The 54,287-nt window shown below is 67.8% G+C and carries 61 protein-coding genes and 1 tRNA gene (1 of these 62 running past the window's edge); 43 read left to right on the top strand and 19 right to left on the bottom strand.

Translation table 11 applies throughout. The features are described from left to right. On the bottom strand, window positions 1-713 hold the 5' portion of the coding sequence (gene pcaD, locus Q8O26_RS17655) for a 3-oxoadipate enol-lactonase (protein ID WP_305577976.1). The gene continues 67 nt to the left of window position 1, outside the view; the window shows 713 of its 780 coding nt (coding positions 1-713); its start codon is at window positions 711-713; the stop codon falls past the left edge of the window. Window positions 714-962: 249 nt separating this feature from the next. On the opposite strand from pcaD, the gene Q8O26_RS17650 reads away from it, so the two are divergent. From Q8O26_RS17650 to Q8O26_RS17640, 3 genes are all read left to right on the top strand, one after another. Further along, window positions 963-1,457 (top strand): (2Fe-2S)-binding protein, encoded by a 495-nt coding sequence (locus tag Q8O26_RS17650; RefSeq protein ID WP_305577974.1) that lies wholly within the window; start codon window positions 963-965, stop codon window positions 1,455-1,457. 64 nt (window positions 1,458-1,521) lie between these two features. Continuing rightward, window positions 1,522-3,885 carry a xanthine dehydrogenase family protein molybdopterin-binding subunit gene (locus Q8O26_RS17645; RefSeq protein WP_305577972.1) on the top strand — a complete coding sequence of 788 codons (2,364 nt, stop codon included), beginning with the start codon at window positions 1,522-1,524 and terminating at the stop codon, window positions 3,883-3,885. Between the two features lie 18 nt (window positions 3,886-3,903). Further along, on the top strand, window positions 3,904-4,701 hold the full coding sequence (locus tag Q8O26_RS17640; protein ID WP_305577970.1) for a xanthine dehydrogenase family protein subunit M: 798 nt from the start codon (window positions 3,904-3,906) through the stop codon (window positions 4,699-4,701). A 93-nt stretch (window positions 4,702-4,794) separates the two neighbouring features. Here the strand turns inward: Q8O26_RS17640 and Q8O26_RS17635 are convergent, their stop codons facing one another. Then, complete coding sequence (locus Q8O26_RS17635; protein ID WP_305577968.1) at window positions 4,795-5,172, bottom strand: hypothetical protein; 378 nt, start codon at window positions 5,170-5,172, stop codon at window positions 4,795-4,797. A 205-nt stretch (window positions 5,173-5,377) separates the two neighbouring features. Here Q8O26_RS17635 and Q8O26_RS17630 point away from each other — a divergent pair, with 205 nt between their 5' ends. The 11 genes from Q8O26_RS17630 (at window position 5,378) to Q8O26_RS17580 (ending at window position 16,653) form a co-directional block, all read left to right on the top strand. Further along, on the top strand, window positions 5,378-6,214 hold the full coding sequence (locus Q8O26_RS17630; protein ID WP_305577966.1) for a DUF3108 domain-containing protein: 837 nt from the start codon (window positions 5,378-5,380) through the stop codon (window positions 6,212-6,214). 56 nt (window positions 6,215-6,270) lie between these two features. Continuing rightward, window positions 6,271-7,188: an AAA family ATPase gene (locus tag Q8O26_RS17625; protein ID WP_371134599.1), complete on the top strand. Its 918-nt coding sequence runs from the start codon at window positions 6,271-6,273 to the stop codon at window positions 7,186-7,188. A gap of 4 nt (window positions 7,189-7,192) precedes the next feature. Further along, window positions 7,193-7,690 carry a hypothetical protein gene (locus Q8O26_RS17620; RefSeq protein ID WP_305577964.1) on the top strand — a complete coding sequence of 166 codons (498 nt, stop codon included), beginning with the start codon at window positions 7,193-7,195 and terminating at the stop codon, window positions 7,688-7,690. Further along, on the top strand, window positions 7,690-8,880 hold the full coding sequence (locus tag Q8O26_RS17615; RefSeq protein ID WP_305577962.1) for a VWA domain-containing protein: 1,191 nt from the start codon (window positions 7,690-7,692) through the stop codon (window positions 8,878-8,880). The genes Q8O26_RS17620 and Q8O26_RS17615 overlap by 1 nt, the downstream gene beginning before the upstream one ends. A 210-nt stretch (window positions 8,881-9,090) precedes the next feature. Next, entirely contained in the window at window positions 9,091-9,414 is a 324-nt protein-coding gene (locus tag Q8O26_RS17610) for an XdhC family protein (protein ID WP_305577960.1), read from the top strand. Then, window positions 9,414-10,091 (top strand): XdhC family protein, encoded by a 678-nt coding sequence (locus Q8O26_RS17605; RefSeq protein WP_305577958.1) that lies wholly within the window; start codon window positions 9,414-9,416, stop codon window positions 10,089-10,091. The genes Q8O26_RS17610 and Q8O26_RS17605 overlap by 1 nt, the downstream gene beginning before the upstream one ends. A gap of 33 nt (window positions 10,092-10,124) precedes the next feature. Beyond that, window positions 10,125-11,732, top strand: a complete 1,608-nt coding sequence (locus tag Q8O26_RS17600; RefSeq protein WP_305577956.1) for a molybdopterin-binding/glycosyltransferase family 2 protein — start codon at window positions 10,125-10,127, stop codon at window positions 11,730-11,732. A 328-nt stretch (window positions 11,733-12,060) separates the two neighbouring features. After that, on the top strand, window positions 12,061-13,314 hold the full coding sequence (locus Q8O26_RS17595; protein ID WP_305577954.1) for a DUF3419 family protein: 1,254 nt from the start codon (window positions 12,061-12,063) through the stop codon (window positions 13,312-13,314). Continuing rightward, window positions 13,311-13,982, top strand: a complete 672-nt coding sequence (locus Q8O26_RS17590; RefSeq protein WP_305577952.1) for a class I SAM-dependent methyltransferase — start codon at window positions 13,311-13,313, stop codon at window positions 13,980-13,982. The genes Q8O26_RS17595 and Q8O26_RS17590 overlap by 4 nt, the downstream gene beginning before the upstream one ends. Before the next feature lie 21 nt (window positions 13,983-14,003). After that, a complete protein-coding gene (locus Q8O26_RS17585) occupies window positions 14,004-15,122 on the top strand; it encodes a glycosyltransferase family 2 protein (RefSeq protein ID WP_305577950.1) in 1,119 nt (372 codons plus the stop codon). Window position 15,123: 1 nt separating this feature from the next. Beyond that, the gene (locus Q8O26_RS17580; RefSeq protein WP_305577949.1) at window positions 15,124-16,653 is read left to right on the top strand and encodes a glycosyltransferase family 39 protein; all 1,530 of its coding nucleotides are present in this window, start codon (window positions 15,124-15,126) and stop codon (window positions 16,651-16,653) included. On the opposite strand, the gene bcsS is transcribed toward Q8O26_RS17580, so the two are convergent. After that, window positions 16,647-17,306: a cellulose biosynthesis protein BcsS gene (gene bcsS / locus Q8O26_RS17575; protein WP_305577947.1), complete on the bottom strand. Its 660-nt coding sequence runs from the start codon at window positions 17,304-17,306 to the stop codon at window positions 16,647-16,649. The two genes, Q8O26_RS17580 and bcsS, sit on opposite strands and share 7 nt — an antisense overlap. A gap of 241 nt (window positions 17,307-17,547) precedes the next feature. On the opposite strand from bcsS, the gene Q8O26_RS17570 reads away from it, so the two are divergent. The 5 genes from Q8O26_RS17570 (at window position 17,548) to Q8O26_RS17550 (ending at window position 20,740) form a co-directional block, all read left to right on the top strand. Beyond that, window positions 17,548-17,850 (top strand): usg protein, encoded by a 303-nt coding sequence (locus tag Q8O26_RS17570; protein WP_305577945.1) that lies wholly within the window; start codon window positions 17,548-17,550, stop codon window positions 17,848-17,850. A gap of 103 nt (window positions 17,851-17,953) precedes the next feature. After that, window positions 17,954-18,574, top strand: coding sequence for an exopolysaccharide biosynthesis protein (locus Q8O26_RS17565; RefSeq protein WP_305577943.1), 621 nt, complete (start codon window positions 17,954-17,956; stop codon window positions 18,572-18,574). Between the two features lie 39 nt (window positions 18,575-18,613). Next, the gene (locus Q8O26_RS17560; RefSeq protein WP_305578033.1) at window positions 18,614-19,237 is read left to right on the top strand and encodes an exopolysaccharide biosynthesis protein; all 624 of its coding nucleotides are present in this window, start codon (window positions 18,614-18,616) and stop codon (window positions 19,235-19,237) included. A 71-nt stretch (window positions 19,238-19,308) separates the two neighbouring features. Continuing rightward, window positions 19,309-19,557, top strand: a complete 249-nt coding sequence (locus tag Q8O26_RS17555; RefSeq protein WP_305577941.1) for a zinc-finger domain-containing protein — start codon at window positions 19,309-19,311, stop codon at window positions 19,555-19,557. 7 nt (window positions 19,558-19,564) lie between these two features. Next, on the top strand, window positions 19,565-20,740 hold the full coding sequence (locus Q8O26_RS17550; protein ID WP_305577939.1) for an FAD-dependent monooxygenase: 1,176 nt from the start codon (window positions 19,565-19,567) through the stop codon (window positions 20,738-20,740). A gap of 4 nt (window positions 20,741-20,744) precedes the next feature. On the opposite strand, the gene Q8O26_RS17545 is transcribed toward Q8O26_RS17550, so the two are convergent. Beyond that, on the bottom strand, window positions 20,745-21,287 hold the full coding sequence (locus Q8O26_RS17545) for a DUF3617 family protein (RefSeq protein ID WP_305577937.1): 543 nt from the start codon (window positions 21,285-21,287) through the stop codon (window positions 20,745-20,747). A 196-nt stretch (window positions 21,288-21,483) separates the two neighbouring features. On the opposite strand from Q8O26_RS17545, the gene Q8O26_RS17540 reads away from it, so the two are divergent. Together Q8O26_RS17540 and Q8O26_RS17535 are read left to right on the top strand one after the other, a co-directional pair. Further along, window positions 21,484-22,647: a YncE family protein gene (locus tag Q8O26_RS17540; RefSeq protein WP_305577935.1), complete on the top strand. Its 1,164-nt coding sequence runs from the start codon at window positions 21,484-21,486 to the stop codon at window positions 22,645-22,647. A 288-nt stretch (window positions 22,648-22,935) separates the two neighbouring features. After that, window positions 22,936-23,958 carry a hypothetical protein gene (locus tag Q8O26_RS17535; RefSeq protein WP_305577933.1) on the top strand — a complete coding sequence of 341 codons (1,023 nt, stop codon included), beginning with the start codon at window positions 22,936-22,938 and terminating at the stop codon, window positions 23,956-23,958. Window positions 23,959-24,184: 226 nt separating this feature from the next. Here Q8O26_RS17535 and Q8O26_RS17530 read toward each other — a convergent pair whose 3' ends face one another. From Q8O26_RS17530 to Q8O26_RS17520, 3 genes are all read right to left on the bottom strand, one after another. Then, window positions 24,185-24,679: a hypothetical protein gene (locus Q8O26_RS17530; RefSeq protein WP_305577931.1), complete on the bottom strand. Its 495-nt coding sequence runs from the start codon at window positions 24,677-24,679 to the stop codon at window positions 24,185-24,187. Then, the gene (locus Q8O26_RS17525) at window positions 24,679-25,245 is read right to left on the bottom strand and encodes a phosphatase (RefSeq protein WP_305577929.1); all 567 of its coding nucleotides are present in this window, start codon (window positions 25,243-25,245) and stop codon (window positions 24,679-24,681) included. Before Q8O26_RS17525 ends, Q8O26_RS17530 begins: the two co-directional genes overlap by 1 nt. Before the next feature lie 93 nt (window positions 25,246-25,338). Then, window positions 25,339-25,423 (bottom strand) — tRNA-Leu (locus Q8O26_RS17520). Window positions 25,424-25,644: 221 nt separating this feature from the next. Between Q8O26_RS17520 and Q8O26_RS17515 the strand changes: the two genes are divergently transcribed. Continuing rightward, window positions 25,645-25,815: a hypothetical protein gene (locus Q8O26_RS17515; protein ID WP_305577927.1), complete on the top strand. Its 171-nt coding sequence runs from the start codon at window positions 25,645-25,647 to the stop codon at window positions 25,813-25,815. 6 nt (window positions 25,816-25,821) lie between these two features. Here the strand turns inward: Q8O26_RS17515 and gpt are convergent, their stop codons facing one another. From gpt to Q8O26_RS17490, 5 genes are all read right to left on the bottom strand, one after another. Continuing rightward, a complete protein-coding gene (gene gpt, locus Q8O26_RS17510; protein WP_305577925.1) occupies window positions 25,822-26,316 on the bottom strand; it encodes a xanthine phosphoribosyltransferase in 495 nt (164 codons plus the stop codon). A gap of 158 nt (window positions 26,317-26,474) precedes the next feature. Next, complete coding sequence (locus Q8O26_RS17505; RefSeq protein ID WP_305577923.1) at window positions 26,475-27,245, bottom strand: molybdopterin-binding protein; 771 nt, start codon at window positions 27,243-27,245, stop codon at window positions 26,475-26,477. A 193-nt stretch (window positions 27,246-27,438) separates the two neighbouring features. Next, window positions 27,439-28,263 carry a transglutaminase family protein gene (locus tag Q8O26_RS17500; RefSeq protein WP_305577921.1) on the bottom strand — a complete coding sequence of 275 codons (825 nt, stop codon included), beginning with the start codon at window positions 28,261-28,263 and terminating at the stop codon, window positions 27,439-27,441. 13 nt (window positions 28,264-28,276) lie between these two features. Then, window positions 28,277-29,221, bottom strand: a complete 945-nt coding sequence (locus Q8O26_RS17495; protein WP_305577920.1) for an alpha-E domain-containing protein — start codon at window positions 29,219-29,221, stop codon at window positions 28,277-28,279. Between the two features lie 14 nt (window positions 29,222-29,235). Next, the gene (locus Q8O26_RS17490) at window positions 29,236-30,663 is read right to left on the bottom strand and encodes a circularly permuted type 2 ATP-grasp protein (protein ID WP_305577918.1); all 1,428 of its coding nucleotides are present in this window, start codon (window positions 30,661-30,663) and stop codon (window positions 29,236-29,238) included. Between the two features lie 207 nt (window positions 30,664-30,870). On the opposite strand from Q8O26_RS17490, the gene Q8O26_RS17485 reads away from it, so the two are divergent. From Q8O26_RS17485 to Q8O26_RS17475, 3 genes are all read left to right on the top strand, one after another. Beyond that, window positions 30,871-31,629 (top strand): rhodanese-related sulfurtransferase, encoded by a 759-nt coding sequence (locus Q8O26_RS17485; RefSeq protein ID WP_305577916.1) that lies wholly within the window; start codon window positions 30,871-30,873, stop codon window positions 31,627-31,629. After that, a complete protein-coding gene (locus tag Q8O26_RS17480; protein ID WP_305577914.1) occupies window positions 31,626-31,841 on the top strand; it encodes a SlyX family protein in 216 nt (71 codons plus the stop codon). Before Q8O26_RS17485 ends, Q8O26_RS17480 begins: the two co-directional genes overlap by 4 nt. A 108-nt stretch (window positions 31,842-31,949) precedes the next feature. Beyond that, a complete protein-coding gene (locus Q8O26_RS17475) occupies window positions 31,950-32,705 on the top strand; it encodes a proteasome-type protease (protein WP_305577912.1) in 756 nt (251 codons plus the stop codon). A gap of 4 nt (window positions 32,706-32,709) precedes the next feature. Here Q8O26_RS17475 and Q8O26_RS17470 read toward each other — a convergent pair whose 3' ends face one another. Further along, window positions 32,710-34,923 (bottom strand): glycoside hydrolase family 3 N-terminal domain-containing protein, encoded by a 2,214-nt coding sequence (locus tag Q8O26_RS17470; RefSeq protein ID WP_305577910.1) that lies wholly within the window; start codon window positions 34,921-34,923, stop codon window positions 32,710-32,712. Window positions 34,924-35,105: 182 nt separating this feature from the next. Between Q8O26_RS17470 and Q8O26_RS17465 the strand changes: the two genes are divergently transcribed. The 8 genes from Q8O26_RS17465 to Q8O26_RS17430 all read left to right on the top strand — a co-directional run bounded on the left by Q8O26_RS17465 (window position 35,106) and on the right by Q8O26_RS17430 (window position 40,401). Further along, complete coding sequence (locus Q8O26_RS17465) at window positions 35,106-35,888, top strand: alpha/beta fold hydrolase (protein WP_305577908.1); 783 nt, start codon at window positions 35,106-35,108, stop codon at window positions 35,886-35,888. 29 nt (window positions 35,889-35,917) lie between these two features. After that, the gene (locus Q8O26_RS17460) at window positions 35,918-36,772 is read left to right on the top strand and encodes an alpha/beta fold hydrolase (protein WP_305577906.1); all 855 of its coding nucleotides are present in this window, start codon (window positions 35,918-35,920) and stop codon (window positions 36,770-36,772) included. 245 nt (window positions 36,773-37,017) lie between these two features. Next, window positions 37,018-37,827, top strand: coding sequence for a hypothetical protein (locus Q8O26_RS17455; RefSeq protein ID WP_305577904.1), 810 nt, complete (start codon window positions 37,018-37,020; stop codon window positions 37,825-37,827). A 109-nt stretch (window positions 37,828-37,936) separates the two neighbouring features. Next, window positions 37,937-38,152: a DUF3126 family protein gene (locus tag Q8O26_RS17450; protein ID WP_305577902.1), complete on the top strand. Its 216-nt coding sequence runs from the start codon at window positions 37,937-37,939 to the stop codon at window positions 38,150-38,152. 122 nt (window positions 38,153-38,274) lie between these two features. Then, on the top strand, window positions 38,275-38,595 hold the full coding sequence (locus Q8O26_RS17445) for a hypothetical protein (RefSeq protein ID WP_305577900.1): 321 nt from the start codon (window positions 38,275-38,277) through the stop codon (window positions 38,593-38,595). A gap of 76 nt (window positions 38,596-38,671) precedes the next feature. Next, window positions 38,672-39,178, top strand: coding sequence for a DUF1579 domain-containing protein (locus Q8O26_RS17440; RefSeq protein WP_305577898.1), 507 nt, complete (start codon window positions 38,672-38,674; stop codon window positions 39,176-39,178). A gap of 81 nt (window positions 39,179-39,259) precedes the next feature. Beyond that, complete coding sequence (locus Q8O26_RS17435; protein WP_305577896.1) at window positions 39,260-39,790, top strand: gamma carbonic anhydrase family protein; 531 nt, start codon at window positions 39,260-39,262, stop codon at window positions 39,788-39,790. Beyond that, on the top strand, window positions 39,787-40,401 hold the full coding sequence (locus Q8O26_RS17430; RefSeq protein WP_305578031.1) for a 2-hydroxychromene-2-carboxylate isomerase: 615 nt from the start codon (window positions 39,787-39,789) through the stop codon (window positions 40,399-40,401). Before Q8O26_RS17435 ends, Q8O26_RS17430 begins: the two co-directional genes overlap by 4 nt. A 115-nt stretch (window positions 40,402-40,516) precedes the next feature. Here the strand turns inward: Q8O26_RS17430 and Q8O26_RS17425 are convergent, their stop codons facing one another. The 3 genes from Q8O26_RS17425 to Q8O26_RS17415 all read right to left on the bottom strand — a co-directional run bounded on the left by Q8O26_RS17425 (window position 40,517) and on the right by Q8O26_RS17415 (window position 42,875). Further along, on the bottom strand, window positions 40,517-41,158 hold the full coding sequence (locus Q8O26_RS17425; RefSeq protein ID WP_305577892.1) for a transglutaminase-like cysteine peptidase: 642 nt from the start codon (window positions 41,156-41,158) through the stop codon (window positions 40,517-40,519). 381 nt (window positions 41,159-41,539) lie between these two features. Then, complete coding sequence (locus Q8O26_RS17420) at window positions 41,540-42,199, bottom strand: PilZ domain-containing protein (protein WP_305577890.1); 660 nt, start codon at window positions 42,197-42,199, stop codon at window positions 41,540-41,542. A 73-nt stretch (window positions 42,200-42,272) separates the two neighbouring features. Next, window positions 42,273-42,875, bottom strand: a complete 603-nt coding sequence (locus tag Q8O26_RS17415) for a PAS domain-containing protein (RefSeq protein ID WP_305577888.1) — start codon at window positions 42,873-42,875, stop codon at window positions 42,273-42,275. A 454-nt stretch (window positions 42,876-43,329) separates the two neighbouring features. Between Q8O26_RS17415 and Q8O26_RS17410 the strand changes: the two genes are divergently transcribed. Next, a complete protein-coding gene (locus Q8O26_RS17410) occupies window positions 43,330-44,046 on the top strand; it encodes a rhomboid family intramembrane serine protease (protein WP_305577886.1) in 717 nt (238 codons plus the stop codon). 130 nt (window positions 44,047-44,176) lie between these two features. Then, window positions 44,177-44,608 (top strand): CBS domain-containing protein, encoded by a 432-nt coding sequence (locus Q8O26_RS17405; protein ID WP_305577884.1) that lies wholly within the window; start codon window positions 44,177-44,179, stop codon window positions 44,606-44,608. Window positions 44,609-44,617: 9 nt separating this feature from the next. On the opposite strand, the gene Q8O26_RS17400 is transcribed toward Q8O26_RS17405, so the two are convergent. Continuing rightward, complete coding sequence (locus Q8O26_RS17400) at window positions 44,618-45,691, bottom strand: patatin-like phospholipase family protein (protein ID WP_305577882.1); 1,074 nt, start codon at window positions 45,689-45,691, stop codon at window positions 44,618-44,620. Between the two features lie 3 nt (window positions 45,692-45,694). Then, the gene (gene hisI / locus Q8O26_RS17395; RefSeq protein ID WP_305577880.1) at window positions 45,695-46,147 is read right to left on the bottom strand and encodes a phosphoribosyl-AMP cyclohydrolase; all 453 of its coding nucleotides are present in this window, start codon (window positions 46,145-46,147) and stop codon (window positions 45,695-45,697) included. A gap of 191 nt (window positions 46,148-46,338) precedes the next feature. Here hisI and Q8O26_RS17390 point away from each other — a divergent pair, with 191 nt between their 5' ends. Then, on the top strand, window positions 46,339-46,689 hold the full coding sequence (locus Q8O26_RS17390) for a hypothetical protein (RefSeq protein ID WP_305577878.1): 351 nt from the start codon (window positions 46,339-46,341) through the stop codon (window positions 46,687-46,689). A 13-nt stretch (window positions 46,690-46,702) separates the two neighbouring features. On the opposite strand, the gene Q8O26_RS17385 is transcribed toward Q8O26_RS17390, so the two are convergent. Next, the gene (locus Q8O26_RS17385) at window positions 46,703-47,071 is read right to left on the bottom strand and encodes a TfoX/Sxy family protein (RefSeq protein ID WP_305577876.1); all 369 of its coding nucleotides are present in this window, start codon (window positions 47,069-47,071) and stop codon (window positions 46,703-46,705) included. Window positions 47,072-47,233: 162 nt separating this feature from the next. Between Q8O26_RS17385 and gatC the strand changes: the two genes are divergently transcribed. From gatC to gatB, 7 genes are all read left to right on the top strand, one after another. Further along, window positions 47,234-47,521: an Asp-tRNA(Asn)/Glu-tRNA(Gln) amidotransferase subunit GatC gene (gene gatC / locus Q8O26_RS17380; protein ID WP_305577874.1), complete on the top strand. Its 288-nt coding sequence runs from the start codon at window positions 47,234-47,236 to the stop codon at window positions 47,519-47,521. Between the two features lie 3 nt (window positions 47,522-47,524). Continuing rightward, window positions 47,525-49,036 (top strand): Asp-tRNA(Asn)/Glu-tRNA(Gln) amidotransferase subunit GatA, encoded by a 1,512-nt coding sequence (gene gatA / locus Q8O26_RS17375; protein WP_305577872.1) that lies wholly within the window; start codon window positions 47,525-47,527, stop codon window positions 49,034-49,036. Between the two features lie 4 nt (window positions 49,037-49,040). After that, window positions 49,041-49,256 (top strand): hypothetical protein, encoded by a 216-nt coding sequence (locus Q8O26_RS17370; protein WP_305577870.1) that lies wholly within the window; start codon window positions 49,041-49,043, stop codon window positions 49,254-49,256. Between the two features lie 86 nt (window positions 49,257-49,342). Next, a complete protein-coding gene (locus Q8O26_RS17365) occupies window positions 49,343-51,619 on the top strand; it encodes a fused MFS/spermidine synthase (RefSeq protein WP_305577868.1) in 2,277 nt (758 codons plus the stop codon). A 222-nt stretch (window positions 51,620-51,841) separates the two neighbouring features. Further along, on the top strand, window positions 51,842-52,381 hold the full coding sequence (locus Q8O26_RS17360; protein WP_305577866.1) for a sigma-70 family RNA polymerase sigma factor: 540 nt from the start codon (window positions 51,842-51,844) through the stop codon (window positions 52,379-52,381). Continuing rightward, complete coding sequence (locus Q8O26_RS17355) at window positions 52,378-53,079, top strand: anti-sigma factor domain-containing protein (RefSeq protein WP_305577864.1); 702 nt, start codon at window positions 52,378-52,380, stop codon at window positions 53,077-53,079. Before Q8O26_RS17360 ends, Q8O26_RS17355 begins: the two co-directional genes overlap by 4 nt. 104 nt (window positions 53,080-53,183) lie before the next feature. Beyond that, window positions 53,184-54,287: Asp-tRNA(Asn)/Glu-tRNA(Gln) amidotransferase subunit GatB (gene gatB / locus Q8O26_RS17350; protein ID WP_305577862.1), on the top strand; the 1,104-nt coding region annotated here is incomplete at its 3' end.

The following is a 54,287-nucleotide window of genomic DNA, read 5'->3' as shown; positions in this document are numbered from 1 at the left end:
GCGGCATCGAGCTCGACATAGCGGGCGCCGGGGATCGCCTCGGCGATCTCGCGGCCCTTGCCGGGGGGCGTCGAGCCGTCATGAGTGCCGGAAATGACGAGCGTCGGTAGCCGTATCGCGCGGATCGCCTCGCGCTGGTCCATGTCGCGGATGGCGGCGGAGCATGCGGCATAGCCTTCCGGCGGGGTGGTCTCCAGCATGGCGACAATGCGGGCAACGGCCTTGGGGTCCGCGGCCTGGAAGCGCTTGGTGAACCAGCGGTCGACGATGGTCGGGATGAGCGGGGTGAGACCGTCGCGCTTCACGGTGGCGATGCGCTGGTTCCACATGTCGGCGGTCGGCATGCCGGCGGCGGTGTTGCAGAGAACCAGGCGGTTGAAGCGGGAGGCATGGTGGGTGCCGGCCCACATGCCGCTCATGCCGCCCATGGAGAGGCCGCACCAGTCGGCCTTCGCGATCCCAAGGTGGTCGAGCAGTTCGACCGCGTCGCGGGTCAGCCGCGCAAAGCCGGTCGGTCCGACGCGCAGCTCGCTGTCGCCATGGCCGCGCTTGTCATAGCGGATGACACGGAAGGCCTCGGCGAAGGCGGCCATCTGCGGCTGCCACATCTCCAGCCGGGTTCCGAGCGAGTTGGACAGGAGCAGCGCCGGCTTGTCGCCGCCGGTATCTTCGTAGCGCAGCGAAAGGCCGTCCGAGGTCGTGAACCGGGCCATGAAAAGTCTCCTGCGGCAATGGTGGCGCGAGAGACTAGGGGAGACTTGCGACAATGCAACGGGGGAGGGGATGCACCGGCAGGGGGGCGGGCCTGCACCGTGGCAAGGTTCCAGCTTGACGCTCCGTTGAGAACGGGTCCAAACTGTAATTCCCGCCGAAAACAGGCTGTTTCCGGCGCGGGAGCCGGCGGCGAATACAAAAACAATCCCGAAGGCGCCTGTTTTGATCGAATGTGAGGAGGAACGCCCATGCCGACGGTGACCCTGACGGTCAACGGACGATCGGTGACGGCCGACGTCGATGCGCGCACCCTGCTGGTGCAGATGCTGCGCGAGAACCTGCACCTGACCGGAACCCATGTCGGCTGCGACACGTCGCAGTGCGGGGCCTGCGTCGTCCATGTCGACGGCAAGGCGGTGAAGTCCTGCACGACCTTCGCGGTCCAGTGCCAGGGCACCGAGGTCGTGACGATCGAGGGCCTCGCCCAGGACGGCAAGCTGCATCCGATGCAGGAGGCCTTCCGCGAGCATCACGGCCTGCAATGCGGTTTCTGCACGCCCGGCATGATCATGGCCGCCGTCGACATCGTGAACCGCAAGGGCGCGGTAGACGAGGCGACGATCCGCGAGGAGCTGGAAGGCAATATCTGCCGCTGCACCGGCTACCACAACATCGTGAAGGCCGTCGAAGCCGGCGCCCAGGCGATGACCGGCAAGGCCCCCGCGCGCCAGGCTGCGGAATAAGCGGCGCCACAAGCCGTTTCCGCAGCCTCCATTCCGCCATCCGACGTCCTAAGGGAGGATCGTCATGACAGTCACCGCACTCGGTGCCGCCGTTCGGCGCAAGGAAGACCACCGCTTCATCACCGGCAAGGGCCAGTATACCGACGATATCAACCGCCCCGGCCAGGCGCACGCCTATTTCCTGCGCTCGCCGCACGCCCACGCCACCCTGAAGAAGATCGACATCGCCAAGGCGAAGGCCATGCCCGGCGTGGTGGCGATCTATACCGGCGATGATGTCGCGGCCGACAAGGTCGGCGGTCTCATCTGCGGCTGGATGATCCATTCCAAGGACGGCACGCCGATGCGCGCCGGTCCCCATCCGATCCTCGCCCAGGGCAAGGTCCGCTATGTCGGCGACCACGTCGCCGTCGTCATCGCCGACACGCTGTCGCAGGCCAAGGACGCGGCCGAGGCCATCCTCGTCGATTACGGCGTGCTGCCGGCCAATGCCGACACGGCCAAGGCCCAGAGCGGTCCCGAGGTTCACGTCGAGGCGCCGAACAACACGGTCTATGACTGGCACATCGGCGACAAGGCGGCGACGGAAGCCGCCTTCAAAGCGGCCAAGCACGTCACGACCCTGGAGATCGTCAACAACCGGCTGGTTCCCAACGCCATGGAGCCGCGCGCGGCCGTCGGCGAATATGATTCCGGCAACGATGCCCTGACGCTCTACACGACGAGCCAGAACCCGCATGTGGCGCGTCTCGTGCTCTCCGCCTTCATCGGCATCGCGCCCGAGCACAAGCTGCGCGTCGTCGCTCCCGATGTCGGCGGCGGCTTCGGCTCCAAGATCTTCATCTATGCCGAGGAGACGGTCTGCGTCTGGGCCGCGCGCAAGTGCGGACGGCCGGTGAAATGGACGGCCGACCGGACCGAGGAGTTCCTCTGTGTCGCGCACGGCCGCGACCATGTCACGCGGGCGGAACTGGCGACCGACGCCGAGGGCAAGATCACCGGCCTCAGGGTCAAGACGATCGCCAATATGGGCGCCTATCTGTCGACCTTCGCCTCGTCGGTGCCGACCTATCTCTACGCCACCCTGCTGTCGGGCCAGTATGCGATTCCGGCGATCTATGCCGAGGTCGATGCGGTCTATACCAACACGTCTCCCGTCGACGCCTATCGCGGCGCCGGCCGGCCCGAGGCGACCTTCGTCGTCGAGCGCCTGGTGGAAGCCGCGGCGCGCGAGATCGGCATGGATCCGGCGGCCTTCCGGCGGCGCAACTTCATCACCAAGTTCCCGCACCAGACGCCGGTGATCATGATGTATGACTGCGGCGACTACAAAGCCTCGCTCGTCAAGGCCATGGAAATGGCCGACGTGAAGGGCTTCGGCAAGCGCCGCCGCGAGGCGGCCAAGCGCGGCAAGCTGCGTGGTCTCGGATATTCCACTTATATCGAGGCCTGCGGCATCGCCCCGTCCCAGGCCGTCGGCTCGCTCGGCGCCGGTGTCGGCCTGTGGGAATCGGCCGAGGTGAGGGTCAATCCGGTTGGCACCGTTGAGGTTCTCACCGGCTCGCACAGCCACGGCCAGGGCCACGAGACGACCTTCGCCCAGCTCGTCTCCTCGCGCCTCGGCATTTCCATCGACAATGTCTCCATCGTCCATGGCGACACCGACAAGGTGCAGTTCGGCATGGGCACCTACGGCTCGCGCTCGGGTGCTGTCGGCATGTCGGCGATCTCCAAGGCTCTCGACAAGATCGAGGCCAAGGCGAAGAAGGTGGCCTCCCATGTGCTGGAGGCGGCGGAGGCCGACATCGACTTCAAGGACGGCAAGTTCACCGTGAAGGGCACCGACAAGTCGGTGGATTTCGGCACGGTGGCGCTCAACGCCTATATCGCCCACAAGTTCAATCCGCAGGAGCTGGAGCCCGGCCTGAAGGAGGGATCCTTCTACGATCCGACCAACTTCACCTTCCCTGCCGGCTGCCACATCTGCGAGATCGAAGTGGACCAGGAGACCGGCGTCGCAACCATCGCCAAATGGACTGCGGTCGACGATTTCGGCAATGTCATCAACCCGATGATCGTCGAGGGCCAGGTCCATGGCGGTATCGCCCAGGGCGTCGGCCAGGCGCTGCTGGAAGGGGCGATCTACAACAAGGACGGGCAGCTCGTGACGGCCTCCTTCATGGATTACGCCATGCCGCGGGCCCATGACCTGCCGTCCTTCGACGTCGGCATGACCGTGACACCATGCCCGTCCAACCCGCTCGGCATCAAGGGCTGCGGCGAGGCCGGCGCGATCGCCGCACCCGCCGCCGTCATCAACGCGCTGACCGATGCGCTGGGAACCGAGGAGGTGCCGATGCCTGCGACGCCCCAGGCCCTGTGGACGGTCATCCAGAAGCAGTCCCGCGCCGCGATCGCGGCCGAGTAAGGTTCGAAAGAGGTCATCATGTATCCTTTCAAGTACCAGAAGGCCGCAACCGTCCGCGGCGCCGTCTCGCTCCTCGGCAAGGCCGAGGATCCCAAGCTGCTGGCCGGCGGCCATACGCTGATCCCGACCATGAAGCAGCGACTCGCCAGTCCGAAGACGCTGGTCGACCTGTCGGGCGCCGGCCTGTCGGGAATCGAGCAGAAGGGCCGCAACATCGTCATCGGCGCGATGACGACCCATGCCGAGGTTGCCGCATCGCCGATCGTCCAGCAGGCGATCCCGGCGCTCGCCCAGCTCGCCGGCCATATCGGCGATCCCCATGTCCGCCATCGCGGCACGATCGGCGGTTCGGTGGCCAACAACGACCCGGCGGCCGACTATCCCGCGGCGCTCATGGCGCTGGGGGCGACGGTCCATACCAGCAAGCGCAAGATCCCGGCGGAGGAGTTCTTCGCCGGCATGTTCGCCACCGCCCTCGACGAGGACGAGGTGATCACCAAGATCGCCTTCCCGGTGCCGGCCAAGGCCGCCTATGTGAAGTTCCCCAATCCGGCTTCGCGCTACGCCATCGTCGGCGTCTTCGTCGCCAAGAAGGGCAGCCAGGTGAAGGTCGCCGTGACCGGCGCCGGATCGGGCGGCGTCTTCCGCCATACGGCGATGGAGGAGGCCCTGGCGAAGCGCTTCAACCCGAAATCGCTGGAAGGCGTCGGGACGCCTGCCGCCGATCTCAACGGCGACATTCACGCCTCGGCGGATTATCGCGCCCATCTCGTCGGCGTCATCGCCAAGCGCGCCGTCGCCGCTGCCATCGCCTGAGCGCAGCGATCATTGGAAACAAGTGGAGGGCCGGGCGCGAAAGCACCGGCCCTTCGCCTTTTTCGACTCTGTTTTCGATCCGGCGTGGCCGGTTCAGCCCGCATCCGGCGCGATGCGGCGGACCTGCAGGACCTCGATCATCTCGTCGTTCTTGCGATAGGACACGCAGCGCAGCGATCCGAGCGGACCGGGAATCTGCGGGTCATGGGCGTGGTTGTGCTCCATAAGCTGCAGGCATTGCTCGGGACGCTCGACCACCCGCAGCGTGCGCCAGCCGCGCGACAGTTCCGGGTTTGACGTGATGTATTCGAGGCGGACGAGATCGGGGCGCTTCGGGTCGATCATCCGGCGGACGCTGCCGGTTATCAGCGAAGCTTCGCCCGGGAAGAGCACGAACAGTCCGATGATCATGCCGCCGAAGGCGACAAGCATCGTGATCAGGGTCGTGTTGTGGCGCATCGGCTGGCCCATGGCGTACACGAGTCGTGAGAAGCATCGCTGCTACCATATGGCCATTAACGAAAATTCGAATCGAAACCACGAAAAATGGTTGCATCCGGAGTCCGCCCGTCTCATCGCGGCGGTTTTCCCCCGTCATGCCGCAAAATCGCCCCAACCCGCCGCGAACACTGCATCGACACCGACCGCCCGTTCCGGTCGCCCCGGAGGTCAGCGCGTGAAATCCCCCCTTGCCGTCCTCGCCGCGTCGATCCTCTCCCTCGTCGCCCTTCCTGCGGGGCCTGCCGCCGCACAGGTGCAGGGCGAAGTGTCCGCCGATTATGCCGTGACCTTTCTCGGGCTTTCCATCGGCCGCGGCACGATGGTCTCGACGTCGGACGGGCGGACCTACCGCACCACGCTCGAGGCGCGAGTCACCGGCATGGCGGCTGTCTTCGCCGGCGGCGCGGGAACGGCCATCTCCACCGGCCAGATCCGCGGCAATGGGCCGGTGCCGTCCAGCTTCACCGTGGAGATCCGCTCGGGTGAGAAGGTCGAGACGATGCGCATGGACATGGCCGGCGGCAACGTCACCGGTGTCACCCGCGACCCCGACAAGCCGCCGCATCCGCGCGCGACGCCGCTCCTGCCGGAACATCTGCGCGGCGTGCTCGACCCGCTCTCTGCCGGCATTTTCGTCGCCGGCGGCACGGGGCCCGTCGCGGGAGCGGCGGCCTGCGAGCGCCGCACACCGGTCTTCGGCGGGCGCGAGCGCTTCGACCTCATCTATTCCTTCGTCGAGACCCGGCAGGTGGATATCGGCGGCTACAAGGGTGAGGCGGCGGTCTGCCGCGTGCGGTTCGAGCCGATCGCCGGCTACCGGCCCGACCGCAACGACATCCAGAGCGCGCGGCAACGCTCCGCCGAGGTGATCCTCGTTCCGGTTCGCGGCACGCGGAACCTCCTGCCGGCGAGGATCGCGCTGTCGACCGGCTATGGCACGGGCATCGCCCAGGCGACGCGGCTCGCCCTCGACCCGGGCCCGCCGACGGCACGGCGCGCCTCCGCGGATTGAGGTTCTCGACGGCATACCGGCTGCGCTATGGTTCGCCATCCAGCCGGAGTGCCTTCGTGACATCTGCCCCGCCCATCGCGCTTCCCACCTCCATCGACGCGACGCTCGCCCTGTTGAAGAGCGGCGATTACGTCGCCGACCGATCGCTGGCGACCGTCCTGTTCCTGGCACTGAAAATGGGCCGCCCACTGCTGCTTGAAGGGGAGGCGGGCGTCGGCAAGACCGAGATCGCCAAGGTTCTCGCCGCGGCGCTCGGGCGCAACCTGATCCGCCTCCAGTGCTACGAGGGGCTGGACGTCTCGGCCGCCGTCTATGAATGGAACTACGCGGCGCAGATGATCACGATCCGGCTCGCCGAGGCGGAAGGGGAGGTGGACCGCGAGGCGCTCGCCTCCGGCATCTTCTCCGAGCGTTTCCTCGTGAAGCGGCCGCTGCTGCAGGCGCTGGCACCGGACGAGCGCGGCCCGCCGGTGCTGCTCATCGACGAACTCGACCGCACCGACGAGGCCTTCGAGGCCTTTCTGCTGGAGGTGCTCTCCGACTTCCAGGTGACGGTGCCGGAGCTCGGCACGATCAAAGCTCCGGCACCGCCCATCGTCATCGTCACCTCCAACCGCACCCGCGAGATCCATGACGCGCTGAAGCGCCGCTGTCTCTATCACTGGGTCGACTATCCCGACGCGGCGCGCGAACTCGCCATCCTCAAGGCCAAGGCACCGGGGGCGCCGGAGCGACTGACGAAGGAGATCGTCGCCTTCGTCCAGCGGCTCAGGAAATCCGACCTGTTCAAGGTGCCGGGCGTCGCCGAGACGATCGACTGGGCGACGGCGCTCACCGAGCTCGATGCCGTCGGCCTCGACCCTCAGGGCGTCACCGACACGCTGGGGGTCCTGCTCAAGTACCAGGACGACATCCAGAAGATGCAGGGCGGCGAGGCCAAGGCCATCCTCGACGAGGTGAAGGCGGGACGCTGACGCCATGGCTCCTGCCGCATCGCTCATCGAACCCGGCCGCCGGCCCTGGCTGAAGGCCCTCGCCATCGGCGCCGCGCTGCTTCTCGTGCCGCTGATCTGGTGGACAGTGCTGGCGCTCGCCGGAACGCGCGTGCCGGTGCCGGTGCCCTCCGGCCTGTCGACGGTGCTGATCGTCGTGGCGGCGCTTGTCATCGCGCCGCTGCTGGAGACCGCGGTGCTCGCGCTGCTGCACTGGCTGACGATCATGCGCATCGGCTTGCCCCGCGCCGCCTTCGTGGGGGTTGCAGTCGCGGCGGCGGTGGCCGCCCACCTGCCGCTGACTCTGGTGCGCACGCCGGTCACCGCGACGATCTTTGTCGTGTTCGCCTGGCAATATGCCGCCTGGTCCGCCGCACGCGGCTGGCGCATCGCCTTTCTCGGCACGGCGCTCGCTCATGCCGCCTACAATACCGGGTCTCTCGCGCTCTCGCCGCTCTGGGCCTTCCTGCTGAGGCCGGCCTGATGGCGAATGCGCTGGCCGAGAACATCGCGCACTTCGCCCGGGCGCTGCGCATCGCGGGGCTCCCCGTCGGCCCGGGCACCGTGCTCGACGCCGTCGCGGCAGTGGAGGCGGCGGGCATCGGCTCGCGCGATGACTTCTACTGGACGCTGCACGCGGTCTTCGTGACGAAGCACGAGCATTCGCTGCTGTTCCGCACCGCCTTCGAGATCTTCTGGAAGAAGCGTCACCTGATGGAGAAGCTGCTCTCCATCCTGATGCCGGTGGCACCGGCCGCGCCGGGCAAGCCCGATCCGGTGTCGCTGCGCCTGCAGGAGGCCTTCTTCAAGCAGGCCGAGAGCGTGCCGGTGGAGAAGCCTGAGATCGAGGTCGATGCGAGCCTGACGGTGTCCGACATCGAGGTGCTGCAGAAGAAGGACTTCGCGCAGATGACGGCCGCCGAGATCGCCGAGGCGAACCGGCGGGTGGCGGCCCTGGTGCTCCCCGACGATGCCATTATGACGCGCCGTTTCGCGCCCGATCCCCGCGGGCGGCGGATCGACCTCAGGCGCACGCTGCGCCGGTCGATCGGCGAGGGCGGCGGCATCATCGACCTCGCCCGCCGCGGCCCGAAGATGAAGCATCCGCCGCTGGTGGTGCTGTGCGACATTTCCGGCTCGATGAACCAGTACACCCGGGTGATCCTGCATTTCGTCCATGCGCTGATGGAGAACCGCCGCAACGTCCACGCCTTCACCTTCGGCACGCGGCTGACCAACATCACGCGGATGCTCAAGGCGAAGGATCCGGACGAGGCGCTCGCGGCCTGCTCGGCGGCGGTCGAGGACTGGTCGGGCGGCACGCGCATCGCGCCCTCGCTGGCGGCCTTCAACAAGGTCTGGTCGCGACGGGTGCTGTCCGGCGGGGCGGTCGTCCTGCTGGTGACCGACGGGCTCGAGCGCGACGGCACCGCCGATCTCGCTCGCGCTGCCGACCGGCTGCATCGTTCCTGTCGCCGGCTCGTCTGGCTCAACCCGCTGCTGCGTTTCGACGGGTTCGAGGCAAAAGCGCAGGGCATCCGCGCGCTGCTGCCCCATGTCGACGAGTTCCGCACCATCCACAACGTCGCGGCGGTGGCCGATCTCGTCGCGGCGCTCGATGCCCGCCGGCCTGACCGTGCCCATGATCCGCGGCGGTGGATGAAGGCGCCGTGAGGGTTGGGGACGCCTCCTTCGCGCACCAGCCTTGACGGAAGGACGTCCTGCCCGGGACAAACCCGGGCACGACGCGCTGAGGACGTCGCAACGCCTTGATGCGGGGTGACGGGCTCCCCGGATGTGCCTTGCAGGCGCAGCCCGCCCTTGCGCCGCGCCCCGGTTCATCCGATGTCTTGCGAGGGACACTTCTCCCCGATGGAGGCCGCCATGCTCTCGACCGACAACGACATTCTCGGACAGGCCGAGGCCTGGGCGAAAGCCGGCAAGGGGGTGGCGGTGGCGACCGTGGTCGAGACCTGGGGCTCGGCGCCGCGCCCGGTCGGCTCGCACCTTGTCATCGACGAGGACGGCAGCTTCTTCGGTTCGGTCTCGGGCGGCTGCGTCGAGGGTGAGGTCGTCACCGAAGCGCTGGACGTGATCGGAACCGGGAAAGCCAAACTCCTCGAATTCGGCGTCGCAGACGAGACGGCGTGGCGGGCGGGCCTGTCCTGCGGTGGACGGATCGCCGTTTATGTCGAGAAGGTCGGCTGATGCGCCTCGCACTCCTCTCGGCGCTCAACGCCGCCCGTTCCGACAGGCGCGCCGCCGTCCTCGTCACGGATCTCGACGGTGGTGCGGCCCGCCTCGTCACCGCGGAGACGCTCGCCGGCGATCCGCTGGAGGAGGCGATCCGCACGGCCCTGCGCACGGGGCGCAGTGGTGTCGTGGAGGGGACGCGTGCCTTCCTGACCGTCCAGGTGCCGCCCGCGCGGATGGTCGTCATCGGCGCCGTCCATATCAGCCAGGCGCTGGTGCCGATGGCGCGGATGGTCGGCTACGATCCCGTCATCGTCGATCCGCGGACGGCCTTCTCCACGCCCGAGCGCTTTCCCGGCGTCACGGTTCTGGCGCAATGGCCGGACGAGGCTCTGCCTGGCCTCAAGGTCGACCGCTACACCGCCTTCATCGCGCTCACCCACGATCCGAAGATCGACGATCCCGCCCTGATGCACGCGTTCGAGAAGGACTGCTTCTATATCGGGGCGCTGGGCTCGCGGAAGACCCATGCCCGCCGCGTCGAGCGGCTGACCGCCAATGGGGCGTCGCCGGAGGTGCTGGCCCGCATCAAGGCGCCCGTCGGCCTCGCCATCGGCGCCATCACGCCGGCGGAGATCGCCGTGTCGATCCTCGCCGAGGTGACGCAGGCCTGGCGGCAGGGCATCGCGTGAGATCGACCCGGGCACGCGGCTAGGAGGCGGCAGATGCGGTTCGGTCCCGTGCCCTTGGACGAAGCGCTGGGCGGCGTCGTCGCCCATGCCGTGCGCCGGGACGGCCTGCTCCTGAAGAAGGGCACCCGGATCGGCGCGGCCGAGATCGCGGCGCTCGCCGCTGCCGGTCTCGACACGGTGACCGTGGCGATGGCCGAGCCGGGCGACGTCGGCGAGGACGAGGCGGCCGCGCAAATCGCGGCAGCCGTCTCCGGGACCGGTCTGCGCATCGACCGGGCCTTCACCGGCCGCGCCAATCTCTTCGCGATGGAGGCCGGCGTTCTCGTGGTCGAGCGCAGCGGGATCGACAGGATCAACCGCATCGACGAGGCGATTACCTTCGCGACCCTGCCGGCCTTCGCCGCTGTCGAGGCGGGCGAGATGGTGGCGACCGTCAAGATCATTCCCTATGCGGTGGCGGGTGCCAGGGTCGCCGAGGCGCTCGCCGCCGGCCCGCTCGTGCAAATCGCCCCCTTCATCCGGCGCCGCATCGCCGTGGTCTCGACGCTCCTGCCGGGCCTTGCCGACAAGGTCGTCGACAAGACCCTCCGGGTCACGTCCGACCGCCTCGCCCCGGCCGGGGCCCGAATCGTCGCCGATCGGCGTATTCCCCATGATGCCGCGGCGCTGGCGGCGGTGATCACCGAACTGCGCCCGCAGGCCGATCTTGTCCTCGTTTTCGGGGCTTCCGCCATCGCCGACCGCCGCGACGTCATCCCCGCGGCGCTCGAGGCGGTGGGCGGCCATGTCGAGCATCTCGGCATGCCGGTCGATCCCGGCAACCTCCTGATGATCGGCACGCTGGACGGCGTTCCCGTCATCGGCGCGCCGGGGTGCGCCCGCTCGCCGAAGGAGAACGGCTTCGACTGGGTGCTGATGCGGCTGCTGGCAGGCCTCGCCGTGACCAAGCAGGACGTGACCGGCATGGGGGTGGGAGGCTTGCTTATGGAGATCGTGTCGCGACCGCAACCGCGGGCGGGAGACGTCGAGGTTTCCCCGGCGCCGCGGATCGCCGGCATCGTGCTGGCGGCGGGGCGCTCGACGCGCATGGGCGGGCCGAACAAGCTCCTGGCCGAGATCGGCGGCAAGCCGCTGGTGCGCCATGCGGTGGAGGCGGCGCTCGGGGCGGGGCCGGCCGACGTGCTGGTCGTCACCGGCCATCAGGAGGCGGCGGTGCAGGCGGCGCTGACCGGCATGCCCGTGCGCTTCGCCCACAATCCCGATTTCGCCGCCGGCCTGTCCACCTCGCTCAAGGCGGGGATCGCGGCGCTGGGCGATGACGTCGACGGGGCCGTGGTGCTGCTCGGCGACATGCCGCGCATCTCACCTGCGCTGGTTGCACGGCTCGCCGCAGCCTTCGCCCCCGAAGAGGGCCGACACATCGTCGTGCCGATCGCGGGCGGGCGGCGCGGCAATCCGGTCCTGTGGGGGCGGCGCTTCTTCGTCGAGCTGATGCGCGTCACCGGCGACCAGGGCGGGCGGGCGGTGCTGGCAGGTGCGCCTGAGGCCATCGCCGAGGTCTCGGCGGAGGAGGACGACGTCCATCTCGACCTCGATACGCCGGAAGCGCTGGCGGCTGCCGGCGGCCGGCCCGGGCCTTAACCAACCTGAATGGCACGCGGCGACTTTGACAAAAAAAACCCCGGGTCGTTGCCGGCCCGGGGCGTCAGATGGTCATCTCCGTGGACGCGGAGTGGTTGAATCCGTCTATCTGCCCATCCGTTGGGCAGCACAATCAAGACCGCATCTTTACCCTACCCGTTGACCTTAATCGGCCGCGCTGGAAAACCGTCCAATTGTCGGCATCCGCGCGCAGACTCCGGCGCGCGGAAACAGGTCCCCGTCATCGTCGGGTCATGGTGGTTTCACCTGCGCGTCATCCCCCCCTCATACGTCCGTCTCCAGAACCCTCGAATCGGGATGAGACGGCATGGCTCTGGTGGCAGGCGAGGCCCGCAAGGCGACCCATCGCAATATCGGACGGGCAGTCGCCCGCCACAGTCCGCTGTCGCGAGCGGGGCTTCAGGAACAGCTCTTCACGCTGATGTTCTCGGGCCTCGTCTATCCGCAGATCTGGGAGGATCCGGCGATCGACATGGAGGCGCTGGCGCTCGGCCCGGCCGATCACGTGGTGGCGATCGCCTCGGGCGGCTGCAACATCCTCAGCTACCTCGTTGCCGGGCCTGCCCGCATCACCGCCCTCGACCTCAACGAGAACCACGTGGCGCTGAACCGGCTCAAGCTCACGGCAGCCCAGCATCTGCCGGACCATGCGAGCTTCTTCCGCTTCTTCGGCGAGGCCGACAGCCGCGACAATGTCGCCGCCTTTGACCGGCATCTGCGCGACCGGCTGGATCCGGTGACGCGCGCCTACTGGGACCACCGCGACTGGGTCGGCCGCCGCCGCATCCGGCAGTTCTCCGACAACATCTATCGCAAGGGCCTGCTCGGCTGGATGATCGGCACCGGCCACGCCGTCGCCCGCCTGCACGGCCGCGATCCGCGCCGCATGCTGGAGGCCCGTTCGCTGGCCGAGCAGCGCGCCATCTTCGACAGCGAGCTGAAGCCGCTGTTCTCGTCGGGCCTGGTGCGCTGGCTGGTGAAGAATCCCGCGTCGCTCTACGGGCTCGGCATTCCGCCGGCCCAGTACAAGGCGCTGCTGACCTCAGCCAAGGCCGGCGGCGGCATGGAGGAGGTTCTGGTGACGCGCCTCGAGCGCCTCGCCTGTGGCTTTCCGCTGGAGAGCAACTACTTCGCCTGGCAGGCCTTCGGGCGCCGCTACCAGCCGGGCGCGACGGGGGCCGTGCCGCCCTACCTCGTCGCCGGCCATTTCGATGCGGTGAAGGCCCATGCCGATCGCGTCGAGGTCTGCCACGAGAATTTCATCGACCATCTCGAGCGGCAACCCGACGCCTCGCGCGACGCCTATGTGCTGCTCGACGCGCAGGACTGGATGACCGACGAGGTGCTGAACCGGCTGTGGCGCGCGATCCTGCGCACGGCGCGGCCCGGTGCCCGTGTCATCTTCCGTACGGCGGCGGAGGAGAGCCTGCTGCCAGGCCGTGTGGCGCCCGACATCCTCGCCCGCTTCACCTATGACGCGCCGCGGTGCCGCGCCTGGACCGACCGCGACCGGTCGTCGATCTATGGCGGCTTCCACCTCTACACGCTGGCGGCGTCGTGACCGCGCCCGCCGACACGGTCCACGCATCGCGGCAGATGGACGCGATCTACCGGTGGCAGGTCGGCATCTACGACGCGACGCGCAAGTTCTATCTGCTCGGCCGTGACGGTCTGATCGCCGAGCTCGCGCCGCCCGCCGGCGGCACCGTGCTGGAAGTCGGCTGCGGCACCGGGCGCAACCTCATCGTCGCCGCCCGGCGCTATCCGCAGGCGCGGTTCTACGGCTTCGACGTGAGCCCGGTGATGCTGGCCGAGGCCCGTCGCGCCGTCGACCGCGCCGGACTTGCCGACCGCATCCGCCTCGCGGAGGCCGACGCCGCGCGCTTCGACCCGCTGTCGACCTTCGCGCGGGACGGTTTCGACCGTGCCTTCTGTTCCTACACGCTGTCGATGATCCCGCCCTGGCGGGAGGCACTCGACCGCGCGATGGCCGCGGTGTTGCCGGGCGGCTCGCTCCACGTGGTGGACTTCGGCGGCCAGAGCCGGCTGCCGGGCCTGTTCCGTGCCGGCCTCAGGGCCTGGCTGTCGCAGTTCCACGTCACGCCGCGGGACGGATTCGCCGAAGCGCTCGATGAGGCCGCCGGAGCGCGCGGGTTTGCCGTGCGTCTGGCGCGCCCCTATCGCGACTATGCGGTCCATGCCGTCGCGACAAGGCCGGCCCTTGCTTGACCCCGTCGGCGGGCGGGGTCTATGACCCCCGGCCAGATGACCCATGACATCAAGACCGCCGGCCCCCCCGAACTGACGGTGGTCGTGCCCAGCTTCAACGAACGCGACAACGTGCCGGAACTGGCGCGCCGGCTGGATCATGTGCTCGCCGGCATCGCCTGGGAAATGATCGTCGTCGACGACGACAGCCCGGACGGCACAGCCGCCGTGGTCAAGGAGATCGCAACGCGCGACCCGCGCGTGCGCTGCATCCGCCGGGTGGGTCGGCGGGGGCTTGCGGGCGCCTGTATCGAGGGGATGCTCGCTTCCTCGGCGCCGGTCGTCGCCGTCATGGACGGCGACCTGCAGCACGACGAGACCATCCTGCCGGCCATGCTCGAGCAGATCCGGGCCGGGCGCGACCTCGTCGTCGCCAGCCGCAACATCGCCGGCGGCTCGAAGACCGAGGGTCTGACGCCCATCCGCCAGGGGATTTCCGACCTCGGCCGCCGTCTGTCGTCGATGATCCTCAAGGCACCGCTGACCGACCCGATGTCCGGCTTCTTCATGATCCGCCGCGACATCGTCGAGGAGGTGGCGCCGCGGCTGTCGACCACCGGGTTCAAGATCCTCGCCGACATCGCGGCATCGGTGCCCAGGGCGCCGAGCTTCGCCGAAGTCCCCTTCGTCTTCCGTGAGCGCGTCCATGGCGAGAGCAAGCTCGACGCCAAGGTGGCGCTGGATTATGTCGGCTTCGTCCTGAACAAGCTGTCCGGCGGGTTCATCCCGCTGCGCTTCATCTTCTTCGCCTTGGTCGGCACCAGCGGCCTCATCGTCCATCTGGCGGCGCTCTATGCGGGCCTGACTTTCGGCATGCGCTTCGAATGGGCGCAGACGCTGGCGACGGTCGTCGCCATGACGTCGAATTTCGTCATCAACAACGAGATCACCTATCGCGATGCCCGGCTGAAGGGCGCCCGCTTCCTGACCGGCCTGCTGCTCTTCTATCTCGTGTGCAGCATCGGCGCCTTCGGCAATGTCGGCGTCGCCAGCTGGCTCTATGCCGGCGATGTCGACTGGTGGCTCTCCGGCCTCGCCGGGGCCGTGATGGGTGCCGTGTTCAACTATGCCGCCTCGGCCACCCTCGTCTGGCGCCGCTGACATGACGGCGGCCTTGCGCCCGGTCTGGGCGGGGAGCGCCGGCGCCGTCCTCATTCTGGTCGCCGCCCTCACCGCGGTGCGTCTCTGGGCCGCCGGGTCCCTCGGCCTCGCCGCCGACGAAGCCTATTACCATCTGTGGTCGCAGAACCTCGCCCTCGGCTATTTTGACCACCCACCGATGGTGGCGCTGCTGATCCGTGCCTCCACAACGGTCTTCGGCGACACGGAATTCGGCATCCGCTGGCTGTCTGTGCTGCTGGCGGCGGCGGCGAGCATCGGGGTCTGGCGCCTCGTCTGGCGCCTGACCGACGACCGGGCGGCGGCGATCGCCGGGGCGGCGATGGTGCAGGCGACGCTGTTCCTCGGCGCCGGCGCCATGCTGGTGACACCGGATACGCCGCTCGTGCTGTTCTGGACGCTGGCATTGCTCGCCCTGGTCGAGGTCTGGCGCACCGGCCGGGGCGTCTGGTGGCTGGCGGCTGGCCTCGCCGTCGGCCTCGCCTTCATCTCCAAGTACACCGCCGTCTTCCTCGGCTTCGCCATCCTGCTCTGGATCGTGCTGGTACCGGAGCTTCGCCGCTGGCTGCGCTCGCCCTGGCCCTATGCGGGCGGCATCCTCTGCCTCGCGGTCATGGCGCCGGTGCTGTGGTGGAATCTCGCCCATGGCGGCGCCTCCCTCACCAAGCAGTTCGGCCGTGCGGTTCCGAAGGCCTTCGACCCGCGTTTCGTGCCCGAATTCATCGCCGGACAGGCGGCGCTGCTCACGCCGCTGATCGGGATCCTCGTGCTCTGGGGCCTGTGGGTGGTCGGCCGCCGCGCCCTCGACCATCGGGAGCCGGGCGCCGTTCTGCTGACCGTGTCGGTGCTGCCGCTCCTCGCCTATCTCGTCTGGTACGGCCTTTTCGACCGCGTCCAGGGCAACTGGACGGCCTGCCTCCTGCCGGCCGCCATCGCCGCCGCCGTCATCGGCGCCAAGGCCCTTCCGGCGGCCGCCCCCCGCGCCGCGGCGGTGCTGCGGGTGAGCCTGCGCTGGTCGGTGTTGACCGGGGTGCTGCTCGGGCTCTTCGTCATCGCCCATGCGAGCTTCCGGCTTGCGCCACTGGCCATTGATCCGACGGGCCAGCTGCACGGCTGGCGCGCCACTGCGGAGGCCGTCGAGGCGGCGGCCATGAGGGCCGGGGCGGGCACGATCGGCACGGCGAGCTACACGACGACGGCGCATCTGCGATTCTACGGCTCGGGGCGGCCGCCGGTGGTCCAGTTCGGCGAACGCCTGCGCTATGCCATGGAACCGGCGCCCGATGCCGCCGTGGTCGCTTCTCGGCCGGTTCTGGTCGTGGTCGAGAGCCGCCGGGCGGCAGAGGTCGCTGCGCGCCTTGGACAGCTCTATCGGGTGGTGGCACCGGCCGGGGCGGTCGACAGGCTATGGCGGCCGCGGTTCGGGCTGACGGATCGCATGGACCAGCTGGTGCTCTTCGTCGTCCGTGATCCGCTTCAGCCTGGCCTTCCCGATCTCGCCACGCCTCAGTAGCGCCGCCAGAGGGACAGGCCGGCATAGGCGCCGGAACGGCCGCCGCGATCCTGCGCAAATCCCCCGGACAGGCGCAGCCCCACGGGGCCGATGGTGATTCCGGTCGCATGTACGCCGAGCCGCGTGCGCAGCGTGCCGTGGTGGGCGCTGAACGTCGCCTCCGGCCCGACATAGATGCCGCCACCGACGTCGTAGCCGGGTGCGACGCGCAGGCTCGCCGCGGCGAAGGGGGTCGCATAGGTGGCGTAGAGCTGGACGGCGACACGCTCATAGGGAGTGAGCCAGGCGTCGAGCGTCACGACAGGACCGATGCGCGTCCCGACATGGGGGTCGGGGAGGGCGGGCGACAGGCGCCGCGTCTCCAGGGCGAGGCCGGCGAAGAGGGTCGCCGATCCCCAATGGCCCTGTTCACGCCAGCCGGCCATCAGCCGTGCGGTGGTCGTGGTCTCCAGGACCCGATCCGGCAGAACGGGATCGATGCGGAACCGCGACATCCCCGTGCCGGCCGTGATCCGCAGGGCCAGGCCGCGGCCCTCGCCGTGCCGAACGGTCAATGCATCGAAGCCGGAGGAGAGGTGGAAGCCGTCGAAGGCGCCATCGAGGCCGAAGAAACTCGCGAAACGACCTTCGGCGGGCGCGTCGGCGAGGGCCACGCCCGGCAACCATGCGACGGCAATGGTTCCCCATGCTCTCCATGCGCGCATGGGTCATTCGCTCATGGAACCTCGCCTCTGGCCATATGGGACATCACCGGATGAGACGGCGGGCACGGCGACGTCACTCGGCTGTTAATCATCCGCTAACCATGTTTGTCGCTCAATTGCGACGGCACGATCGTGTCGCCGGTCGGCCAGCAAGACCCAGTGCATCGTCACAGCTTCGCCGGAGGCCGTCATGCCAGCGCAGTCCCCTTCCGTTCCGTCCCGCCATATCGATGCCGATTTTGTCCGGCTGATCGAAGGCTATTCCCTCACCACCGCCGAGATCCTCTACCGGATGCCGGACCATCCGCTGTTGCTGCAGACCTATCTCTGGCAGGACTACGATCAGGCGCCCTATTTCCCGGTGCTGAAGCGTTTCCTCGCCTTCTGGGAGAAGAGCCTCGACGGACGGCTGCATGCGGTCACCGTCGTATCGTCGCGGCTGCTCCGGCCGCGCGAACTGCGCATGGCCCAGAGCCTGTCCTACCTGCACTGATCCGTGCCGATTATCGCAATTCGCCTTGAACCGGTCGCTGGGCAGTGGCGGCGCAGCGCGGGGCGACGTATGGATAGCGCCCTTTCGCCTGCCGGAACCGTTCGTGCCCGCCCCTGAGAAGACATCCCATATCATTGCCGCACTGATGTCGGCCAAGGCATCGGGTGATTCCGAGGTCTTCGGGAGCCTGACGGTCGGCGATCTCCTGACGTCGCTGCGCTCGCGTGCCTTCGGTCTGTCGCTGATTCTGTTCGGCCTGCCGAACCTCCTGCCCATTCCCGGCCTGCCGATCCTCACCGGTATCGTATTGATCATGCTCGCATTGCAGATCCTCGTCGGACGGGAAGTGCCTTGGCTTCCCGCCCGCATCGCAGGCACGGCGCTGCCGCGCGCCCGCCTGACGCAGGTCGTCAATCGCACGCTGCCGCTGCTGCGGCGTGTTGAGACCATGACCAGGCCGCGGCTCGCATTGGCGGCGGGGCCCACCGCGCGCCGCCTCGTCGGATTCGCCGTGCTGGTCCTCGCGGTGCTGCTGATCATCGTGCCGATTCCATGGATCGGCTCGATGCCGCAGGGCCTCGCGCTCTGCGTGCTCGGCCTCGGTTTGACCGAGCGCGACGGCTTGCTGGTCGTCGCCGGCTTCGTCCTCGCCGCGATTGCCACGGCGGTGAGCGCCGGAATCGGCTATACGATCGTTGCGAGCGCATTGTCCGTCCTGTTCTGATTGCGGTCTGCCAACGCAGCGGAGACACGTCCCTTGCAGGTGAATTCCGATCCCCCGGTCCGCCGGACCTCCGAGATTTTCCTCGCGTTGAAGGATGTCGGGGAGGGTGAGCGCATCTCTCTCGACGGGCTGACGCGCGCCCTCGGCGACCGCGCCTTCGGCCTGCTGGTGCTGATCTTCGCCCTGCCGAACATCATTCCCATGATCCCGGGCGTCTCCACCGTGTCCGGCATCGTCATCGGGATCGTGGGCCTGCAGATGATGATCGGCCGGCATGCGCCCTGGCTGCCCGCCGCCATCGGCGAGAAATCGATCCCGCGGTCCCAGCTCGCGGCCATGGTCGACCGCACCGTTGGCTGGGTGGCAAAGGTCGAGCGGGTGGCGCGGCCGCGCTGGAGTTTCATGACACGCGGGCCGATGCATGTCGTCCTCGGCGCCATGTTCGTGCTGCTCGGGGCGATCCTGGCCCTGCCGCTGTCCTGGGTCGGCAATTTCCCGCCCGGCGTGGCGCTGGTGGTGCTGTCGATCGGCCTGCTCGAGGATGACGGCATGCTCGTCGCCGCCGGTCACGCCATCGGTATCATCGCGACCGCGCTGGTCCTGGCCCTGGTGGTGGCGCTGGTGGCGGCGGCGATCACGAGTTTCGGCTGGCTGACCGCCTGATCCGCGCCGATCCGGCTTCACTTGGGCGGCCACGGACAGTATGGTCCGCCCAGATCTGACGAGGACCTGCCATGGCCGATCACATCGTGCCCCATTTCGCCAATGACGACGGCGTCGCCGTCATCCATATCGGCGTCAAGGAATTCCAGTGCATGGGCGCGCGCGCGCCCTTCGACCATCCGCATGTCTTCCTCGACATGGGCAGCGAGACCGAGATCGTCTGCCCCTATTGCTCGACCCTCTACAAATTTGACGCCGCGCTGCATGCCGACGAGACCCGCCCGGCCGGCGCCTATGTAAAGACCCTGGCCGAGGCCTGACCGGCGCGTGCCCGCGGCGCGCCACGTCACCATTGCCGGTGCCGGCATCGGCGGCCTGACCTTGGCCTTGTGCCTCGCCAGGGCGGGGTTCACATCGACCGTCCTGGAGCGCAGCCCGGCTCTGGAAGAGGTTGGTGCCGGCATCCAGCTCTCCCCCAATGCCAGCCGGATTCTGATCGCGCTCGGTCTCGCGGAGGCGCTTGCGCCGGCCGTCGTCGCCCCGGCGGGCATGGACGTCCGGTCTGCATCATCCGGCGCGCTGCTCGCTGCCGCGACGCTGGGCGAGACGGCGGCACAGCGCTGGGGCTCACCATGGTGGGTCATCCACCGGGCTGATCTACTCGCCGCTCTCGCCGCGGCCGCCGCGCGGGAACCGGCCATCACGATCGAGACCGGCAGCGCCGTCGCCACCGTCATGGCAGTTGCGGACGGGTTCGACCTCACCCTGGAGGGGGGAGAACGCCGCCATATCGCCGTGCTGGTCGGCGCCGACGGCATCCGTTCGGCGGTGCGGCGAGGGCTCGGCGATCCGGCCGCGCCGATCTTCCGGCACCGCAGCGCCTTTCGGGCCACCCTGCCAATGGCGGCGGTGCCCGCCGTCCTGCGCGGTGACCGGCTCGGGCTCTGGCTCGGTCCCGATGCCCATCTCGTCCATTATCCGCTGCGCGGTGGCAGCCTGTTCAACGTCGTGGCGATCATCGGCGACCCCGCCCCGGTCGCCGGCTGGCGCGCGCCGGGCGAGGCCTCGGTCCTCGCGCAACGCCTGTCCGGCTGGGACGCGGCGCCGCGCCAGTTGATCGCGGCGGTCGACGAGTGGCAGCGCTGGTCGCTCGCCGATCGCCCGGTCTGGTTCGGCCCGGGGCAGGGGGCAGCAACGCTGATCGGGGATGCGGCCCATGCCATGCTGCCCTTCGTGGCCCAGGGCGGCGCCATGGCGGTCGAGGATGCCGCCGTGCTGGCCGCCTGTTGCGCGGCCGGGCCGCACGACCTCGCCGGTGCGTTCCGCGCCTATGAAGGGGCGCGTCGCGGGCGCGTCGCGCGCATCCAGTCGCTCGCCGGGCGCAATGGCGCCATCTACCACCTCAGGGGTCCCGCGGCCTTCGCCCGCGACACCGCCATCCGGCTGCTCGGCGGCCGCGGGCTGCTGGCGCAGCAGGACTGGATCTACGCCCACCGCGCCTGAACAATCAGCGCCGTCGCGGGTTTTCTGCCTGGTCGGCGGTGCCGGCGAGGTCGCGGATGTTCATCCGCTGGCCGCCGGGCAGCAGAATGTCACCGGGCCGCAGGCCGCCGCCGCAGCGCGCCGAGACGAAACGCCCCTGCTGGGTGGTGAGAGTCTGCTGCAGTTCGGACTGGCCGATGGTCTGCACGGTCCCCTCGATGCGCAGCGAATAGGTGGCCCTGAGATCGCCGGAGACGACGGAGCGGGCCGTGGTTCGTGTCTGGCCGACCTGGCAGTCGCTCTCGATGATGAAGTCCTCGCCTTCGCGGCGGATGTCGTAGCGCTGGCATTGCTGGCCGAGCTGGCCGAAGCCGAACTGCACCATCTGCCGCTCGGTGGCGGCATCCGTGCAGGTCTGCACGGTGAATTCCTGTCCGCCCGGACCGCCGCCGGTCATCATGCGGATTTCCCAGTATCCGGGCCGGCGCAGCGGCAGCTCCAACGGTTGCGTCATCGCCGGGGCGACGATTGCCGCTGCAAGGGTCGTCGCGATCAGGGCAAGGCGCATGCAGTCTCCCATTAGGCAGGTGGCCATCTTACGGCAGAGGTGCGTCGCGTACCGTGATGTCAGGGCAACGGTCCGCCCTCGAAGTGCCTGCAACGCAGGCCGAGGGTCCGGGCGGCTGCGGATGGCGCCGTGCGGTCAGGCTGCTAGGGTCTGTGGGCACAACAATCAGGCCGCTTCAGGCCCGGGAGAAAACGCCATGACGATGCGACCCTGCCTGCCGGCCCTCGTGGCTGTGCTATCGCTCTGCGCGGCCCGCGCCGATGCCCAAATCGCGGTCTCCGCCAACGACGGCAAGATGCGGCTCGTGAACGGTGTCGCGACCGTGGTCGAACAGCCGCGGCCGGATTCGGTATCGATCATCGACTTCGCCTCGGGAACACCGCGCGTGCGCGCAACCATTCCAGCGCCTGCGAGCGTGGTCGGCCCGCCCGTATCGGTCGCCATCACGGCTGACGAGAGTCTGGCCCTGGTGAGTTCGGCGATGAAGCTCGACCCGGCCAATCCCCGCCGCACCGTCCCCGACAACCGCGTCTCGGTGATCGACCTGAAGGCGAACCCGCCGGCGGTCATCGCGACGCTCGAAGTAGGGCAGGGAGCCGCTGGCCTTTCCATCCATCCCTCGGGGGCCCTCGCGCTCGTGGCCAACCGTGCCGAGGGCACCGTTTCGGTGCTGACGATCGCCGGGCGCACCGTCACCGTCGGGGCGAAAATCGCCGTCGGTGAACCCACTTCCGGGCCGAGCCATGTCGTCTTCACGCCCGACGGGAAAACCGCCCTGGTGAGCCGCGACAATGACCACAAGATTTCCGTCCTCGCGATTGAGGGGACCACGGTCACCTATACGCGGCGCGATCTGAACGCTGGCCTGCGGCCATATGGGATCGACATTTCGACCCGAGGAGATGTGGCAGTGGTCGCCAATATCGGGCTCGGCGGGGGCGATGCCGACACGATCAGCCTGATCGACGTGAAGGCCCAGCCGCCGCGTGTGGTGAACACCGTGTCGGTGGGCCAGACCCCCGAGGGTATCAAGATGGCGCCGGACGGCCGGCATGTGGCCGTCGTGGTCATGAACGGTTCGAACAAGCCGCGCAACTCGCCCTTCTTCGCCGAGCGCGGCAGCGTCATCATCTACGAGGTCCGGGGCCACGAACTCGCCAGGGTCGCCGAGGCGCCCATCGGCCAATGGTCGCAGGGCGCGGCCTGGTCCGCTGACAGCCGCCGCCTGCTGGTCCAGAACATGGTGGGCGACGACATCCAGGTCTTCGCTTTCGAGGGCGGAAAGCTCCAGGAGATCGGCACGCTCGCCATGCCGGCCTCGCCGGCCGGCATAAGGACCGCCGAGCCGATGACCCGCTGAGGAAGGGCCAAGCCCGGCGCGCAGCCACGTGAGCGTCGCGCCGGGCCCCGTTAGCGGTGACCTGACATCCATCGCTTGCAGGCGCATGCAGTACGGGTCCTGCCCGTGCACACTCCTTTTTGTGTCTTCACTTTTAAATCGACATCGCAATTCTTGGTGTGAGCGTATGTGGCGCTTAACGTCATACCAGCAAGCATCATCGTATTCGCGAATTCGCATGATTTATTTCGGCTTGAATTTGATTCCGAGAAATTTGAGAATTGAGTGCACTCAGTTGGAGATTAGCCGGTGAATAAGCAGCAACGGCAACAATTGCTCGACGAGTTAGCCACACTTCTGGGTCATGAAAGGGATGGTATCGTTGCGGAAGTGCAACGCGCCGTCGAGGCCCATATTGCGTCGAAATCAAATGCAGAGTGTCTATCGCTTGTGCTTCGTGACACTGATGGGACCATCACCCGTCACCTCCCCTTGGCGGCGAGCCATGAATATGCGACCGCCCTGATCGCTTTTGTTAGAGGCAAGCCTCTCGATGACGGTATTCTTGATTCTGCATTGACGGATTCGACTGCCGAGACGGTAGCAGACGTTTTTTCCCGTTTAATCGGTGATAAGGCGGACGCTATTGCCGAGCGACTCATGCCACTCGTAGTATCCGACGCACGTTTTGCGAGCGCTTTGTCCGATGCAATTATGTCCGCCTATCAAAATCCAATACCGAATCTGGTTAAGCAAAAAGCATCAGAAATCCTTTCATCGAAGCTATCATTATATATTTCTCATTCCATCGATACAACGACATCTATGACGATTAAATCGTCACTTGCAAAAATTGCAATGGGCTCGGTAGGAGCTCCCGTCGCTGCGAAAATTGTTACTGCGTTGGTTGCTAGTCTTATGGTTACTTTGAAGCCAATTATTATTAAATTGCTTGCTAGTGCCGCATTTAAGGCGGCTGTCGTCAGTAAATTGAAGGCGATTGTCGTGGGAGCGCTGCTGGGCGCGTTCGTGAAGATTGTTGGAACAAAGCTTGGTCTTACAGCGGCCGGTGCCTTTATTTGGGTTCTTATTCCGCTTGTCCTTGCATGGGTAGCCTATGAGGTGGCGGGGTTTTCTGCCAAGCTTGCAGACAAGGTGTCTCAGAGTGTTGCGCAGGACATGCGCGAAAACTTCGCTGAAACAACACGCATGATCTCCGAGGAGCTTGCTGAGAGGGCCATAAAAGAGGGTATTGGACTAATTGCAAAAAATATTATCCACGAAGACGCCATTGTTAAGATCATCGAAGAGGCCATAGCTGACGCAGACTAGGCCGATATAAATAAACGGCATTTTGGGCACTCTGACTCGTTGGGTGTGGGCGCCGTTGCAGTTGATTTGTAATTGGCACGGGTTGCACATCGATACTGTTTTCAGTATTTTGGGGCTAGCAGTCGCCTCGGGCAGTCGTTCCCCTTCCTTCGGAGAGTACGCTCCGGGTCTGGAGCGGGAGCGGCTAGATGGAGATCCGTTTCGGGTCCTTCCTGTGGTGGTCTTCTCAGCAGGCAGCATCTACACTCGCGACCGGTCGCCGCCTCCATGCAGCGATCAGCACGGCCGCTGGTGTCACCCGGCTGACAGGCAGCGTGGCCTTCAGTTCCTGTTCAATTTCTTCTGCCCTTTGCCATCCAACCTGACGGGCGATCAGCCCCACGGCCACCGCCAGCGCCGGTGTGCCGAGATTCAGCGACAGGATCAGAACCCCGGCATCCGCCGGCAATGCGTCGACGAAGTGTTCGACATAGGCCAATTCGTCATCGACGACCTGGGACAGGCTTTGCCCTTCCCTTGAGGGAAGCCACACCTTGGCGCGGTTCTGCAGCAGTTCGGCGAAGCGAAAATGATGCCCGCCCGGCGGCATGATGCTGATCACATGGGTGATCAGCCCCGCCTCATGCGCATCGCCGTAGCGACCGTAGAAGCCATCGGGAGCCACCATCAGCCGGTAGGGCCAGCCATTCGGGTTCGGCGCATCGGGCAGGAGCGCGCGCATCACCGGTCCCCCTTCTTGCGCCTGTGCGGGAAGTTCCCGAGCCCGTCGCCATGCCGCCAGACCTGGCAGGGAAAGTGCCGTCCCGCCGCGACGAGGGCACCGTCCAGCCGGAGCCTGTCGTCCCACATCTTCACCACCAGCATGTTCGGCGTGGCGACGGGGCGGGCGGTGTGGAGGAGATAGGCCGCCCGCAGGGGCGAGACTTCGCGGGCGAGCAGGCCGAGCGCCAGCCCGGTGGACCGGGACAGCCCCTGGAGGCAATGCACCAGAAGCCGCGCATCGGCGGGAAGCGCGTCGACGAAGGCGATCGCCGCGTCGAGATGCGCCTGTGTCGGGGCTTCCGGATTGCCTGCGTCCGTCGTGTCCTCGAAGTCGAGGACGAGGTGGCGGTCGGGCGAAACTTTCGGGGGATGGAAGGGGCGCGCGGCGCGCCGGATGCTGATGACATGGGTCGCCGCCATGGCCTCGAACCCCTGGCGCGCCTCGTATTGACCGCAGACCGCCAGCCGGCAGGGCCAGCCACCGGGGTGACGCAGCGCCGTCGCGCCCACATCGACGAGAATCATCGTGCATGCCTCCGGCGAAGAAGGTCGAGCGGCTCGACTGGGGTTGGGAATTGATCCGACGAGGATAGCGCAAGGCCGGCCAGGATCAATGGATGGTGCGGACGGCCGGACTCGAACCGGCACGGGTTGCCCCGCAAGATTTTAAGTCTCGTGCGTCTACCGGTTTCGCCACGCCCGCTCCGGACCGAGGCTTAGCGCGATCGGCGGGGGCTGTCATCCACTCGCGACGGGGGTGGTGGATGACGCAGCGGCAGCATCAGGCCTTAACGATACCCTAACGGCAGGGCAACAGTTCATTGACCATTTCGAGCGGTCCCGTGAACGCGCTGTTGAAGGCTGGCAGCTAGGGTCCGCCGGGGATCGCGGGGAGGGCTGGAACACCGTTCGAGGAGAGCCGCCATGAAGGTCACTCCCGCCAAGATCCTCCTGTTCTTCTTGAGCCTGCTGGTCTTCATGAACCCGCCGCTGGTGCTCGGCCTCCTGGGGCCGGACGGCCGTCGCGCCGGACTCATGATCGACGAGAGCCTGGGCACCGACCAGATGCGCATCGCGCTGTTCGGGCGCCGCTGAAACCGGTCAGCCGGCGTCGCGGATCGGCGGCTGGAAGGTGTAGCCCATATCCCAGGGGAAATAGATCCAGGTGTCCTGCGAGACCTCGGTGACAAAGGTGTCGACCATGGGCCGGCCCTGCGGCTTGGCATAGACCGTCGCGATATGGCACTTCGGCAGCATGTCGCGCACCACCTTGGCCGTCTTGCCGGTGTCGACGAGGTCGTCGACGACGAGAACGCCTTCGCCGCCGTCGGTCAGCAGCTGCGGGGCGACCTCCTTGATCACCTTCAGCTGCCCCTGGCTCTGGTAGTCGTGGTAGCTGGCGATGCAGACCGTCTCGATCATGCGGATGCCGAGCTCGCGCGTGACGATGGCCGCCGGCACGAGGCCGCCGCGGGTGATGCAGACGATGGCGCGGAACGGACCGGCCCCGCTGATCCGCCAGGCGAGCGCGCGGGCGTCGCGATGGAACTGGTCCCAGGCAACGGGGAAGGCCTTTTCCGGATTCGGCGTCGCCATGGGGTGCTCCACGCTCACGAGATCATCGACAGGGCGGCGACACTAGCCGTGCGCGGCCCCGGCGCAAATCGCCCGCGGCGCTTTTCCCAAGGGAATCGTACCTGAACGACGAAGGCCCGGGAGCGTTGCGAAGCTCTCGTCACGCCCCCGCGGCAATGTCAGGCGCCACGGGTGACCGTGATCGGCGCCTCCGGCCGCTTGTGTTCGCCGACCATGACGACGACGGCCGCTTCGGCTGCCGCCAGCAGCGCCTCGTCCTTGGCGCGCAGCACCAGCCGCGTCCAGAACCTGCCGTCCTGCATCATCGGGTAGGAGCCCATGATGACACCGGGATGGGCCTTGGCGAGCGCCGCATAGGGCGTGCCGATGTCGCCCTCGCGCAGGCCGGGCGCCTCGATCGAGACCTGGATCATCTTGGTGCCGGTCTTCAGCCGCGGCGAGACGACGTCCATCATCGCCTGCATGACGGAGGGCACGCCGGCCATGGTGACGACATTGCCGATCATGAAGCCCGGCGCCTTCGACACCGGGTTCTCGATCAGTTCGGCACCCGCGGGGATGCGCGCCATGCGCAGGCGCGCCTCGTTGAGATCCTGTTCGGGAATGCGCTCCAGCAGCATGGCCCGGGCGCGCGGGTCGACGTCGATGGAGACGCCGAAGGCCTTGGCGACGCAGTCGGCTGTGATGTCGTCGTGTGTCGGGCCGATGCCGCCGGTGGTGAAGACGTAGCCGTACTTCGCCCGGAGCGTGTTGAGGGCGGGGATGATCTCGTCCTCCTCGTCGGGAACGACCCGGACTTCCTTCACGTCGATGCCGATGGCGGTGCAGTACTCGGCGATGTAGCCGATGTTCTTGTCCTTGGTGCGCCCGGAGAGGATCTCGTCGCCAATGACGAGGATGGCGGCGGTGACGGTGGTCGGCTCGGTCATGATGCGCTCCGGGGCTGGCTCCGAGGTAGAGCGCGTCGGGACCGGCGGCAAGGGGCGCTGACGTTCAAGTCGTGGATGCCCGGGATGAGCCCGGGCATGATGTTCGGGTGAGCCGGGTTGTCTCTGAGGCCCGCATCGCCGGAGTGCAGGCATCATCCGCTGTGGCAACGGTGATCGGCGCCTTCCACCAGCCCTACTGCACCTGAACTTGCCGCGAGGCCTGGTCGACCATCACCTTCACGGTGAGGAACTCGCCCTCGCCGCCGTGGCGCGAGCCGCGGATGGGCGCGGCGTTGAGGTAGTCGAGGCCGCAGGCGATGCGGATGTGCTGCTCGGTCGGGCAGAGGCCGTTGGCGGGATCGAAGCCGACCCAGCCGAGGCCTTCGACATGCGCTTCCGCCCAGGCGTGGCCGGCCTCCTGGTCGACCGTGCCGTCGTCGTGGAGAAAATAGCCGCCGACATAGCGCGCCGGGATTCCGAGATGGCGGGCGGCGGCGATGAAGATATGGGCGAAGTCCTGGCAGACGCCGCGCTTGAGGGCGAAGGCCTCGGCCGCCGTGGTGGCGGAATGGGTCGGGTCCTTGTCGAAGGTGATGTCGCGGACGAGGTCGTCGAGGAGGGCGTGCAGGGTGGAGAGCCGGTCGGCGGGATGGTGTCTCGCCTCGGCATAGGCGCGGATGTCGCCGTCGGCCGTGGTTAGGTCGGTGCCGCGCAGGTAGAGGCCGGGCGGGAAACGCTCGATGGCGCCGCGCACCACGCCTGCGGTGTCTGAGGTCTCGACCAGGCCGTCGACCCTGACCGTCAGCGTCTGCACCGGCCCGGTGCAGGAGAAGGTGTGGGTGATGTTGCCGAAGGCGTCCTCGTGGGCGTCGAGCCGGCAGTCCTGGTCGACGTCGATGCGCCAGGTGGCGACGTGCTGGCCCTCGTAGTTGCGCGGGGTCAGCCGCAGCGTCTGGATCACCGCATGGGCGGGAACCGCGTAGCTGTAGACCGTCTCGTGGGCGATGCGGATGCGCATGGCGGCCGCCCGCTCAGGTCAGGTATTGCTGGGTGATGGCGGCACCCAGCCGGTTGTTCTCGGTGATGAACTCCGAGACGAATTCGTGCAGCCCCGACTGGAAGATGTCGTCGATGCGGGCGCTTTCGAGCTTGGTGCGGGTGGCGCGTGCGGCGCGCTGGGCCGGACCCTGGCGGCCATAGGAGAGCGACAGGCTGTCGAGGTTGCGCACGATGCTCTCGTAGCAGGCGGCCAGCGAACGCGGCATCTGGTCGTTGAGGATCAGGAGGTCGGCGACCAGCCAGGGCTTCAGGCTCTCCTTGTAGACCCAGTGATAGGCGGTCAGCGCCGAGACGGCGCGCAGGATTGCCGACCACTGGAAATAGTCCAGCGACCCGCCGACCTGCTCGGCTCCAGGCAGCAGCACGTGATATTTCACGTCGAGGATGCGGGCGGTGTTGTCGGCCCGCTCGATCATCACGCCGAGGCGCGAGAACCAGTAGCCGTCGGAGCGCAGCATGGTGCGATAGGCCGAGCCGTCGAACCTCAGGCCCGTCTCCTTCACGAAGGAGAGGAAATTGGCGAGGTGCTCGTCTTGGTTGAGGCCGCTCGCCCGGTATTTCGACAGTTCCAGCCAGGCGGCGTTGATGGCGTCCCACATCTCGACCGTCAGCGCGGTGCGCACCGAGCGCGCATTGGTGCGGGCGACCTCGAAACAGGAGCGGATGGAGGAGGGATTGTCGGGCGAGAACGCGAGGAAGTCGATCACCGTCTCGCGGGTCGCCTTGTCATGCGCCTGGTAGAACAGATGGGCGCAGCCTGCGGTGGCGACCGCCGATTCCCATTCGTTGGACGTGCCGGCATAGGCGGAGGGCAGGTTGGCGAGACGGGTCGAGGCCTCGATGATACGGGCGAGATATTCGGCCCGTTCGACATAGCGGGCGAGCCAGAAGAGATTGTCGGCGGTACGGGAGAGCATGGGTTCCGCCTATCTCACGAATCCAGGACCCAGGTGTCCTTGGTGCCGCCGCCCTGACTGGAATTGACCACCAGCGAACCGTCCTTGAGGGCGACGCGGGTGAGGCCGCCGGGGACGATGCGGACCTTGTCGCGCCCCGTCAGGACGAAGGGCCGGAGGTCGACATGGCGGGGGGCGACCCCCTCCTCGACCAGGGTCGGGCAGGTGGAGAGGGCGAGCGTCGGCTGGGCGATGAAGTTGGACGGGTCCTGCGCCAGCTTGTGACGGAAGAGCTCGATCTCGGCCGCCGCGGCCTTGGGCCCGATCAGCATGCCGTAGCCGCCGGAGCCGTGGACCTCCTTGACGACCAGTTCGGGTAGGTGTTCGAGGACATATTTCAGCTCGTCCGGCTCACGGCAACGCCAGGTCGGCACGTTCTTCAGGATCGGCTCCTCGCCGAGATAGAATTTCACGATCTCCGGCATGTAGCTGTAGACGGCCTTGTCGTCGGCGACGCCGGTGCCGACAGCATTGGCTAGCGTGACGTTGCCGGCATGGTAGGCCGACATGAGGCCGGGCACGCCGAGCGCCGAATCCGGCCGGAAGACGAGCGGGTCGAGGAAATCATCATCGAGCCGGCGGTAGATGACGTCGACGCGCTTCGGACCCCCGGTCGTGCGCATGTAGACGACGTCGGCCTTCACGAAGAGGTCGCGGCCCTCGACCAGTTCGACGCCGAGCTTGTCGGCGAGGAAGGTGTGTTCGTAATAGGCCGCATTGAACAGGCCGGGCGTCAGCAGCACACAGGTCGGGTCGGAGGAGGCCGAGCGCGGTGCCACCGACTTCATCGTGGCGAGCAGGTCATCGGTGTAGTTCTCCACCGGTGCCACCCGGTGCTGGGAGAACAACTCGGGGAAGAGGCGGATCATCACCTCGCGGTTCTCCAGCATGTAGGAGACACCGGAGGGCGTGCGGGCATTGTCCTCGAGCACGTAGAAGGTCTCGGAATCGACGCGGACGATATCGATGCCGGCGATCATCACATAGATGCCGTGCGGCACCGCCTGTTGGTTCATCTCCGGCCGGAAGGCGGGGTTCTGGTAGACGAGATCCTCGGGAACGAGGCCGGCCCGCAGGATCTCGCGCTTCGAATAGACGTCGCCGAGGAAGGCGTTGATGGCGCGCACGCGCTGCGTCAGGCCTTTCGACAGGCGCACCCATTCGTCGTTGGTGAGGACGCGCGGGATGACGTCGAAGGGAATCAGGCGCTCCGTCGAGGCGGAGTCGCCATAGACCGCGAAGGTGATGCCGATGCGGCGAAACAGCGCCTCCGCCTCGCGCGAGCGCGTGGCCAGCAGGTCCGTCGGAATGGTTTTCAACCACCGAGCCAGGGTTTCGTAGGCGGGGCGGACAGCACCGTCCGCGAGATTCATTTCATCGAAGACCGGTGCATCGCCTGCCATTGACGGCTCAATTCCCCTCTGGAAGACAAAACGTGGTCGCTCTCTGACGGAGCAATCCTGACGCTTCGACAACAAGCTAGCGGCAAATCAGGTCGTTAGGGAAGGGGGCTTTCGCAGCCGCGAAATATCCCGTCCGGTAAAACGGTCCTCTGACGTTGCCGGTTCCCCGCCGTCCGGTTATTGCAGCCCCACGCCACGGGGAGACCCATGACTGTCACGGTCGCCGCCCTCTACCGCTTCGCCAGCCTGCCGGACTGCGCCGCCCTCGTCGCGCCGGTCATGGAGCTGTGCGCCGCGCTCGGCATCAGGGGCACGCTCCTGCTGGCCCCCGAGGGCATCAACGGCACGGTGGCGGGGGAGGCGGCGGCGATCGACCGCCTCATCGCCCGCTTGACCGGCGGATGGGTCTTCGGCGACCGGCTCGCCGGCATGGAGCTGAAGCTCTCGACCGCCGCGGTCATGCCATTCGGCCGGCTCAAGGTGAAGGCCAAGCGCGAGATCGTCGCTTTCGACGGCGGCGTGACCGATCCGTCCCGCCGGGTGGGCACCTATGTCGCGCCCGCTGACTGGAACGCCCTGATCGCCGATCCCGGCACCGTCGTCATCGACACGCGCAACGCCTTCGAGGTGGCCATCGGGACGTTCGAGGGCGCCCGCGATCCCGGAACCGTCAGCTTCGGCGAGTTTCGCGACTATGCCACCCGCGCCCTCGACCCGGCGCGGGACCGGCGCATCGCCATGTTCTGCACCGGCGGCATCCGCTGCGAGAAGGCGAGCGCCTATCTCGTCGAGCAGGGCTTTCCCGAGGTGCATCATCTCAAGGGCGGCATCCTCGCCTATCTCGAACAGGTGCCGGAGCGCGAGAGCCTGTGGCGCGGCGGCTGTTTCGTCTTCGACGGCCGTGTCGCACTCGGCCATGGCCTCGCCGAGATGCCGGAGACGGCAGAAGGGATTGGGCTGCCGTGACCGGGATCGCCGACCTCGCCGCCCGTCTCGAAGCCCTGGAGATCAGGGCGGCCTATCAGGATCAGACGATCGAGGACCTCAACACCACGATCAACGCGCAGTGGACCGAGTTGAACCGGCTGCAACGGCTCGTCGCGCGCCTCGAGGACCAGTTGCGCGAGGCCCAGAACGGCGGTCCGCAGGGGCCGGAACCGCCGCCGCCGCACTATTGATCTCGCCGCGCCCGGCTCCGCCCTGTGGACGAAACGGACCGGAACGCCTGCTGCGTTGCTCATGACAGTGGCCGCCGCTACACCCGTCAGGTCCCTGGAGAATCGCTGATGACCTATTGTTGCGGCATCCTCGTGCGCGACGGGCTGGTGATGATCGCCGACACCCGCACCAATGCGGGTCTCGACAACATCTCGACGTTCCGCAAGCTGCACGTGTTCCAGAAGCCCGGCGAGCGGGTGATGGCGCTTGCCTCCGCCGGCAATCTGTCAATCACCCAGTCGGTTCTCGGCTTCCTTCACGAAGGCCTGCCCAACGAGGAGACGGGCGAGCTTGAAACCATCCTCAACGCGCCGTCCATGTTCCAGGCGGCCCAGCGTGTCGGCCGCGCCATCCGTGAGGTGCGGCGCATCGACGGGCCCGGCCTCGAGGAGGACGGCATCAAGTTCGAGGCCTCGTTCCTCTTCGGCGGGCAGATCAAGGGCCGATCGCTGCGCCTGTTCATGGTCTATGCCGCCGGCAACTATATCGAGTGCACGGTCGATACGCCCTATCTGCAGATCGGCGAGCACAAATACGGCAAGCCGATCCTCGACCGCGCCATCAAGTTCGACACCAATCTGAACGATGCGCTCAAGATCGGCCTCGTCTCGATGGATTCGACCATGCGCTCCAATCTCGGGGTCGGCATGCCCATCGACATCGCGGTGATGCCGCGGGGCGACGCCGTCCTGCAGACCCATTACCGGATCGAACCCGGCGAGCCCTATTTCCACGACCTGCGCGAGCGCTGGTCGGCGGCGCTGCGCAAGGCGCATATGGACATTCCGCCGCCACCCTATGCCGGCTCCAACGTGGTGAAGTGAACGCTCAGCGCACCGTGACCGTGGCGCTCAGAGTCGCGTTGGAATCATTGCCGACATAGATCTCGTACTCGCCCGGCTCGACGCGGTAGCGCGCCTGGTCGTCGTGGAAGCCCAGGCTGCGCACGGGAATGGCGAAGCGGACGGTCGCCTGACCGCCGGCCGCGACCTCGACCTTCTCGAAGAACCGGAGCTGGCGGACCGGCCGCGATCGCGAGGCGACCTTCTGCCGGACATAGACCTGCACGACCTCGCGGCCGGCCGGGCCGGCAATGTTGCTGACGCGGACGGAACCCGCGACCGTGCCGTCGCGCGCCACGCGCGGGGCGTCCAAGGTCAGCGCCTCGAAGGTGAAGCGCGAGAAGGAGAGGCCGAAGCCGAAGGGGTAGAGCGGCTCCAGCTTCTCGTCGGTGTAGCCGGTCTCGTAGCGGGCATTGGTCAGGCGCGGGCGGCCGGTCGGCAGGCTGTCGTAATAGATCGGCACCTGTCCGGTGGCGCGCGGGAAGGTCATCGGCAGCTTGCCCGAGGGGTTGACGTGGCCGGTGATCACCTCGGCGAGGGCGGTGCGGCCCTCGGTGCCCAGGTGGAACGCCTGCAGAATGGCCGCGACGCGGCCTTCGAAGCGGGTCAGCACGAAGGGCCGCGTGGTGTGCAGGATGACGACGACCGGCTTGCCGGTGGCGATCAGCGCGTCGAGCAGGGCCTGCTGCACCGGCGGCAGGTCGAGATGGGCGCGCGAGGTGCCCTCGCCGATCTGCTCGCAGTCCTCGCCAAGCATGACGACGACGACATCGGCGGCCTCCGCCGTGCGCACCGCGCCTGCCGTGTCGCCGGCCGCCAGGTTGCAGTGGGTCGCAAGGCCGGGCGCGAAGCTGATCGCGACGTCCGGGCCGAGCAGGCGGGTGAGTTCGTCCGGCAGCTTCGGCGGACGGACGCGCGGCAGGCCGGCATTGTCGGAATACTGCCAGTCCTCCTGATGGGTCGCGGCGCCGCCGACGACGGCGATGGAGCGCACCGAGGAGCGCAGCGGCAGCGCGGCCTCGTGGTTGCGCAGCATGACGATGGATTCCCGTGCCACGGCGAGCGAATCGGCGCGGGCTGCGGGCGTCGCCATGTCACGGGCAGCGGTTGTCGGGTCGAACGGCGGTTCCTCGAACAGACCCATATGGAACTTGACGCGCAGCACGCGGCGGACCGCCTCGTCCAGGGCGGCGGCCGGCACCCGGCCGGCACGGATCTCGTCGGCGAGATGGGCGTCATAGGCGCCCGACATCATGTCCATGTCGACGCCGGCGAGGAAGGCCTTGCGTGCCGCCTCGGCCCGGTCGGAGGCCATACCGTGATTGATCAGCTCGCGCACGGAATCGAAATCGGAGACGACGAAGCCGCGGAAGCCGAGACGGCCCTTCAGGACGTCGGTGACGAGGCTGCGGTCGCCGGTCGCGGCGATGCCGTTCATGGCGCTCAGCGACGTCATGACGGTGAAGGCGCCGGCCGAGATCGCCGCCCGGAACGGCGGGATCTGGTAGTCCCAGAGCTGCGAGACGGGGATCCAGACGCTGTTGTAGTCGCGTCCGCCCTCGGCTGCGCCATAACCGACGAAGTGCTTGGCGGAGGTGGCGAGGCCGCCGCGGTGGTAGCCCACGACGCGGGCCGCGGCGATGACGGAGGCCAGGTGCACGTCTTCGCCGGCGCCCTCCATGTTGCGACCCCAGCGGGCATCGCGCGTCATGTCGATCATCGGCGCGAAGGTCCAGTTGATGCCGGTGGCGCGGGCCTCGCGGGCGGACCAGTAGGAGGCGAGTTCGACCAGGCGCGGGTTGAAGGTGGCGGCCTGGCCGATCGGCTGGGGGAAATAGGTGGCGAAGCCGTTGATCGCGTCGAGGCCGAGGATCAGCGGTATCTTCAGCCGCGACTGGGCGACCTGGGCCCGGACGGCGGCGATCTCGGCGGGCGAGGTGAAGTTCATCACGGCGCCGGTCCGGCCCTGGGCGACCCATTCGGGCCGGAACTCGTCGCCGCGGCCGCGCAGGTTGAGCTGGCCGATCTTCTCGGCCGTCGTCATGCGTGCGAGCAGGGCGTCGATGCGCCGCTCGATCGCGCGCGCCTCGGCGCCGGTCTTCCAGGCGAGGGCCGGAGGGCCGGGGGGCTGCTGGGCGAGGGCCGGCAGGGGAGCTATGGCGAGGAGAAGCGGGAGCAGTCGGCGGGTCAGGGCATTCATCGGGGGGCGCGCGGCTCCTCAGGGCATGCGGCCGGGCGTGTTTGCGACCGGCAACGAAGGCATCAGCTTCCTAGCCGTGTTCTCACGCCTTCCGCAACGGGCCCGCGGCCGCGGCCGGGCGTCACGCCTGTCCCGCCGGCGGGCGGGTTCCGCAGGTCGTCCCGTCCGGCTATAGCTCCGCCATGATCGCGTCCTCCTCCCGCCTGCCCAAGCACCGCTTTTCCTCCGACGGCGTCGAGATCGCCTATTTCGACACGGGGGAGGGCGATCCGGTCCTCTGCATCCACGGCTTCGCCTCCAATGCCCATATCAACTGGACCTATCCGGGCTGGGTGGACACGCTGACCAGGGCCGGACGGCGCGTCATCGCGCTCGACAATCGCGGCCACGGCGATTCGGAAAAGCTCTACGACCCCGCCGCCTACCACACGACTCTGATGGCCGAGGATGCGCGGGCGCTGCTCGACCATCTCGGCATCGAGAGCACGGTGGTGCTCGGCTATTCCATGGGGTCGCGCATCACGGCCTTCCTCGCCCATCGCCATCCCGGCCGGGTCAGGGCGGCGATCATGGGCGGCCTCGGCATCAAGCTGGTCGACGGCGTCGGGCTGCCGGAGTCCATCGCCGAGGCGCTGGAGGCGGAGACCCTCGAGGAGGTCACCGACCCGCAGGGCCGCATGTTCCGCGCCTTCGCCATGCAGACCCAGTCGGACCGGCGGGCGCTGGCCGCCTGTATCCGCGGCTCGCGCAACCTGATGAGCCGCGAGGAGGCCGCCGCGATCGCCTGCCCGGTGCTGATCGCGGTGGGGACGAAGGACGAGATCGCCGGCGTGCCGGAGCCGCTGGCAGCGATCATCCCCAAGGGGGAGGTGCTTTCGATCCCCGATCGCGATCATATGCCGGCGGTGGGCGACAAGGTCTTCAAGGCCGGCGCGCTCGCCTTCCTCGCCCGGATCGCCGCCTGACGATCGGCCTCTCATCGGACCGCGCCGCCATGTCCCAGCACCCCCGCCACGCGCGCTTCACCGGCCATGACGGCAACCGGCTCGAGGCCGATGTCTACGGCCATGGCGAGAAGGTGGCACTGCTGCTGCACGGCGGCGGGCAGACGCGGCATGCCTGGCGCGCCACCGCCCGCAGGCTCGCCGAACGCGGCTTCACGGCGATCGCCATCGACCAGCGCGGCCATGGCGACAGCGAATGGGCGGCCAATGGCGCCTATGCCTTTGCCGATTACAGTGGTGACGCCGTCGTCCTCGGACATGCCATCGCCGAGCGGTTCGGAGCGGCGCCGGCGGTGATCGGCGCCTCGCTCGGTGGGATCGCCGCGCTTCATGCGCTCGGTGTCGCGCCCTGTTTCTCCGCCCTTGTGCTGGTCGACATCGTCCCACGCATGGAAGAGACCGGCGTTCAGCATGTGCAGAGTTTCATGCGGGCGCGGGCGAAGGAGGGCTTCGCCACCATCGAGGAGGCAGCCGAATCGGTGGCGGCCTATCTGCCGAACCGGAGCCGGCCTCCTTCCACGGACGGCCTGAAGAAGAACCTGCGGCTGCGCGAGGACGGGCGCTGGTACTGGCACTGGGATCCGGCCTTTCTCGAAGGCGGGCGCACCGTCAACACCGACCGTACGACGATTGTCGCCTCGCTCGAGGATGCGGCGCGACGGCTGTCGGTGCCAACGCTTCTGGTGCGCGGCAACGCCTCCGATATCGTCTCGCAGGAGAGCGCCGACGCCTTCCTCACCCTCGTTCCGCATGCCCGCTTCGTCGATGTCAGTGGCGCCGGCCACATGGTGGCGGGCGACAAGAACGACATCTTCGCCGACGCGATCCTCTCCTTCCTGAACTGAGCGTCGCTCCCGTCGCGTGACGGTTTTCCGAGTCGATTCAGACGCTTCCTTCGTGCGGCTGATGTTCAGATTCCGATTCAGCCTGCGGTTCATCCTGCGATTCCGATTCAGCTTCGCCGTCCAAGTTGCACTGTTCGCGCCCTGCAACACGGGTGAAGCAATGGAAACGGGAGGGCAAGGCAGCCGCCACGGTCGTGCAGCGCCGGCCCTCTAGAGGAGGGGCCACTCACCAAGGGGACCCCGCCATGAACCGCCAGACCAGCCGCCTGCCGCTCGCCGCCTTCGCTTTCGTCGCCCTGCTGCCCGGCGGGATAGCGGCAGCGCAGTCGGTCCCCGGCCTGCCGCCCTCCATCGGCCAGGAGATCGACAGGGCGCTGTCCCAGGTGCCCGACGCCGACCGGCGCGCCGCCCCCGGCCGCCCGACGGTGGGCCAGGAGGTCGACCAGCTTCTCAATCGGCCCGCCAGCCCGCTCCGCAGCCGGCAGGTCTCCCTCGCCTTCGAGAACAAGACGGAGGTCAAGGCGCTGGTGATCCAGTTCGCCCCGGCCGGTGCGACTTCCTGGGGGCCGAACCGTCTGGCGCGCGAGACGCTGAACCCGCGGGCCTGGATGCGGTGGCGCGCCAACGGCACGGACTGCCGCTACGACGTCCGCGTCACCTTCGCTCTGGGGCGGGAGTTCGTCCGGCTCGACCACGATTTCTGCGCCCAGGAGAAGGTCGAGATCACGGCGGAGGAGGCTTCCGCCGAGCGCGCCGCGCTGCCGACCCGGGACGGCGTCGCGCTGTTCCGGGTGGTCAACCGCACCGCGCAGCGTGTCGCGGTTCTGCGTGTTTCCCCGGCCGGGGCACGGCAGCCGCAGGGCGATCTTCTCGGCATCTGGATGATGGAGGCCGGTGACGTCTACACGGGCCGCGTTCCGCGCGGTGGCGCTTGCCTCTTCGACGTGCGGGCCGGTTTCGACCCCGAAGAGACCGATACCGTGACGCTGACCCGCCAGAACCTCTGCGAGACGTCGGAGATCGTCATCCCGGCCCGGCGGTCCGCAGGGGGCTGATCCCGCCGCCGCTTCGAGCCGCCGGACGGCGGGCCGCGGCGCGGCGGCTTTGACTTGACCACCCCGGCCATGGCACACGGCGCAACCAGCGAAACAAGGGAGGTCGCCCGTGGACCGGACCGAGATCACCAAGATTCAGGACTACCTGCGCCGCAAGTTCGCCAACCAGACGATCAAGCTGCAGCCCAACATGCGCCGCAAGGAGATGGTCGAGGTGATGATCGGCGACGAGCAGATCGGCACGCTCTACAAGGACGTGGACGACGGGGAGACCTCCTACACGGTCACCATCTCCATCCTCGATATCGACCTCGAAGAGGTGTGAGCCGGGCTGGCCGGTTAACCCTTCCTTAAGGAAATCGGCCTGACCTCTTAACAAAATCCTAACGACGCGGTACCGATTGGGACGAGGGCGGATCGCCCTCGTGTCCCATCGGGTTCCGCGTCATGTCTCAGGTCAGCCTCCAGCTTCTCCACTCGCTCGCGCTGGGCTTTGCGATTTCCGGACTTCTCGTGGCGATCTACCGGGCTCTCGCCGCCAAGCCCGCGAGTTTCCGCCTGTTGCAGAGCGGAGGCGCCGCTGCGGTTCTGGCGATTCCCTTCCTCGCCTTCGCCGCCCCCGCCATCATCGTGCGCAACACGATCCGCGGCCGCCGCATCGAGAATCGCCGGTTCGAGTTCGTCTTCCTCGCGACGCTGGTGGCGCTGATCTGGAGCCTGATGTCCGGCCGCGTGCTGACCATGGTCCTGCATGCCTTCGGCCTGTGATCGCCCGACACGCACCTGACATCTCCTGACACGGCCCCGGCGCATCCTCGTCCCGTCACCAACACGGGAGGGGGCCATGACCTGCAGCCGAAGCGATCGCGTTGCGATGGAGGCCGGCGACGGACGCCGCGACTTCGATTTCCTGATGGGCACCTGGACTGTGCATCACCGGCGCCTGCGGACGCGGCTGTCGGCCGATACCCGATGGGAGGAATTCGGCGGCACCTGCGCCGCGCTTCCCGTGCTCGGTGGTGCCGGCAATGTCGACGACAACATCCTGCATCTTCCCGGCGGCAGCTACCGCGCGCTGAGCATCCGCGCCTTCGACGCGGCGCGGCGGCAATGGTCGATCTGGTGGCTCGACGCGCGTGATGGCGCCATTGGTTCGCCCGTCCACGGCCGTTTCGCCGACGGTGTCGGGACCTTTGTCGGCGACGACACCTGGCAGGACCGGCCGGTCAGGGTGCGCTTTCTCTGGTCCGGCCTGACCGCCCAGTCGGCGCGCTGGGAACAGGCCTTCTCCGCCGATGGCGGGGCGAGTTTCGAGACCAACTGGGTGATGGATTTCCGCCGGGCGCCGTAAGGCCGCCTGGCCCGTTCCGCCGACTTCTCAAGCCGGCCGGCGCCGTGCGATAGGTCCTTGGCGACACGCGCGGAGGACGCCATGCCCATCTATGCCATCGACGGTATCCAGCCGATCCTGCCCGAGGGCGACCGCGTCTTCGTCGCGCCCGACGCTCATGTCATCGGCAAGGTCGAGATCGGCGCCGATGTCGGCATCTGGTTCGGCGCTGTGATCCGCGGCGACAATGAGCTGATCGCCATCGGCGAGGGCACCAATATCCAGGAAATGTGCATGCTGCATACCGATCCCGGCGCGCCGATGACGATCGGGACCGGCTGCACCATCGGCCACAAGGTGATCCTGCACGGCTGCACCATCGGCGACAACACGCTGATCGGCATGGGCTCGACGATCCTCAACAATGCTAAGATCGGCAACAATTGTCTGGTCGGGGCCAATTCCCTCGTCACCGAAGGCAAGGAATTTCCCGACAATTCGCTCATCGTCGGATCGCCGGCACGCGCCGTGCGAACGCTCGACGAGGCCGCCATCGCCCGGCTGAAGCTGTCGGCCGCCAGCTATGTGAAGAACGCGCGGCGCTTCAAGGCCGGCCTCAAGCCGGTGGGCTGAGCGCCATGGCCACCGTCGACTTCTTCTATGAATTCGCCTCGACCTATTCCTACCCCGCGGCGCTGCGGGTCGAGGAGGTCGCGGCCGAGGCCGGCGTCACCGTGCGCTGGCGGCCGTTCCTGCTGGGGCCGATCTTCGCCGAAGCCGGCTGGACCACCTCGCCGTTCAACCTGATCCCGGCCAAGGGGCGGTACATGTGGCGGGATCTGGAGCGGATCACGGCGACCATGGGCCTGCCGTTCACGAAACCCGATCCCTTTCCGCAGAACAGCCTCACCGCCGCGCGCATCGCCACGTCCCTGCCGGACGACGGCAGGCGTGCCGCCTTCTCGCGCGCGCTTTATCGCTTTGAATTCGGCGAGGGCCTGTCGATCGCCGATCCCGAGGTTCTGGGCCGGGCGCTGACGGCAGCCGGTGTCGAGCCAGCGACCGCGATCATTGCGGCCGGATCGGACCCGGTGAAACAGGCGCTGCGGGCGACCACCGAGGAGGCCAAGGCCAGGGGCCTGTTCGGCGCGCCGAGCATGGTCACCGCCGACGGGGAGCTGTTCTGGGGCAACGACCGGATCGAAGAGGCCGTGGCATGGGCGCTGAAAGCCAGCGCTGCCTGAATCGAACGCCAAAAAAGGTGACGGCCGGCCCTCGTTCTGAGGTACCGGCCGTCTGTTCGCGAACCCGGTCTGGGGACGGGGAGGGGTGGGACGTGACCGAGGACGCGAAACTCGATTAGCGGGTGGCGACGGCGGCGGGCGCGCGGCCCGGTCCGACGGTCACCCAGTGATTGGGGTCGTGGGAGGCCTGCCGCTTGATGAAGCGGTAGCCGGTCTGGTTCCAGAGGCGGATGTCGCTCGTCTCGTTGTCGAGAATGTAATCGCCGCGGTCGGTCCGAACGGTGAGGATCGCGTGGCCGTCGCCCTGACGGTCGCGGACGACGGTGATGAGCAGGGCGCTGGCGGGGAACCCGGCCTCGATGAGCAGCTTCTTCTTCAGAAGTACGTAATCCTCACAGTCGCCGCGCCCGGAGGTCGGATAGGTCCAGCGCTCCTCGGTGCCATATTGTTCGATGTCCGTGACCGGCTCGATGGCGGTGTTCACATGAGCATTGATGCGGATCAGCGTCGCCCAGCTGTGGCGATCGGCACGCACCAGATCGACCCCGCGCGGCCGGTCCCGGCATTCGGCGGGAAAGTCCCGGCAGAACTGCCGCCAGCCGATGGGCGCCGTCGACGCGCCCTGTTCGTTCAGGAAGGCGAGGCGATCGCCAGCCGCGGCTTCGAAGACCGGCATCGCGGCGACGAGGCCGAGCACCAGAGCGCCCGTCATGGCGCTCCTCGTCTTCACCCTCCACCAGGTCGTCTGGCCGTTCATGACGTGTCCCTCCGTCGATGGCGGGACACTGACAGGCGGGCTTTGCGGCGCGCTGAAATGAAACGGTGAAAGACGACGGGTTTGCGTCACCACTCGTTCAGTTTAACGGGGTGTGGATTTACCCTGTGACTTGACGGCAGGAATCCGGGGCGCGCTGCAATCCATTGAAAAGGCAAGAAAATCCGCTCGTTTCAGCGGATTTTCTGCGGGCGGCTTCGCGCTCGTGCGGTCTTTGAAGCCTGCAAGTGTGAAGGCGCCGGGGCCGGGCGCCGCTTCGCCGTTAACCGCCGTTTCAGCACGTCGGCAGTCGCTGCCGCACGGGCAGCCGGAAACGGGTTCGTTGACCCAGCGGAAAAGGGTGGTGACGCCCGGCGTGCCCGTTCAGCGGGCGAAGCTCACGGGCTCTTCATGCGCCTTGAGGTCGGCGCCGAGTTCCTGGCCGAGGGCGAGGATGGTCTCGATCGGCTGCTGGCCTGAGAACTCGATGGCGACGCCGCGTTCCAGCACGCGCACGACGCGCGCCATGGTGCGGGAGATCTGGACGACGTCGCCGGGCTTGAGGTCTTCGGCGCCGCCGATCGCCGCGCCCGACAGCGAGATGTCGAGGACGCGCACCGGCACCTTCTCGCCGAGCGGCGTGGTGATGGTGGTGAAGGGGTTGCGCGGAATGACACGCTCGTGCCGGCGATCCTCGGGCAGCCCGAGAATCTGGCGGTTGGCGAGCCAGGTCAACTGGTCGGCGAGCTTGTCGCGCTTGCGGAGCGAGGCCTCGATGGTCATCGAGAAGCCGGTCTCGGTGACGCGGACGATCATGCCCTCGATTCGGCCGACATGGTCGAGATAGGCGATGACGCGCTCACCGAGCTTGCCGACCACGGGGGCGACGACGGCGGCGCCGCCCGGGGACATGTCGACGACCTGGCAGGGGAATTCGCGCCGGTCCGACAACATGAAGCGGCCCAGTACATCCACCCGGACGCGCTGGAAGCGACGGTTCTCTTCCGACGACGGTGCGGACAGGACTTTCGCGAGCGCTGACATGTTTTGCGGGGTTGGAGGACGATGCGCCAAAGATTAACGGGTGAGCGTTAACGCAGTGTTGCAAAGCGCCTCATCAGGCCACATTGCCGCCCTGAATGATACGCAGCACCGGACGTGTGGGAAAGGCGGCGGTGTTCGGCTGTACGGGGGCCGCCGCTGCGATCTCGGCCGGGCCCTGCCAGGCGGGCCAGAGCAGGCGGACTGACACGACCTCGATACGGGCGAGATCGTCGCGACCGACCCAGTAGGGCGCGTCGGCGGCGCTGACGGCGCCGATCAGACGCGCTCCGAGGCGGCCGCGATGGACGAGCGGCAGGAGGACGGCCTCGAGCACCACGCTGCGCCCGGCCGTGCTGGTAGCGGTGAGGCTCATCATCATTCCCGAAGGGGCCGCCAGCGCATCGCCCAGGGTACGGATCACCGTCTTGCGTGCTTCCGTGGTGAAGGCGTCGAGGAAGCCGGCGCCCTTCAGTTCCCGTGCAAAGAGCGTGCAGGCCCTGGAACCGGCGAGACGGTAGACGAGGCTGCCGCTGTGGTCGGTTTCCAGGATGAACGTATCGCCGAGAATCGGAGCGATCGCGCGGGGGTCGATTTCCGTGCGATCGGGAGCCGGTCGGCCGGCACGCAGCTGGTCCCAGTGGGCGAAGAGGGTGCTGCTGGCGGCATTGTTCATCATGGGCCTCGTCTGTGCCGATCCGGGACGGAAAATGCCCGGATGCGAAGGATCGAGACGGGATCAGCACCGCCTGTGCCATGACCCGGCGGGGCGGGCGGAGTTAACGGTTCGTTTCCGCGTTAGGGTTAAGAAACGCTTTCGATTGCAGGCGGCGCACGGCGTGTGGTTCGGTTCAGTCGTTCCACGAATTCGGGACGCCGGTCTTGACTCCCGGCCGACCGCACGACTTCAGGCATATCTCCGGGGACAAGAGGAGATGGAGACGTGACCTATCGGGAATGGTTCGCCATTCCCCACGTTCCCGCCGGGGGAGATCGCAAGATCTCCCCCTTTTTTTGTCCTTGCGGTGCCCGGTGTGGTCCTGCGGTCCGTCGCGCGCCCCGCCGGCTCTCGACACGGGGGTCGCCTTGGCTCTAGTGAGACCTTCCCGCAGGCGATCCCCCGGCAGTTCTCCTTGTCCGAACGCGAACCGATCCTCAACATTCCCGGAGTGGTGACCGCGCTCAGCCTGGCGATGATCGCCATTCACGCGGCCCGCATCTTCCTCTTGAGCGATGATGCGGACCGCGAGGTGCTGCTCACCTTCGCCTTCATCCCGGCCCGGTTCGAGCCGTCGCTTGCCGGCACCTGGTTCCCCGGTGGGGCGGCGGGGGATGTGTGGACCTTCGTGACCTACGGCTTCCTGCATGCCGACTGGACGCATCTGGCCGTCAACGTCCTCTGGCTGGCGGTCTTCGGGTCGGCCGTGGCGCGTCGCTTCGGGACGCTGCGAAGCCTGGTGTTCTTCGCGGTGACCGCGGCGGCGGGCGCCGTCGGTCACCTCATGGCGGTCGGGACCGCCTTCGTGCCGGTGATCGGTGCGTCGGCCGCCGTGTCCGGCTTCACGGCCGCCGCCCTGCGTTTCGTCTTCCAGGCGGGCGGCCCGCTGAGTCCGATGCGGGCCAGCGGCGAGGATGCCTTCCGGGTCCCGGCGCTCGGGCTTACCGCCATGGTCCGCAACGGGCCGGTGATGGGGATGATCGTGGTGTGGATCGCGGTCAACGTCGCCTTCGGCGCGATCAACCTGCCGATGCCGGGATTCGAGGGCCAGATCGCCTGGCAGGCTCATCTCGCAGGCTTCGCGGCGGGACTTTTCCTGTTCCGCTTCTTCGATCCGGTGCGCGCCGGCTGACAGTGTTGCGCTGCACACCTGCCGTCTTGTCTTCATGCCGAGCAAGGCGAATACTTCGGGTCCGGGCAACCGTGGTATGACAAGGCGGGGCTGCCCGCGACGGGCGTCCCGCCGCGACCGGAGGCAGATCATGAACGTGAAGAGCATTCTGGACGCCAAGGGCAGGGCGGTCGCCACGATCGCTCCCGACGCGACGCTGGCGGCTGCCGCCAACCTGCTCGCCGAAAAGCGGATCGGTGCCGTCGTGGTCACGGGAGCGGGCCATACCGTGGCTGGCATCCTGTCCGAACGCGACATCGTCCGCTCGCTGTCGGAACATGGCGCGCGGGCCCTCGACCGCTCGGTGGACGAAACCATGACGCGCAAGGTGACCACCTGCGCCGAACAGGACTCCCTTGGACAGCTCATGGAGAGCATGACCAACGGCAAGTTCCGCCACCTGCCCGTCGTCGAAGACGGCCGGCTCGTCGGCATCATCTCCATCGGCGACGTGGTGAAACGGCGGCTCTCGGAGATCGAGCGCGAGCATAACGCCCTCAAGGACTACGTGATGAACGCCTGATCCGGGCGCTCAGCTCACGGCCTTCAGCGCCTCGGCGAGATCGGGCAGCAGCCGCTCGGCCGCCTCCTCGCCGAGCGCGATGGCCTCTGCGGCGCGGTGGAACTCGAACAGGCCGATCTTCGACAGCCGGGGGCCGATCAGGATATTCGGCGGATCGCCCGCCAGCCGCTGGCGAGCGATGCGCTCCTGGGTGGCGTTGAAGGCCTTGGCCATCACGGTGGGGATGCCCGGCGCGCGGGCCATCGCGATGCGCGTATCGATGGGCCCCGGCTCGGTGTCGAGCGACATTGCGGCGCGCAGCGGCCGCGCCAGTGCCCGGCCGATGCCGCGGCCAAGACCGCGTCCGATGCCCTTGCCGAGATTGACCACCGCCCTGACGCGCGGCCGGCTCTCGACCAGCGGCAGGGCCTCGTCCTCGGGGCTGGTGCCGTGGTCCTGGATGACGGTCGAGCGGCCGAGGGCGTCGGCATTGAGGCTGACGGCGATCACCAGCCGGGCGCCGAGGGCGCGGGTGACGGAAACGGGGACGGGGTTCGACAGGGCGCCGTCCATCAGCCAGCGGCCGCCGACACGGACCGGGGGAAGGATCCCCGGCAGGGCATAAGAGGCGCGCAGCGCCGTCATCAGCCGCCCGCGCGTCAGCCAGATCTCGTGGCCGGTGCCGATCTCAGTGGCCACCGCGGCGAAGCTGATCGGCAGCGCCTCGATCCGCGTCTCGCCGATCTCCCGCTGCAGCAGGTGGGCCAGCCGCGAGCCGCCCATCAGGCCGCCGCCGGAAATGGCGATGTCGACGAGCGAGATGACGTCGCGCCGTTTGAGCGACAGGGCCCAATCGGTGAAGGCGTCGAGCTTGCCGGCCGCATAGAGGCCGCCGACGGTGGCGCCGATCGAGGTACCGGCGATGACGTCCGGCTCGTAGCCGGCGCGCACCAGGGCGCGGATGATGCCGATATGGGCGAGGCCGCGGGCGGCGCCCCCTCCCAGGGCCAGGCCGATGACCGGCCGCGGCGGCGGCGTGAAGGTGCCTTCCGCGAAATCGGTGGGCTCGGCCTCTGGCCGGCGACGGCGGCGCAACGTCAGCATGGCTCAGCCGAAAGCCGGGCGCAGCCGCTCGGCGTCGCGGGGAACGAGCCGAACATCCTCCAGCGAGCCGCCGATGGGGACGGTGCGGTAGAAGCACGTCTTGCGGCCGGTATGGCACGAGCCGCCGTCGCCGCCGACCCGCACTTTGAGCCAGACGGCGTCCTGGTCGCAGTCGACGCGCATCTCGACGACCGACTGGATCTGACCGGACGTGTCGCCCTTGTGCCAGATGACCCCGCGCGAGCGCGACCAGTAATGGGCCTCGCCGGTCTCGATGGTCAGGCGCAGCGCCTCGGCATTCATATGGGCCACCATCAGGAGATCGCCTGTCTGCGCATCGCTGGTCACCGCGGTGACCAGACCATCGGCACCGAAACGGGGGAGGAGACGGTCACCCTCCTCGATCTCGGTCTTCGATGGTGACGCAGGGGCCTGCGGGGGGCAATCGGCGCACATGGCATGGGGTCCGCGGTGGGAAGGGGCATCGGTCGTGTCAAGTCTTCTATCCCGCCCTTGTGGACAAGCCCAAGTGCCAAGATCGGCGCAAGTGCCCGGCCACCACCGCGTCAAGGTTAACAATTGGTTTGGCTCGTCCCGGCGCGGTCCGGCAGGTAATTTGCCGTCGTTCTATTCCCCCGGAGACCCCAATGAGCGAGCAGCGAGACCTTTTCTCGAAGTCCGGCATCGTCGACCAGACCGAGCTCAAGGCCAATGCCGCCCTCTACGCGGCCCGGGAAACGGCCGCCGCTCCGGACGGGGATGTGGCGCCGATCATCACCGCGCCACCGCGGGTGATCCGCCAGGGCGGCGCTGCGGCGGCGCGGGCATTGCGCGAGAAACTGGTCGCCGAACACCAGGCCGTCGTGGTCGAGGCGGCCGCGCGCTTCGCCCGGCGCGAGGCCGGCGGCATTCCGGCGCGGTCGATCCTCAGGTTCCGGCTCAGCGACCTGCCGCGGCTCATCCGCCCCGATCGCGATCCGCCGAATCCGTCACGTTGAGGCCCGAGGTCCCCTAGCGCTCTTCGAAGCTGCGCGGGCCGCGCGCCTGCCGGGCGGCCTTGGCCGGGAGCGCCGCGACATGTCCGACGGCCATGTCCGCCCAGCCCGCCAGGGCCGGCGCGTCGAGCGTCGCCAGGTCGACGTAGACATAGCCTTCCATCGGCTTGCCCCGCACCTCCATCGGCCGGGTTCCCGGCAGGGCGAGGGCCGCTGCGTGCTGCTCCTTGCCGACCCGCAGGAGCAGCCCGCTTTCCGACAGCGCCGCCACCATGTTGCCGCCGAGCAGCACTCCCGTGCCGCCGAACATGGCGATGCGGCTCGTCGACCCATGCCGGGCTGCGGCCGCCTCGATCACCGCGAGGATCGTCTGATCGTCGGTCATGGCTTCGTTCTCCCGAACTCTCCGGCGCGCGACAGCCCGGGCGCCGTCATCGGCCTGGTGTCGACACGGTCCGCCGCGCAGCCCGTCTTACCATTGCGGCGTGAAACGGCCTGATGCTAAGAGGCGCGATCCGCTTTTCTCGTTCCAACGGGTGATTTCCGCATGTCCGTCGATCAGGCGACCGTCCGGCGCATCGCGCATCTCGCGCGCATCGCCGTGACAGACGAAGAGGTGCCGCACCTCCAGGATGAACTCAACGCCATCCTCGCCTTCGTCGAGCAGTTGAACGAGGTGGACGTGTCCAACGTCGAGCCGATGACCTCGGTCACCCCGATGGCGATGAAGAAACGCCAGGACGTGGTGAGCGACGGGGGCATCGCCGATCTCATCGTCGCCAACGCGCCCGAGCGGGAAGGGCATTTCTTCGCCGTTCCCAAGGTCGTGGAGTAAGCCATGACCGATCTGACCCAGCTCACCATCGCCGAGGCCTGCGACGGCCTGACGAAGAAGACCTTCTCGGCCGCCGACCTGACGCAGGCCTATCTCGCGGCCATGGAAAAGGGCCGCAAGCTCAACGCCTATGTGCTGGAGACGCCGGAAAAGGCGGTCGCGATGGCTGCTGCCTCCGATGCCCGCATCGCCAGGGGCGAGGCCGGACCGCTCGAGGGCATTCCCATCGGCGTGAAGGATCTGTTCTGCACCAAGGACGTGCGCACCACGGCCTGCTCGAACATTCTCGCCAATTTCGTGCCCCCTTATGAATCCACCGTCACGAGCAATCTGTGGCGCGACGGGGCCGTCATGCTCGGCAAGCTCAACAACGACGAATTCGCCATGGGCTCGTCCAACGAGACAAGCTGTTTCCCGACGCCGATCAATCCGTGGCGGCGGCAGGGCTCCAACGCCGGCGTCGGCCCCGGCGGAATCGACGGTACTCCCCTGGTTCCCGGCGGGTCCTCCGGCGGCTCGTCGGCCGCCGTCGCCGCCATGCTCTGTGCCGGTGCGACCGCGACCGACACGGGCGGATCCATCCGCCAGCCGGCGGCACTGACCGGCACGGTCGGCATCAAGCCGACCTATGGCCGCGTGTCGCGCTGGGGCATCGTCGCTTTCGCCTCCTCGCTCGATCAGGCAGGCCCCATCGCCCGCGACGTGAAGGATGCGGCCATGCTGCTGCGCACCTTCGCCGGTGCCGACGCGAAGGACACGACCTGCGTCGATCGTGAGGTGCCCGACTATGCCGCGGCGGTCGGCAAGTCGATCAAGGGCATGACCATCGGCATCCCCCGGGAATACCGCATCGATGGCATGCCCGAGGAGATCCAGAAGCTCTGGGACGACGGCGCACAGATCCTCAAGGAGGCCGGCGCCAACATCGTCGAGATCTCCCTGCCGCACACGAAATATGCGCTTCCGGCCTATTACATCGTGGCGCCGGCCGAGGCCTCGTCCAACCTCGCCCGCTATGATGGGGTGCGCTACGGCCTGCGCGAACCAGGCAAGGACATCGTCGACCTCTACGAAAAGACCCGCGCCAAGGGCTTCGGCAAGGAGGTCCGCCGCCGCATCATGATCGGCACCTATGTGCTGTCGGCCGGTTATTACGACGCCTATTACGTCCGGGCGCAGAAGCTCCGCACGCTGATCAAGCAGGATTTCGAACAGGCCTATGCCTCCGGCGTCGACGCCATCCTGACGCCGGCGACGCCTTCCGCCGCCTTCGGCATCGGCGAGAAGGGCTCCGCCGATCCGGTGGAGATGTACCTCCAGGACATTTTCACGGTGACGGTGAACATGGCGGGCCTGCCCGGCATCGCCGTTCCCGCCGGCCTTGACCCTCAAGGGTTGCCGCTGGGCCTGCAGCTCATCGGCCGCGCCTTCGACGAGGAGACGCTGTTCTCGGTGGCGAGCGTGATCGAGAAGGCCAAGGGCCGGTTCCCCGTCAGCGACCGCTGGTGGGGATGAGGCGATGATCGCCGCCCGTGCCGTCGCCATCGCGTGTCTGACGGTCTTCGGCTGGCTCCTGTGGATTTTCGCCGGGCTGCTCGTGATCTATCTCGTCATGGCCTGGCGGTCGGGCGATCCGGGGTTCAAGCTCGTCTATCTCGCCGTGATGGCCCTCGCCTCGGTGGCGTCGGGTTTCGCCAGCCGTCATCTGGCGCGGCGGATCGAGGCGGGTCGCTAGCGGCGACGTGTTTCCCCATGTTCGACACGCTCTTTTAAGGGGCTATCGGCCATTCTCCGCGGGTTCGTTTGCCGCCGCGGGGCTTCATGTCATCGATCGATTCTTCACACGACGTGCCCGCCGGCGAGGGGAGTCTCGCCCGGCTCGCCGCGCTGCCGCTCTTCGCGCTCGCCATCTTTGTCTCCGCCTTCCTGTTGTTCTCGGTGCAGCCGCTGTTCACCAAGATGGTGCTTCCGGTGCTCGGCGGCACGCCGGCGGTCTGGTCGGTGGCGATGGTCTTTTTCCAGGGCGTGCTGCTCGCCGGCTACGGCTATGCCCATCTGCTGAACCGTTATCTGGATCCGCGTCGCGCCATCCTCGTCCATCTGGCCATGATGGCGACCGTATTCGCGATCGCTCTGCCGATCGCCCTGGCGCCGGGCTGGGGCCGGCCACCGGCCGAAGGCGAGGCGTTCTGGCTCATCGGCCTGTTCGCGGCGTCGGTGGGCCTTCCCTTCTTCGCGCTCGCCGGCAATGGTCCACTGCTGCAGGCATGGTTCGCCCGGACGGGCCACCGCGACGCCGCCGACCCCTATTTTCTGTATGGCGCCTCGAATCTCGGTTCCTTCCTGGCGCTCCTGTCCTATCCCTTCGTGATCGAGCCGCTGCTGCCTCTGAAAACCCAGTCCGCTGTCTGGACCGCCAGCTTCGCCGTTCTTGGCGGCCTGATCGCAGTCACCGCGGTGATCCTCGTCTCGACCATCCGGGCGCCCGCGGTCGCTCCGTCGGCGGTCCGCGCCGAAACGTCGGTCGCCTGGGCGGAGCGGCTGACCTGGATCGGTCAGGCGGCGGTGCCATCTGGACTTCTGGTGGCGCTCACCGCACATCTGTCGACCGATGTCGCCGCCGTGCCGCTCCTCTGGGTGCTGCCACTGGCGCTCTTCCTGCTCACCTTCGTGCTCGCCTTCCGCGACGGCGGCTCCGGTCTGCATCGCCTCATGGTCGCCGCTCAGCCGCTGATGCTGGTCGGCGTTGTCTTCGCCCTGGTGGCCGGTGCGAACATCCCCTGGCCGCTGGCGGCGGCGCTGCATGTCGGCTTCTTCTTCGTCGCCACGATGGTCTGCCACGGCGAACTCTACCGCCGTCGCCCGATCACCACGCATCTGACTGAGTTTTACGTCATGTTGTCCGTCGGCGGGGTCATCGGTGGCGTTTTCGCCAGCCTGGCCGCGCCAGCCCTGTTCAACTCGATCCTCGAGTATCCGATCCTCGTCGTTGCCGCAGTCCTGTGCCGGCCGGGCATGTGCGAGGCACTGGGGCGGCTCGGCTGGTCGCGCCTCGTCGCCGCCATGGCCATCCTGGCCGGCCTGGTGGGGATGCAGGCCGTCGCCGGCGTCACTGCCAAGTCGCTGCCGGTTATCGGCTATATCGCCCTTATGTCCGCCATTGCCGGCGTCATCCTCATTAGCCGGCAGCAGCCGGCTGCCATGCTGGCGGGGGCGCTCGTTTTCTTCGCGATGAGCCAGGCGCCGGTCATGCCCGCAGGCACCCTCGCGCGCGAGCGCTCCTTTTTCGCCGTCCACGAGGTGCAGGAGACGCCGGACGGGCGGGGGCGACTGCTGGTCCATGGCATCACGGTCCATGGCGCCGAGCGCATCCGCCATCCCGACGGCCGGCTCATCGACGGGCGGCCCGAACCGGCGAGCTACTATCATCGCGGCGGGCCCTTCGGCGATGCCATCGGCGCCCTGCGCGCCACCCGGCAGGGCAGGCCGCTGCGGGTCGCCGCCATCGGGCTCGGGATCGGCTCGCTCGCCTGCTACAGCGAGCCTGGCGATGCCTGGACATTCCTTGAGATCGATCCCGTCGTGGTCCGGATGGCCCGCGATACCCGCCTCTTCCAGTCGCTGACACGCTGTGCGCCCGAGGCGCCGGTGGTGATCGGCGACGGGCGCCTGACGCTCGGCGACCAGGCCGGCCGCTTCGACCTCATTGTCGTCGACGCCTTCTCCTCGGATGCCATCCCCGTCCATCTGCTGACGCGGGAGGCCTTTGCCGGCTATCTCGGCAAGCTGGCGCCGGACGGGGCGATCCTCGTCCACATCTCCAACCGCAACATGGATCTCAGCCCGGTCGTGGCGGCCTCCGCCGCCGCCCATGGCCTCACCGGCGGCGTTCGCCACGGTGTTGCGGAAGGCGGCATGCGCGAGGCGATGACCGCCCCGGCCATCGTGGCCATGGTGGCGCGCGACGCGAGGCATCTCGGGGCCGTCGCTGGGTCGCCTGCATGGCCTCCCCTGGCCGTGCCAGCCGGCTTCCAGACCTGGACCGACGACTATTCCAACATCATCGACCCGATCATGAGGCGGTTGCGCCAGCCCTGAGGGTGGCGACGCCCGCATTGGCGCGGGCGCCGCCGGGGGCCGGCGCGGCGGGGCGGCTGCCGGCTTCCCAGGGGCGGATGGGGCGTCCGCCCAACTGGGATACGGGGCCCCCATGCCACCGGATGCAGCGGGAAGGGCAAAAGCGCAATTCAGCGACAGCCTGTCGCATCCAGGGGGCGTTCTTTGGTGTAGAACCACTGACGGCATGGTTCGGGAGGCTCCATGGTGGCGGTCAGCGTCGATCTCAAGGACGCCCTCGCGCGCTGCGCGGGCGGCGACAAGGCTGCCCTCAGGATGATCTACGACAGCGAATGCGCATCGATGATCGGCGTCGCCGTGCGCATCGTGAAGCGGCGCGAACTGGCCGAAGAGGTCGTGCAGGAGGCCTTCGTCAAGATCTGGCGCAATGCCCACCGCTATGACCCCGGCCTCGGCCCTGCCAAGGCCTGGATCTATGCCATCGTCCGCAACCAGGCCATCAACACCCTGCGAAGCGGCCGGCGCGAGGATCTCGTCGACGAGGTGCCGGAGGATGCAGGCGCGGCAGTGGAGGCCTATGCCGCCGCCGAGCGCCTGCCGGAAGGCCAGGCCCTGCGCCGCTGCCTGGAGGGGCTCGAGGCCCGCCGCCGCACCAGCCTCCTCATGGCCTATGTGGACGGCTTCTCCCATGGCGAGATCGCCGGCCGTCTCGGCCTGCCGCTCGGCACGGTGAAGGCCTGGATCCGCCGGTCGCTGCTGGCGCTCAGGGAGTGCATGGGATGACCGACGACCTCATCGCCACCGCCGGGGAGTATGTCGCCGGACTGATGTCGCCGGAGGAGCAAGAGGCCTTCGAACGGCTGATCGCCAGTGACCCCATGGTCCGCAGCGCCGTCGCGGACTGGCGCACGCGGCTCCTCGCGCTCGACGAGACCGCGACGCAGATGGCGCCCTCCGAAGGCCTTTGGCCGGCCATCGAGAGGGCTATTGGCGCTGCGCGTCCGGAACAGGCGAAACCCGGCTGGTTCGCGCGCCTCTGGCAGGATGTCTCCGCCCTGAGGCTCGCCTCGCTCGCGGGGGCTGCGGCGGCCCTCGTCATGGCGCTGCTTCTGGTCACGCAGCCATTCGGGCGCAGTGACAAGCCAACGGTCGTCGCGGTGCTGAACGCTCCGAACACGAGCGAAGCCGGCGCCATCGTCGAGGCCTTCGCCGACGGTCGTATCCGCGTCGTGCCGCTGCGCGCCATCCCGGTGCCGGAAGGGCGGGTACTGCAGGTCTGGACCCTGTGGGACCGGCAGGTCGGGCCACGCTCGGTCGGTCTGATGGAGCGGGCCGAGGCGCGCGACTACGTAACGTCAGGCATGCCGCGGCCGGTCGGCCAGCAAATGTACGAGATCACGCTGGAGCCGGCGGGCGGGTCGCCGACCGGGCGGCCGACCGGGCCGATCCTCTATGTCGGGCGGGGGGCGACGCCGCTTTGAGGCCGCCGGCAGGACGCAAGGGGGCCTGCGGGGCCCGCTGCCCCTTGCCGATGACCGCTCCCCTGGGCTACCCAAGCGCTTCTTCTCCACTGCCGGGCCCGCCCATGACCGCTCATGCCAATCCGAAGAACCTCATCCCCGGCGCCACCGGCGACTGGGAAGTGGTGATCGGCCTCGAGATCCACGCGCAGGTGGCGTCCAACGCCAAGCTGTTCTCGGGCGCGGCGGTCGGCTTCGGCGACGAGCCCAATGCCAATGTCAGCCTGGTTGACGCTGCCATGCCGGGCATGCTGCCGGTGATCAACGAGGAATGCGTGCGGCAGGCGATCCGCACCGGTCTCGGCCTGAAGGCGCAGATCAACCACCGCTCGGTCTTCGACCGGAAGAACTATTTCTATCCGGACCTGCCGCAGGGCTACCAGATCAGCCAGTACAAGAGCCCGATCGTCGGCGAGGGCGAGGTGATCGTCGACCTGTCGCCGACCGAGAGCTTCAAGGTCGGGGTCGAGCGGCTGCATCTCGAACAGGATGCCGGCAAGTCGATTCACGACCAGCATCCGACCCTGTCCTATGTCGACCTCAATCGCTCCGGCGTGGCGCTGATGGAGATCGTCTCCAGGCCCGACATGCGCTCGGCCGAGGAGGCCAAGGCCTATGTGACGAAGCTGCGCACCATCCTGCGCTATCTCGGCACCTGCGACGGCGACATGGAGAAGGGCAACCTGCGCGCCGACGTCAACGTTTCGGTGCGCAAGCCGGGCGATCCCCTCGGCACCCGCTGCGAGATCAAGAACGTCAATTCGATCCGCTTCATCGGCCAGGCCGTCGATTACGAGGCGCGCCGGCAGATCGGCATCATCGAGGATGGCGGCACGATCGACCAGGAGACGCGGCTCTACGACGCTTCCAAGGGCGAGACGCGGTCCATGCGGTCGAAGGAGGAGGCGCACGACTACCGCTATTTCCCCGACCCGGACCTGCTGCCGCTGGTGATCGAAGCGAGCTTCATCGAAGCAACACGCAAGACCCTGCCGGAACTGCCGGACGCAAAGGCCGAACGCTTCAAGCAGCAGTACAAGCTCTCGGCCTACGACGCCGGCGTCTTGGTGGTCGAGCGCGAAACGGCGGATTATTTCGAGCGTACGGCCCGCGGCGGGCGCGACGCCAAGCTCGTCGCCAACTGGGTCATCTCCGGTCTTTTCGGACTC

The organism is Phreatobacter sp., from assembly GCF_030691135.1.
Classification (GTDB): Bacteria; Pseudomonadota; Alphaproteobacteria; order Rhizobiales; family Phreatobacteraceae; genus Phreatobacter.
This window is presented reverse-complemented; position numbering and strand designations above follow the sequence as displayed.

Bases quoted from the DNA above. Each gene is read 5' to 3' on its own strand.
- Q8O26_RS17650 (WP_305577974.1), top strand. From the start codon at position 963: ATGCCGACGGTGACCCTGACGGTCAACGGACGATCGGTGACGGCCGAC.
- Q8O26_RS17645 (WP_305577972.1), top strand. From the start codon at position 1,522: ATGACAGTCACCGCACTCGGTGCCGCCGTTCGGCGCAAGGAAGACCAC.
- Q8O26_RS17640 (WP_305577970.1), top strand. From the start codon at position 3,904: ATGTATCCTTTCAAGTACCAGAAGGCCGCAACCGTCCGCGGCGCCGTC.
- Q8O26_RS17635 (WP_305577968.1), bottom strand. From the start codon at position 5,172: ATGGGCCAGCCGATGCGCCACAACACGACCCTGATCACGATGCTTGTC.
- Q8O26_RS17620 (WP_305577964.1), top strand. From the start codon at position 7,193: ATGGCTCCTGCCGCATCGCTCATCGAACCCGGCCGCCGGCCCTGGCTG.
- Q8O26_RS17615 (WP_305577962.1), top strand. From the start codon at position 7,690: ATGGCGAATGCGCTGGCCGAGAACATCGCGCACTTCGCCCGGGCGCTG.
- Q8O26_RS17610 (WP_305577960.1), top strand. From the start codon at position 9,091: ATGCTCTCGACCGACAACGACATTCTCGGACAGGCCGAGGCCTGGGCG.
- Q8O26_RS17605 (WP_305577958.1), top strand. From the start codon at position 9,414: ATGCGCCTCGCACTCCTCTCGGCGCTCAACGCCGCCCGTTCCGACAGG.
- Q8O26_RS17600 (WP_305577956.1), top strand. From the start codon at position 10,125: ATGCGGTTCGGTCCCGTGCCCTTGGACGAAGCGCTGGGCGGCGTCGTC.
- Q8O26_RS17595 (WP_305577954.1), top strand. From the start codon at position 12,061: ATGGCTCTGGTGGCAGGCGAGGCCCGCAAGGCGACCCATCGCAATATC.
- Q8O26_RS17585 (WP_305577950.1), top strand. From the start codon at position 14,004: ATGACCCCCGGCCAGATGACCCATGACATCAAGACCGCCGGCCCCCCC.
- Q8O26_RS17580 (WP_305577949.1), top strand. From the start codon at position 15,124: ATGACGGCGGCCTTGCGCCCGGTCTGGGCGGGGAGCGCCGGCGCCGTC.
- Q8O26_RS17570 (WP_305577945.1), top strand. From the start codon at position 17,548: ATGCCAGCGCAGTCCCCTTCCGTTCCGTCCCGCCATATCGATGCCGAT.
- Q8O26_RS17555 (WP_305577941.1), top strand. From the start codon at position 19,309: ATGGCCGATCACATCGTGCCCCATTTCGCCAATGACGACGGCGTCGCC.
- Q8O26_RS17545 (WP_305577937.1), bottom strand. From the start codon at position 21,287: ATGCGCCTTGCCCTGATCGCGACGACCCTTGCAGCGGCAATCGTCGCC.
- Q8O26_RS17540 (WP_305577935.1), top strand. From the start codon at position 21,484: ATGACGATGCGACCCTGCCTGCCGGCCCTCGTGGCTGTGCTATCGCTC.
- Q8O26_RS17530 (WP_305577931.1), bottom strand. From the start codon at position 24,679: ATGCGCGCGCTCCTGCCCGATGCGCCGAACCCGAATGGCTGGCCCTAC.
- Q8O26_RS17525 (WP_305577929.1), bottom strand. From the start codon at position 25,245: ATGATTCTCGTCGATGTGGGCGCGACGGCGCTGCGTCACCCCGGTGGC.
- Q8O26_RS17515 (WP_305577927.1), top strand. From the start codon at position 25,645: ATGAAGGTCACTCCCGCCAAGATCCTCCTGTTCTTCTTGAGCCTGCTG.
- gpt (WP_305577925.1), bottom strand. From the start codon at position 26,316: ATGGCGACGCCGAATCCGGAAAAGGCCTTCCCCGTTGCCTGGGACCAG.
- Q8O26_RS17505 (WP_305577923.1), bottom strand. From the start codon at position 27,245: ATGACCGAGCCGACCACCGTCACCGCCGCCATCCTCGTCATTGGCGAC.
- Q8O26_RS17500 (WP_305577921.1), bottom strand. From the start codon at position 28,263: ATGCGCATCCGCATCGCCCACGAGACGGTCTACAGCTACGCGGTTCCC.
- Q8O26_RS17495 (WP_305577920.1), bottom strand. From the start codon at position 29,221: ATGCTCTCCCGTACCGCCGACAATCTCTTCTGGCTCGCCCGCTATGTC.
- Q8O26_RS17490 (WP_305577918.1), bottom strand. From the start codon at position 30,663: ATGGCAGGCGATGCACCGGTCTTCGATGAAATGAATCTCGCGGACGGT.
- Q8O26_RS17485 (WP_305577916.1), top strand. From the start codon at position 30,871: ATGACTGTCACGGTCGCCGCCCTCTACCGCTTCGCCAGCCTGCCGGAC.
- Q8O26_RS17475 (WP_305577912.1), top strand. From the start codon at position 31,950: ATGACCTATTGTTGCGGCATCCTCGTGCGCGACGGGCTGGTGATGATC.
- Q8O26_RS17470 (WP_305577910.1), bottom strand. From the start codon at position 34,923: ATGAATGCCCTGACCCGCCGACTGCTCCCGCTTCTCCTCGCCATAGCT.
- Q8O26_RS17465 (WP_305577908.1), top strand. From the start codon at position 35,106: ATGATCGCGTCCTCCTCCCGCCTGCCCAAGCACCGCTTTTCCTCCGAC.
- Q8O26_RS17460 (WP_305577906.1), top strand. From the start codon at position 35,918: ATGTCCCAGCACCCCCGCCACGCGCGCTTCACCGGCCATGACGGCAAC.
- Q8O26_RS17455 (WP_305577904.1), top strand. From the start codon at position 37,018: ATGAACCGCCAGACCAGCCGCCTGCCGCTCGCCGCCTTCGCTTTCGTC.
- Q8O26_RS17445 (WP_305577900.1), top strand. From the start codon at position 38,275: ATGTCTCAGGTCAGCCTCCAGCTTCTCCACTCGCTCGCGCTGGGCTTT.
- Q8O26_RS17440 (WP_305577898.1), top strand. From the start codon at position 38,672: ATGACCTGCAGCCGAAGCGATCGCGTTGCGATGGAGGCCGGCGACGGA.
- Q8O26_RS17435 (WP_305577896.1), top strand. From the start codon at position 39,260: ATGCCCATCTATGCCATCGACGGTATCCAGCCGATCCTGCCCGAGGGC.
- Q8O26_RS17425 (WP_305577892.1), bottom strand. From the start codon at position 41,158: ATGAACGGCCAGACGACCTGGTGGAGGGTGAAGACGAGGAGCGCCATG.
- Q8O26_RS17420 (WP_305577890.1), bottom strand. From the start codon at position 42,199: ATGTCAGCGCTCGCGAAAGTCCTGTCCGCACCGTCGTCGGAAGAGAAC.
- Q8O26_RS17415 (WP_305577888.1), bottom strand. From the start codon at position 42,875: ATGATGAACAATGCCGCCAGCAGCACCCTCTTCGCCCACTGGGACCAG.
- Q8O26_RS17405 (WP_305577884.1), top strand. From the start codon at position 44,177: ATGAACGTGAAGAGCATTCTGGACGCCAAGGGCAGGGCGGTCGCCACG.
- Q8O26_RS17400 (WP_305577882.1), bottom strand. From the start codon at position 45,691: ATGCTGACGTTGCGCCGCCGTCGCCGGCCAGAGGCCGAGCCCACCGAT.
- hisI (WP_305577880.1), bottom strand. From the start codon at position 46,147: ATGTGCGCCGATTGCCCCCCGCAGGCCCCTGCGTCACCATCGAAGACC.
- Q8O26_RS17390 (WP_305577878.1), top strand. From the start codon at position 46,339: ATGAGCGAGCAGCGAGACCTTTTCTCGAAGTCCGGCATCGTCGACCAG.
- Q8O26_RS17385 (WP_305577876.1), bottom strand. From the start codon at position 47,071: ATGACCGACGATCAGACGATCCTCGCGGTGATCGAGGCGGCCGCAGCC.
- gatC (WP_305577874.1), top strand. From the start codon at position 47,234: ATGTCCGTCGATCAGGCGACCGTCCGGCGCATCGCGCATCTCGCGCGC.
- gatA (WP_305577872.1), top strand. From the start codon at position 47,525: ATGACCGATCTGACCCAGCTCACCATCGCCGAGGCCTGCGACGGCCTG.
- Q8O26_RS17370 (WP_305577870.1), top strand. From the start codon at position 49,041: ATGATCGCCGCCCGTGCCGTCGCCATCGCGTGTCTGACGGTCTTCGGC.
- Q8O26_RS17365 (WP_305577868.1), top strand. From the start codon at position 49,343: ATGTCATCGATCGATTCTTCACACGACGTGCCCGCCGGCGAGGGGAGT.
- Q8O26_RS17360 (WP_305577866.1), top strand. From the start codon at position 51,842: ATGGTGGCGGTCAGCGTCGATCTCAAGGACGCCCTCGCGCGCTGCGCG.
- Q8O26_RS17355 (WP_305577864.1), top strand. From the start codon at position 52,378: ATGACCGACGACCTCATCGCCACCGCCGGGGAGTATGTCGCCGGACTG.